Raw genomic sequence first — 54983 nt, forward strand, 5'->3', positions numbered from 1 at the left:
AACAAAACGCGCGTCTTTTGGAATCCGTGCTGGACGATTTTGGCGTCCGTGGCAAAATCACCAAGGTGCGACCCGGACCGATTGTAACCCTTTACGAGCTTGAACCCGCACCGGGAACGAAAACATCGCGCGTCATCGGCCTTTCCGACGACATTGCGCGTTCAATGAGCGCCGTTTCCGTTCGCATCGCCGTCGTGCCCGGACAAAACGTCATCGGCATCGAGCTTCCCAATGCGGAACGCGAAATGGTTTACCTGCGCGAACTGCTTGCCTCTTCTTCTTTCGAGCGCAACAGCGCCCAGGGCCTGACGCTTGTTCTTGGCAAGGACATCGGCGGGGCCCCCATCATGGTTGACCTCGCACGCATGCCGCATCTTCTGATCGCAGGGACGACAGGTTCCGGCAAATCGGTAGCCATCAACACGATGATCCTGTCCCTGCTTTACCGGCTGTCGCCCGAACAATGCCGCCTGATCCTGATTGATCCGAAAATGCTGGAACTTTCCACCTATTCCGACATTCCCCACCTTCTGCACCCGGTTGTCACGGAACCGGCAAAGGCCGTTGTTGCGTTGAAGTGGGTCGTGCGCGAAATGGAAAACCGCTATCGCAACATGTCGAAATTAGGCGTGCGCAACATCGACAATTACAACGTCCGTGTCGCAGAAGCGAAAAAGAAAGGCGAAGTCCTGACGCGAACGATACAGACCGGCTTCGATCCGGAAACCGGAAAGCCGGTTTTCGAGGAACAGCCAATCGACCTGACACCGCTTCCCTACATCGTCGTCATCGTCGATGAAATGGCCGACCTGATGTTGATCGCCGGCAAAGACGTTGAAATATCAATCCAGCGTCTTTCCCAAATGGCGCGCGCCGCCGGTGTGCATCTGATCATGGCAACCCAGCGCCCTTCCGTCGACGTGGTGACCGGCACGATCAAGGCAAACTTTCCAACACGCATCAGCTTTCAGGTGACGTCGCGGATCGACAGCCGCACCATTATCGGCGACCAGGGCGCCGAACAATTGCTGGGTCATGGCGACATGCTTCTCATGACAAGCGGCGGTCGCCTGACCCGCATTCACGGTCCCTTCGTCAGCGACAAAGAGGTCGAGCGCGTCGTCGCCTTCCTGCGACAGCAACGCAAACCCGTCTATATAGAGGAAATCACAACGGCGGAAGACAGCTTCAGCCCCGATCTTGAAGGCGGCGGCGACGATCTCTATGCCCAGGCCGTCGCCCTGATCCGCCGCGAACGCAAGGCATCAACAAGCTTCATTCAACGTCACCTTCAAATCGGCTACAATCGGGCTGCGCGGATCATGGACCAGCTGGAATCAGACGGCCTGGTCAGTCCCGCTAACCACGTTGGCAAACGCGAAGTATTGATCGACAATGCCGGCGCGGTTGCGTCGTAACGTCATTCGCTAGAGTCCGTGTGCGTGCCCCGCAAAGCAAAAAGCGATTAACCCACACACATATATAGGACCATTTTAATTTGCGTGCCCTGCGTGCCTTTTTTGTCTTTGCCCTTTTGATCGGGCTTGCGGCCCCGGCGGCGGCGGATGCCGCACCCGCGCAGACAAACTATGCGCCCGAATTGCAGGCGGCGATCACCCAGGCCGAGGCCTATCTCAACCGCATCACGACGCTCCATGCCCGCTTTGTCCAGGTGGGACCAAATGGCAAGATGGCCGAAGGCGATTTGTACCTTTCGCGACCGGGGCGCATGCGCATCGAATACGACCCGCCGGTGCCGCTTCTTCTGATCGCCGCCAATGACTGGCTGGCCTATCAGGACAAAGAACTGGAAGAAGTAACCTATCTGCCACTTTCCTCAACGCCGGCGACGTTTCTGCTTCAGGAAAAAATCCGCCTTGGCGGCGACATCACGGTGACGAAAGCCGAAAAGACACCCGGCGCTACGCGCATCTGGCTCGCCCGGACGGACGACCCGGGGGCCGGCACCCTGGCCCTTGTTTTCAGCGACACCCCCTTCGCCCTTCGGCAATGGGACGTGACCGATTCCCAGGGGCTGACAACCCAGGTCGGCTTGCTGAACACGGAATTTGGCCAAACTTTCGATCCAAAACTTTTCGAACTTCGCAACCCCTATAAGAAACGGAAAGCCGGGCCACGGCGGCGCTAGGCGACCGTCGCCGTCCACCGGCATCTTGGTTTCATGTCCGAAAATTTTCGTTCCATCCCCCATGCGAAAGCCGAAGCAAACACCGTGCTTCGCCCAAACGGCGTGCGCCTGAAAATCTATAGGCTGATCGGGCCGGTTCAAGACGGGCCGGTTCTTCTTTTCGGCCATGCGAACGGGATTGCGGCGGGTTCGTACCTGCACCTGTTAACGGCACTTGCGCGCCGGGCCACCGTTTTTACCTTTGACGCCCGGGGGCATGGCGGTTCATCTGCGCCGGTAACGAATATCGAAGCCGATTACAGTTTGGAAAATTTTACAAGCGATCTGGAAGCCATCGCGCAAACCGTGCGCAACGAAACCGGCAACGCCCCCTTTTATTACGCGGCCCATTCGTTGAATGCGGCGGCCGCGTTGCGGCTTGGCGCACGCGCCGGGCGCGTCCCCTGGCACGATTGCGTTCTTTTCGAACCTCCGGTTTTTCCACCCATGGCTCACCCCTTACGCGCGCTTGCCGAAGAACGCACGCAACGCGTTGCGAAACGTGCGCGTAACCGGCGATCGCGCTGGCCAAGCCCGGAAGCCTTCGTCGAAGCCCAGAAGAAAAAGCTCCTTTTTGGCAGGTTCGAAACAGGCCGCCTTCTTGATTACGCCCAGGCGAATTTAGAGCCCACCGGCGAGGGCGACCAGAAGCTTGCCTGCCCGCCAGAAATCGAAGCGGCGATCTTTTCCGCCCATCAAAACGCAATCACCTATGACGGGCTTATCGATTTTCCCATGCCGGTTCGTTTTGTCGCCAGCGAACCCGACCCTGACGGCGGCGCAAACTGGATCGCGCGCATCGCGCCTGAAATCGCCAAACGGGTTTCCGGCAGCACCCTTCACGTCGTAAAAGACACCAGTCACCTTCTTCCCTTCGAAGCCACGGCAAGGGTACGCGATCATATTCTTGCCATGCTTCCTTAAATTTTGGATCTGCAATGGTCACGTTAGTAAGCTGGAACGTCAATTCCGTTCGCCTGCGACTGCCCCATATTGAACGCCTGATTAAAGAGACAAAGCCGGATATTCTTTGTTTTCAGGAAATAAAGGTGGTGGACGAACTTTTCCCACGCGATTTTTTTCAAAACGCCGGCTTTCCCCATGCCGTCATCCGTGGCCAGAAGGGCTATCACGGCGTGGCTATCCTCTCCCGGCTGCCCATTGTCGCCGCCGGTGGCCGAGAATGGGCGGGCAAGGAAGACCGCCGCCATGCGCTTGCCACCTTCAAAGGCGGCATCGATCTTCATAATTTCTACGTGCCCGCCGGAGGCGACGTGCCCGATGCCTCGAAAAACCCGTCCTTCGCCCACAAGCTTGCCTTCCTGAAAGAAATGGCCGTCACGTTCAAAAAAGCAGACACAAAAAAACGTCGCGCCATCCTGGTCGGGGATTTAAACGTCGCCCCCCTTGCAACCGATGTGTGGTCCCACCGCCAGCTTCTGCGCGTGGTCAGCCACACGCCGATAGAGACCGAACACCTTGCGCGCGTACAGGCCAGCGGCAACTGGGTCGATGCCGTCCGCCACTTCATTCCGGAAACGGAACATCTATATAGCTGGTGGAGTTATCGCGCGCGCGACTGGGCGCTTTCGAACCGTGGCCGACGGCTCGACCATATCTGGGTGACGCCGCCCTTAAAAAAACGGCTGCGTTCCGCGGAAATTTTACAAGACGTCCGGGGATGGGAACGACCGTCCGACCATGCGCCGGTGGTCGTGCGATTCGATTGGCCAAAATAGATTTGGCCGATCAGGTGTTGAGGCAATAACCGCCGGCTTCCGTCACCAAAAGGGTCGCGTTGGCCGGATCCTGCTCGATCTTCTGGCGCAGCCGGTAGATATGGGTTTCCAGAGTATGCGTCGTAACGCTGGCGTTGTACCCCCAGACTTCGCTCAACAGCACGTCCCGGCTGACGACCTTCTTGCCCACCCGGCAGAGATATTTGAGGATGGCCGCCTCTTTATCCGTCAGGCGGATCGTCTGACCGTCCCCCTGCAATTGCCGCAGGCTGGGCTGAAAGCGGTAAGGCCCGATGGTAAAAACGGCGTCTTCGCTTTGCTCATGCTGGCGAAGCTGGGAACGGATGCGCGCCAGCAGAACACCAAGCTTAAAGGGCTTCGTGACATAATCATTAGCACCGGAATCAAGGCCGAAAATTGTGTCCACTTCCGAATCGGCGCCGGTCAGCATGATGACCGGCGTCAGCACGCCCAACCGGCGGATCAGTTTGCAAACCTCGCGTCCGTCCATGTCGGGTAGGTGAACGTCGAGAAGAATCAGGTCGTGACGGCCCTGCTTGACGGCACGAAGGGCCTCGGCCCCATCCGCCGCCTCATCGACTTCAAACTCCTCGTGAAGCTGAAGCTGCTCGGCCAAAGACTGACGCAACGCCTCGTCATCTTCGATCACAAGGATGCGTTTCCCCGCTTTTGTCTGCACGAAACGTTCCCCCTGTGACCTTCCTTTTTTCGTATCGTTAACTTCTAGCACGTTTTTGTCCGCCTTCGAACATGGTGGCAAAAAGTCGTCGGCAGTTTTTGCCCGATCAGGCGGCCAAAACGCCAGGTCGCAGGAGAGGCTTTTCACAACCGCTTCTTTTCAAAGTCTTTTTTTAAGTCATCCCTTGGCACCATCCTTGCTTTGAAAGATGGAGAAAGAAGAAAGGCCCTTATGATCGAAACCATCACCGTACGGCCCCTGCCAACCCCCGCCACGCCAGCTCTGGGCCGGGGCCAGGCCGCGCCGCCCGAGGCCGAACCGCCCAAGGCCGCGCCGCCCGAAAAGGCGGGCCTTTCCCTTTGGGGCGACGATGGCTTCGGCTTTGACGACTTTTTGGACGCCGTAAACCCGTTGCAGCATATCCCCCTCATTGGAACGCTTTACCGTGAGATTGTCGGCGACGAAATTGGCGTCGTTTCCCGGCTTGTCGGCGGCGCGTTGTTTGCCGGCATTCCGGGCCTGATTGGCTCGGCGGTGGACGCCGCCTTCGAGGCCATCTCCGGCAAAGACATCGGCGCCACCGCCCTGGCCTTTGTCGGCCTGGGGCAAGAGGACAGCGCCGGTGGCACCGCCCCCACGGCCCTTGCCGCAAAAACATTGGGGGGCACCGGCGGCGAAAAAATGCCGACATTTGCCGCCGCCCAGTTCGCAAATCCCCTTGCCCTCCTTTCCCAAACGGATGACCGGAAGCCCAAAAACACGGCCCAGACCCTTGCCGCCCAGACTGCCGCAATGCAGGCGCAAAACTTCGCGGCTCGTTTCGATCGCGAAACAAGTGCTTACCGCCACGGGCAACGCCTTCTTTCCCAACCCACGCCTTCTTTAGAAACAACCGCCTAGGCCAGCATTTTGTTTGCCGGTTTGAGGGATGCGCGCGCGCCAGCTATAAGCCTTGGGATGGATCTTCTTGTTTTTGCAAACGGCGTTGCGATGTGGGGCGACGCGCGCTTTTGCTGCGCCCTGGGCCGCGAAGGCGTGACAACGACAAAACGTGAGGGCGATCACGCAACGCCGGCAGGCGAATTTCCCTTCCGCCGCGTCCTTTACCGGGCCGACCACCTGGCGCCGCCCAAAACGTCCCTTCCCGTTGCCCCCATCTGTCCCCAGGACGGCTGGTGCGACGCCCCGCAACACAAGGCGTACAACCGGCCCATCGCATTTCCCTTCACGGCCAGCGCCGAACGCCTGTGGCGGGCAGACGCACGCTACGATCTTGTGCTGATCCCCGGCCACAATGACACGCCGCCAAACCCCGGAAAGGGCAGTGCGATTTTCGTCCACCTGGCCGGTGCCGGTTATCCGCCAACTGAGGGCTGCGTCGCCTTTGCCCTTGCCGATCTTCAGAAAATCCTGAGCGAAGCAGACACCACGTCCAGGCTTTGTATTTCGGCCCAGGGGCTTTCGCTCTGACCGGCGCGGCCCTGACCGCAAGCCCCGCCCGCCCCAGGTATGGCCGCATGGGGCCATGGCATGGCCGCTGGCTGTCGACCATTACCCCCGACTAGGCGGGGTTTTTGCTCAATGACTGGCGCCCCAAGTATGGCCGGCGCTTCCGCCTCAGATATGGCTTTGAGGACCGTCGGTCCGGCGCGGCCCGAAAATATTCGTGCCAATGCGCATTTTAGGTTCGGCGCGGCCCGAAAATATTCGTGCCAATGCGCACATGGCTCGCGCCGAAAGCCAGCGCCGTTTCATAATCTGCGCTCATTCCCATGCTTAGCCCCAAAAGCCCGTTCCGGCGCGCGGCCTCGTGAAGCAACGCAAAATGCAGGGCCGGTTCCTCGTCTGCCGGCGGAATGCACATCAGCCCTTCGATCACCAGGCCAAGCCGGTCCCGGCAAAGGTCCAGAAACGCGTCAATTTGCGCCGGTGCGACGCCCGCCTTCTGGGCTTCCTCGCCAGTGTTGACCTGCACAAAAAGACGCGGCGGACGCTGTACACTGTGCGCGATTTCCCGGGCCAGGACTTCCGCCAGCTTCACCCGATCAAGGGTTTCGATTACGTCGAAAAGGGCGACGGCCTGCTTCACCTTGTTTGTCTGCAGAGGGCCGATCAGGTGCAGTTCAACATCTTCAAAATCCTGCCGCAGAGCCGGCCATTTCGCATGCGCCGCCTGAACGCGGTTTTCACCAAAGACCCGCTGACCCGCCGCCAGGACGGTGCAAATGGCTTCCTCGGGCGCATATTTCGTAACCGCAACGAGAACCGGCGCAGATTTTATCAGCCGCAGGGGGCTTTGCGTTGCAGCAACAGCGGCGCGAAGGTCGGTGACCCGCTGAGTGATTTGCGTCGGCGTCAGGTTTTGCAGATTTTCCACCACCATGGCAGGCTGTTTCCTTGTTCTTTTGCTTGAGGCCTCATCTTTTACCTCGGATGCGACCTAAGGATAGAAAAGTCGTGCCAGGGATACCACCAAATCACGCCTGCCTGCTCCGCCTTGGCGGCTTCCATGGGAAACCGCGCCGACACCCCTGGCCGCATCTGCCGCCGCTGATCTGTCTGACCGATGCGGCCCGCTTTCCCGACCCCCTGCCCATTGCAGCCCAGCTTCCCCGGGAAAGCCTGGTTGTTTTTCGCCATTATCAAACCGCCGGGCGGCGCGCGCTTGCCCATCGTCTTGCTTCCTTTTGCCGATCACGGGGGCTTCGCTTTCTTGTCGCAGGCGACGCCGCGCTTGCCATAGAAACCCACGCCGACGGCCTGCATTTGCCGGAATGGCTGGCACGCGGGCCGGTGAGCCGGGGCTGGGGCTGGCGCCGACGTAAACCCGGCTGGCTGCTAACAGCGGCGGCCCATTGCGAGACGTCGCTTGCGCGCGCGGCGCGCGCCGGCGCCGACGCCGTGCTGCTGGCCCCCGTTTTTCCAACCGCAAGCCACCCCGGTGCGGACGGCCTTGGAATTCTTCGGTTCGCAACCCTTGCCCATCGGACAGACGTGCCGGTTTATGGCCTCGGCGGCATCAACATCGGCACGGTCCGTCGGTTGCGCGGGGCGGGCGCCGCCGGGATTGCCGTCGTTTCCGCCTTGGCTAAAAAAAATGGCCACCCTCCTTAAAAGCCTGCGCTTTTCAGCAGTTTCCTCTGGAAATCGGCCAAGCAGTTCGGGCATACTCCGGCCATGTTGCAAAACTGGAAATCTATTTTCGTGGTTTTTCTTCTGGCCGGCGCCGTAGGCGCCTGTTCCGCCGTCGACGGAATCTGGTCACAGAATCCCGCCCTGATAGATAAAACAAAAAGCGGGAACTCCGATCGCTCCTCACGTGCGTCCGCCGGTAGCGGCGGCGGCGTCGCCGAGTCCGGGATCAACGCCTATCTGTGGCGCGCCTCGCTGGATACAATTTCGTTCATGCCGCTTGCCTCCGCCGATCCCTTTGGCGGCATCATCATTACGGATTGGTACGCACCACCCGAAACGCCGAGCGAACGTTTCAAGCTTACGGTTTATATTCTAAGCCGTGATCTCCGCGCTGACGGTCTTCGCGTGACCACCTTCCGCCAGGTTCGCAACCGTTTTGGTGCCTGGTCGGACGCAGAGGTCAACCCGAAAACCATTATCGATCTTGAAAACAACATTCTTACCCGGGCGCGGCAGCTGCGGATCAACCAGGCCGCCCATACGGGCGAATAGGAATCCCGCACGCCCATTCATTCGGGTATTGCCGATAATCCGTCCGGGCCTTGCGGCGACGGGGTGGGCAGGAAACAATACCAGTCATGTCACGCTACAACTTCAAAAAAGCCGAACCGAAGTGGCAGGCCATATGGGCCGAACGCAACTGCTTTGTCGCACGCGAAGAAAAGGGCCGAAAAAAATATTATGCCCTTGAAATGTTCCCCTACCCGTCCGGCCGCATTCACATGGGGCATGTGCGGAACTATACCCTTGGCGACATCGTCGCCCGGTTCAAGCGCGCCCAGGGCTACAACGTCCTGCACCCAATGGGGTGGGACGCGTTTGGCATGCCCGCCGAAAATGCCGCCGCCGAAAGCCAGGCCCATCCTGCCGAGTGGACGGAAAAAAATATTTCCCACATGCGCGAGCAGCTCATGGCGGTGGGCCTTTCGTACGACTGGTCGCGCGAACTGACATCTTGCTCGCCGGATTACTACCGTCACGAACAAAAGATATTCCTCGATTTTCTGGCAAAGGGCCTCGCTTACCGGAAAGAATCCTGGGTGAACTGGGACCCCGTCGATCAAACGGTTCTGGCAAACGAACAGGTAATCGACGGCTGCGGCTGGCGGTCCGGCGCGCGCGTCGAACAAAAAAAGCTTTCCCAGTGGTTCCTGAAAATCACGGCCTATGGCGACGAGCTGCTTGCCGGACTTGACGATCTTGAAAAATGGCCGGAGCGCGTGCGGCTGATGCAGGAAAACTGGGTTGGCAAATCCGAAGGCATGGAACTTCGCTTTGCCCTTCGTGACGCCTCCGGTAAAGCACGCCACACACATGATGACACGCTTGCGATTTACACAACCCGGGCGGACACGATCTTTGGCGCGTCCTTTCTGGCCGTGGCGCCAAACCATCCCTTGGCTGGCGAGCTTGCGGCGCACGATCCGGCGCTGCGCACCTTCGTCGAAGAATGCAGCCGCCAGGGCCTGAGCGAAGAAGTCATCGAACGCGGCGAAAAAAAGGGCCATGACACTGGGCTTGTCGCCGCGCACCCCTTTGCAAAAAACGTCGTTCTGCCCGTCTATGTCGCAAATTTCGTACTCATGGAATATGGCACCGGCGCGATCTTTGGTTGCCCGGCCCATGATGCGCGCGACCTTGAATTCGCCCGCAAATACGGCCTAAACGTCACCCGCGTCGTTGCCGGACCCGATGGGGACGACGCCGAAATCGGCGCGACCGCCTATATTGGGGACGGAACGCTCATCCATTCCGATTTCCTGAACGGACGGTCCATTGAAGATGCAAAACGTGTCGTCGCAGAAGCCTTTGAGAAAGCCGGCCTTGGAAAACGCAAAACCGTTTACCGGCTGCGCGACTGGGGTGTTTCCCGGCAACGTTACTGGGGCTGCCCAATCCCGATCATCCATTGCGAAGCCTGTGGCATCGTTCCGGTACCGGAAAAAGATTTGCCGGTCGAACTTCCCCGGGACATCGCCTTTGATAAGGGCGGCAACCCCCTGGACCATCACGCCGCCTGGCAAAACGTGGCGTGCCCCAATTGCGGCAAGCAGGCGCGGCGCGAAACCGACACCTTCGATACCTTTTTCGAATCGTCCTGGTATTTTCTGCGTTTTTGTTCGCCGCATCTGGAAAACGCGGCCTTCGATCGCGACGCCGTTGCCTATTGGATGCCGGTCGATCAATACATCGGCGGCATCGAACATGCCGTCCTGCATCTTCTTTATTCCCGTTTCTTCACCCGCGCCCTTCGCGATTGCGGCTATCTTGATCTTGCCGAACCCTTCGCCGGCCTGCTGACCCAGGGCATGGTCTGCCACGAAACCTATCGCGACAAGGATGGCCGCTGGCTTTATCCCCAGGACGTAACCCATGGGGAAGGCGGCACCGCCGCTGTTGACCAATCCGGTGCCTTGGTCACGGTCGGGCGCTCGGAAAAGATGAGCAAATCAAAGCGGAACACAGTCGACCCCAAAGCCATCATCGCCGCCTATGGAGCCGACACGGCGCGGCTCTTCATGCTTTCCGACAGCCCACCGGATCGGGATCTTGAATGGACCGAAACCGGTGTCGATGGCGCGTGGCGCTACGTAAACCGGTTATGGCGGATGGTTGCCGAGCCGTCGCTTCCCCTGCCGCCAGTCGCGACCGCGCAACCGCCATCCCTTGGCAATGCGGCCCTAGCCATCCATCGGATCGTTCACAAAACAATCGACGCCGTCACACAGGACCTGGAACATTTTCATTTCAACCGGGCCATCGCGCGCATCCGGGAAATGACGAACGCGCTTGGCGAAGTGAAGGGAAACGAGGCCGGTGACGCCTGGGTTGGCGCCCCCTGGGTGCTTCGAGAGGGGCTGGAAGCCCTTGCCCGCCTTATCCAGCCAATGACGCCGCATCTGGCGGAAGAATTGTGGCAGATTCTAGGCCATGAAACACTGCTTGCCGATGCCCCATGGCCGCAAGCAGACCCATTGCTTATCCTGGATGAAAGGCTGACCATTGCCGTTCAGATCAACGGCAAACTGCGCGGCACAATTGACCTGCCACGCGACGCCACACGCGAAGACGCCGAGGCGGCGGCGCTCGCCCTGCCTGCGGTTGCAAAGGCCCTTGAGGAAAAGCCGGCGCGGCGGATCATTGTCGTGCCCAATCGGGTGATTAATGTCGTCGTTTAGAACCGTCCTTCTGGTGGCAATGCTTTTAAACCTGACGGCATGTGGCTTTCACGCGCTTTATGGACCGGGTGGAAATGGCGTCGCACCCGCAGCGAACCAATTGGCCCTTGTTCGCATCGACCGCATCCCGAATCGTTTGGGCCAGCAACTTCGAAATGCGCTTTTAGATGGCATCACGCCGATGGGGCCACCATCCAAGCCGCGTTATCTTCTTCGCGTTTCCGTAAAGGAATCAATTCAGGAACTTGGCATCCGCAAGGACGAAACCGCCACGCGCGCAAATTTGCGCCTCAACGCAAAATATGCGCTTTACGACGCCATCACCCATGCAGAATTATTCGAATCAAAGCTTCGGGCCGTTGGCAGTTACAACATTCTGCAATCCGATTTTGCGACTCTTACCGCCGAACAAAACGTTCGCTCGCGGCTGGTTCGAAAAATCAGCGACAGCATCCGAACGGGCCTCGCCGTTCACTTAAGCGCGCAAGCACGCGCGCCCTAAAAACAGATGAAGATCGCGCCAAAGCGCATTCCGTCTTTCCTGCAAACGCCCGATCCAAAGGCGCGCGCGATATTGGTTTATGGCCGGGACGCGGGCGAAGTTCAGGAACGCCTTGCTGCCTTGGTCGCAACCGTGCTTGACGACCCCAAAGATCCCTTTCGCCTTCGCGAACTTGGCGCCAGCGACGTAAAAAAAGACGCTGCCAGGCTTCGGGACGAGGCCGCAGCACAGGCCCTTGGCGGCGGTCGTTGCGTCCTGCGCCTTCGTTCCGTCGGCGACGATCTTACACCGACGTTACGCGACTTTCTGGGCAACCCGGCTGGGGACGCCTTGCTTTTGTTGGGGGCCGGGGATTTGAGTGCGCGCTCCACGTTGCGGAAACTTTTTGAACGCGCCGATAACGCTGCGGCCATTCCCTGTTACGGCGATACCGCCGCCGCGTTGGAACGGATCATCAAAGACGAGCTTGCCGGAGCCGACATTACCGACGAAGCGCGCGGCTATCTGCTTGCCCATCTTGGTGCCGACCGCATGGTGACACGCCGGGAGCTGGAGAAGCTGGCGCTCTACATGGATGGTGAAAAGAAAATCACCTTGCCGGACGTGATCCAATCCATTGGCGACAGTTCCACTCTTACCCTGGAGGACATCGCTTTTGCCGTCGGACGCGGTGCGCGGGAAGCGCTCGAACAGGCGCTCGCGCGCACCCATCTTGAAGGCATTTCCCCAATCGCTATCCTGCGCGCAACAAGCCAGCATTTTTTACGCCTGCATCTCGTGCGCGGACGCATGGAACGGGGCGAGGATTTGAGCGCCGCGCTCCAGTCGTTGCGGCCGCCGGTTTTCTTCAAGCGCATGCCCGCGTTCCGCGAACAGGCAATGCGCTGGAAACTGGGTGCCATCGGGCGTGTGCTTGAATTGCTTGGCGCGCGTGAGGTGACCTGTAAATCCGGCGTGCTTCCCGCAAAAGTAATCTGCGATCGTACGCTTTTGGAAATTGCCGTGCGCGGCGGTGGAAAAAACTAGCGGGTTTAATTTTCTTTTAAGGCCGCGTCTCCAGGCAAATGATCCGGATGATTAAGGCGGCGCAAAACGTTGTCGAGCTGTTCAAGGGTTTGGCAATGAACAATCAGCTCGCCGCCCTTGCTGCCATGAAAACGAATGGCAACCCGCAAACCTAAAAGCGTGGACAGGTCGCGCTCCAGCGCAAGGGTGTCCGCATCGACCATGGCCGACGGCGCTTCCGTCTTTTTTTTCTTTTGCTGACGACGCACAAGCGCTTCCGTTTGGCGCACGTTCAATCCCTTGCGCACAACCTCCTTGGCCAGGGCCTCAGGGTTCGTTGCGTTCAACAACGCGCGACCATGACCAGCGCTTAATTCGCCAGCGTCCAACAACGCTTTTACTTTTTTCGGCAAGCCGAGCAGGCGGAGCGTGTTGGCGATGTGGCTTCGGCTTTTGCCGACACCTTTTGCCAGCGCTTCCTGAGTGTGGGAAAACTCGTCCATCAATCGCTGATAGCCTTCCGCTTCTTCCAGCGATGTTAAGTCCTGCCGCTGCACGTTTTCGATCAGCGCGACTTCAAGGGCGTCGCTGTCGCTAAGATCGCGAATGAGAACCGGGACTTCGTGCAGGCCTGCAATCTGGGCCGCGCGCCAGCGGCGTTCGCCGGCAATAATGTCATAGCGGTCGCCGCCATCGATGCGACGCACGAGAATGGGTTGCAGAATTCCCTTTTCACGAATGGACTGCGCCAGCGCCGCAATCGCTTCGTCGTCGAAACGGCGGCGCGGCTGCTGCGTGCCGGGGCTCAACAGATCAAGGGGGATCGTCTTTCCCTGACGCAGTTTGTCGAGGGCTGCGTAATCTTCCGTCTCCTCGCCAAGAAGCGCTGCCAGACCACGGCCCAGGCCACGGCGTTTTCCTTCTTCCATCAGCCTTGCCCTTTCCGGGCCGAGGCCCCGCGGCTTTCGCGACGTAGAATTTCGCGCGCCAGATTTATATAGGCGCGTGCGCCGGCGCAATGCCGGTCATAGAGCAGAACCGGCAGGCCGTGGGACGGCGCTTCCGACACGCGCACATTGCGCGGGATGACCGTTTCATAAACCTGGTCCCCAAAATAGGCGCGCACATCCGCAGCGACGGATTTGCTCAAAATGTTGCGGCGATCAAACATGGTCAGCACGACGCCGAGAAGCTCAAGGGACGGGTTCAGCACCTTGCGAATCCGTTCAAGGGTTTGAATAAGGTGGCTAAGTCCTTCCAATGCAAGGAATTCACATTGCAATGGTACCAGAACGGCCGTTGCAGCGACCAGGGCGTTCAAACTAAGCAGGCCAAGGCCCGGCGGACAATCGATCAGCACATAATCAAAACCGGGCAAGGCGTCATGCAGTGCCTCACGCAATAAATACTCCCGCTTCTCCGCACCCACCAATTCTATTTCGGCTCCGGAAAGATCTACGGACGCCGGGATGACCATCAGCCCGGGGATGCGCGTCGCCACCATAGCGGCCATCGGGGTGGCCTCCCCGACAAGGACGTCATAAGACGTAACTACCCGTAATTCCTTGCTAATTCCAAGTCCCGTGCTGGCATTTCCCTGGGGGTCCAGATCAATAACACAAACCCGCTTGCCAACCGCCGCCAGGCCGGTTGCCAGATTAATCGCCGTCGTTGTCTTGCCAACGCCGCCTTTTTGATTCGATATCGCAATGATTTTTGGCGTGGCTTTTCCGGCGTCCTCAGCCAATGTCGAGGCAGATGTCGAGGCAGGCGCCGCCCCATCCGCGGTGCCGCCGGAAGTATCGGCAGCCAGGGCCGTGTCATTTGGCGTGTCGGGGAGCATGTTGGACATCTCCTAGACGAAGAATCACCCCGTCCGGGTCTGATTTGCTTGAAATCGTCTCGACGGCCATCTTCCAGCTTTTTTCGGCCTCGGTCAATTCCTCAAAAGCGGCCTTTCCCTTCAAAAACAGCCCTTCGGCCCCAAGACCCAGAAAAGGATGGGCCAGCAACAGCAATCGGGAGAGGGGCGCAAGGGCGCGCGAGACGACAACATCGACCCGCCAGGGGGTCAGATTTTCGATCCTGGCGTTGTGAATTTCCACCGAAACCCCGGTTTCCCGGGCGGCTTCGCGAAGAAAGGCGCATTTTCGCGCGTCGCTCTCCACCAGATGCACCTGCGGCACCCCCAATATACCAAGGACCAGCCCTGGAAAGCCGGCACCACTGCCAAGATCGACGAGAGATTGCGCGCCTTCGGGAAGCAGGGGAAGGAGCTGCGCCGAATCCAGGAAGTGCCGCCGCCAAGGGTCCGCCAGACTGCGGCCGCCAACAAGGTTGATGCTCTTTTGCCAGCGCGTCAGCAGCTGGAGATAGGTCGCAAGGCGGGCGAATGTTTCACGTGAAACATTCGTGAGCGCCTGAAACTCGGCGGGCTTAAGAGGGAGCGGCGGGGAAGGTGCCGGGGAATCCATCGGCAACGGGCTCACGCAACCCGGACAGGGCTGGGCTTGCCCCCGGAACCGTCCCGGGACTTTTCCCGGGGCAGGCTGCCGCGCATCTCGAAGCGCACATCCTTGCGCGCGCTTTTGGGCCTGTCTTTGCGCACGTGGGCAAGCAGGGCTGTCAACGCCGCCGGTGTGATGCCGGAAATTCGCGCCGCTGCCCCCAATGTGGCCGGGCGGGCAGCCTTAAGCTTGGCGCGCGCCTCGTTCGAGAGACTGCCGACGCAATCAAAATCCAGCTCCGGCGGCAGCACCAGGGCTTCGTCCCGACGAAAGGCCCGAATATCTGCCGCCTGGCGCTCAAAATAGGCGGCGTAGCGGGAATCGATCTCAAGCTGCTCGGCCACGTCCCGGCGCAAATCGCCCAGTTCCGGCCAAATCGTCGTCAATTTCGCCCAGCCCACCCGCGGATGTCCCAGCCATTCCCGGGCCGTCCGGCGCACGCCATCGCAATTAACGGCGATTCCGTGGGCAGCAATGGCGTTGGGCGTCGCAGAAAGCGCGTCCAGACGCTGTCTCGCCTCGGCAAGGGCGTGTTTTTTTGCCAGAAAATGCGTGCGGCGCAACGCACCGGTGCCGCCAATGGCAATGGCTTTGTCCGTCAGCCTTTGATCGGCGTTGTCGGCGCGCAAATGCAGCCGATATTCGGCGCGCGATGTAAACATGCGATAGGGCTCGGAAACACCGCGCGTAATCAGATCGTCCACCAGCACGCCAAGATAGGCGTCCGTGCGATCAAGGGTGAAGGGCGCGGACCCCGAAACCGCAAGGGCGGCGTTGAACCCGGCCAAAATTCCCTGGGCGGCGGCCTCTTCATAGCCCGTCGTTCCATTGATCTGCCCGGCCAGAAAAAGCCTTAATATCCTTTTAGTTTCAAGTGTTTGTGTCAATTCTCGAGGGTCAACATAGTCGTATTCAATGGCATAGCCGGGCCGGGTCATGCGCGCATGTTCAAGGCCCGGAATGGTTTTCAGAAGCGCCCGCTGCACGGCCTCCGGCAAAGCGGTCGAAATGCCGTTGGGATAAACGGTTGTGTCCTCCAGGCCCTCCGGCTCCAAAAAAATCTGATGACGCGACCGCCCGGAAAAACGAACAACCTTGTCTTCAATCGACGGGCAATAACGCGGACCGGCGCTTTTAATTGTGCCGGAATAGATAGGCGACAAATGCAGACTCTCACGAATAAGCGCGTGGCTGGCCGGGGTCGTGCCGGTGATATGGCAGAGAATCTGCGGCGTCGTGATCCGGTCCGTCAGCATCGAAAACGGCTCCGGCGGCACGTCGCCCGGCTGGGGCGTCAGCCCTTCCCAATCGATTGTGCGCCCATCCAGCCTGGGTGGCGTACCGGTCTTGAGACGGCCAAGAACAAAGCCTTCGCGCGCAAGCGTCCTGGAAAGTGCCGTCGCAGGTGCTTCGCCATAGCGGCCCGCCGGTATTGTTTCGGTGCCAATGTGAATTTTCCCGCCAAGAAAGGTTCCTGTCGTCAGCACGACGGCACCGGCATGTAGTGTTTCCCCCGCCGCCGTGACAACGCCGCCAATCCTGGCCGCGGAACGGACCCCATCGCCATGGACGCGCGTCACAACCAGGTCTTCGACGGCTGCCGCCATCAGGGTGAGGTTCGGAATCTCGCCCAGGATTGCCGCCATCGCCTGCTTGTAGCGCTTGCGGTCGGCCTGGGCGCGCGGCCCGCGAACGGCGGCACCACGACTGCGGTTCAGCACGCGGAACTGGATGCCGGCGCGATCGATGGCGCGGCCCATCAAACCATCCAGGGCATCAATTTCACGTACCAGATGACCCTTGCCGACGCCACCAATGGCCGGATTGCAGGACATCTCGCCGATGTTGTCCAATTGCAGGGTCAGCAGCAGGGTCTTCGCGCCGAGGCGTGCCGCCGCCGCCGCCGCTTCGGTCCCGGCGTGGCCGCCGCCGACAACAATTACATCGTAAGATCTGTTCATGCTGGCAAACCTAATCGCCGCCTTGGGCCCTGTCAAAATGGTGGTGTGGCAGCGGCGGTGCCGCGTTATTTGCCGATGCAGAATTCGGCGAACAAACGATCAAGAACGTCTTCCACATCGACGCGGCCGGTCAGGCGGCCAAGGGCGCGCACGCCAAGGCGCAAATCTTCCGCCGCCAATGCAATTTCTTCGGCGGGTTCTTCCGCATATTCTTCGGCCTGTGCCTCTAAGCGCAAAAACCGCGCCAGCGCATCGGCACAATCTTCAAGCCCCATGCGGTGACGCAGACGGGTCAGCGGCACCGTTTCACTGCCTTGCATGCGCGCGGCAATTTCTTCTTTCAGGCGCTGCCAAAACGCCGCCATGCCGATGCCGGTTTTTGCCGATATCAAAAGCGCCGCCGCGCCGATTTCGGGCGTTTTTTCCATCGGTCCCTGATCGTTGCCTGCGTCGCGCAAATCGCATTTTGTCAACAAAATCAATGTGTTATCGTCAATCAGGCTTTGCGTTTCGGCGTCCCATTCCGTCCCGGTCCCCTTATCAAAAAGAACGAGTTTTAAATCGGCATCTCTGGCGCGCGCGTGCGCGCGGTTAACGCCTTCCTGTTCGATTGCTATTCGAGTTTTGCGAAGCCCTGCCGTGTCAGCAATCGTCACCGCAAAACCGTCGATATCCATCGCCACTTCGATAACGTCGCGCGTGGTGCCGGGGCGGTCCGAAACGATGGCCGCCTCGCGCCGGGCCAGCGCATTTAGAAGCGTCGATTTGCCTGCGTTCGGCGCGCCCAACAGCACAATGCGAAAGCCATCGCGCAAACGTTCGCCGCAATGGCCGTCATCAAGATGCGCCCGGATTTCGCGTAAAATTTTTGCTGCCGCTTCCTGAGCACCATTCAGAATTTCCGGCGGCAGTTCCTCGTCGGAAAAATCGATGGCCGCCTCGACCCCTGCCAATGCGCGAAGCAGCCCCTCGCGCCAGGCTTCATAGCGATCAAAGAGCGCACCTTCGACCTGGCGTAGCGCCAGGCGACGTTGCGACGCCGTCTCCGCCTGAACAAGATCCGCCAGCCCCTCGACCGCCGTTAAATCCAGCTGGCCATTTTCAAAGGCGCGGCGCGTAAATTCGCCCGGTTCCGCCGGTCGCAGACCCGGCAAATGGGAAAGGCTTTCCAGCACACCGGCAACAACGGCCGGCCCACCATGGACGTGCAGCTCGGCCACCGCCTCGCCGGTGAAACTTGCCGGCTTTGGAAACCAAATGGCCAGCGCAAAATCCAGCGCGTCGCCGGTTTTAGGATCGCACAACGCCACGCGCGTTGCCCGCCTTGGCTCGGGCAGGGAATTGCCGGAAAGCTGTGTGAGAGCGACGCCTGCCTTCTCCCCGGAAATGCGCAGGACGGCAATGCCGGCACGCGCCTTGCCACTTGCCAGGGCGAAGATCGTATCTTCTTTCATGCAAGCCTCTGTAAGCGTTCAGACAGGCGCGTTGCCAGCCTCGTCAAGCATCAGGCGCGTCACACGGCCGCCGTCGCGGAGATGGGTAAGCAGAATTTCATCGGCGTCTTTTATCGTCTCGCAGCGATACCATACGCCCTCGGGATAAATGACAAGAACGGGCCCGGCGGCGCAAGCGTCCAGACACCCCGCCTTGTTCATCCGAATGCCTGTCAGGCCAAGTTCGACCGCGCGCCGCTTTAGATAGTCGCGAAGCTTGGCGCCGCCTTTCGCAGCACAACAGCCGCGCGGATCGGACGCGTCACGCTCGTTGACGCAGACAAAAACATGTTGGCGATAACGCATCGACACGAATCCTTCTTTAGACTGAACCTAAGCTATGGAATAATTCCCTGCAACGCCGCCGCCTTTTCAGCCAAGCCGAATGGATTTCCATGTCACGTAACCGTCTCGATCAGGAAACCAGCCCCTATCTCCGCCAGCATAAGGAAAACCCCGTTCATTGGCAGCCATGGGGGGCCGACGCCCTGGCGGCGGCGAAGGAACGCAACGTTCCCATTCTGCTTTCCATCGGGTACGCCGCCTGTCACTGGTGCCACGTCATGGCCCATGAGAGCTTTGAGGACAAAGACGTCGCCGCGGTAATGAATGCGGGCTTCGTAAACGTGAAAATCGATCGCGAGGAACGCCCGGACCTCGACCTTATCTACCAGGCGGCGCTCTCCCTTATGGGGGAGCAGGGCGGCTGGCCGCTTACCATGTTCCTGACACCCGATGGCGCGCCTTTTTACGGCGGCACCTATTTTCCGCCCGAAGCAAATTATGGACGTCCGGCCTGGCGCGACCTGCTGGCCAGCGTCACGCGCATCTATCAAGAAGATCCCGACAAGGTGACACGCAACGCCGTGGCCCTTCGCAACGCCGTGGCCGAGACGATTGCAACAAGCGCCGAAGGGGAACTGCCGCCGGAATTTCTTGAACAGACCGCGCGTGGCATTTTGCGCATCGTTGACCGAAAATATGGCGGCATCGGCAAGGCACCAAAATTTCCGCAAACGCCGATCTTCGAACTTCTCTGGCGTGCCCACCGGCGCGGTCAGGGCGAGGCGTTTGGGGGCGCGGTGACGCGCACGCTCGACCATATCTGCGCGGGCGGCATCTACGACCACCTTGGCGGTGGCTTTGCCCGCTATGCGACGGACAAGGAATGGCGCGTCCCGCACTTTGAAAAAATGCTTTACGACAACGCGCAGCTTATCGAGCAACTGACTCTCGTCTGGCAGGAAACCCGCAATCCTTTCTATGAGGAACGCGTCCGCGAAACCGTCGCCTGGGTGTTGCGCGAAATGCAAAATGTGGCAGGCGGCTTTCTAAGCAGCCTCGACGCCGACAGCGAAGGCGGCGAAGGCGTCTTTTACGTCTGGACGGAAGCGGAAATCGATGCCCTTCTCGGCGATGGGGCGACGGCTTTCAAAGCCGCCTATGACGTGCGCGCGGGCGGCAATTGGGAAGGCAAGACCATCCTTCGCCGCAACGCCGGTGGCGAGCTGCCGGTCTGGAATGCCGATCAGGAATCGCGCCTTCGCGCCAGTCGCGAAACCCTGTTTGCGGCGCGCGCGCAAAGGCCCCGGCCCGGTACGGACGATAAGGTGCTGGCCGATTGGAACGGTTTGATGATTGCCGCCATGGCGTTTGCCGGCCGTGTTTTCGAACAGCCGGACTGGGTGAATGCGGCCCGGCGCAGCTTTAATTTTGTTTGCGAAAAAATGACAACCGGCGACGGGCGATTGCACCACAGCTGGTGCCGGGACCGCAGCTGTCACCCGGCGACCCTTGACGATTACGCACAGATGGCGCGTGCGGCGCTGGCGCTTTACGAGACGGATTTTGCCGATGGCGATCTTGCCCACGCAACAGATTGGGTCGCGATTGCAAACGAAAAATACTGGGACGCGGAAAAGAACGGGTATTTTTTCACGCCCGATGACATGACGGAATTGTTTGCGCGCCCAAAACCCGGTGCCGACAACGCCACGCCCTCTGGCAACGGCGTGATGGCTTGCGTGCTTGCGCGTCTTTTTTATCTGACCGGCGATGCCGCCATGGGCAAGCGCGCGCAAGCGGTGATCCGCACCTTCGCCGGCGATGCCATCGCAAACCCGCCCGGCTATGCGACGCTTTTAAACGCGTCTGAATTTCTCCATGGCGCGCTTCAGGTCACCGTACTGGGCGATCCCGCGGCAACGGACACCCGGGCCTTGCTGAAAGCGATCCATGCCGTCTCGCTTCCCAACCACGTCACCCAGGTTGTTGCCGATGAAGCGGCCCTTCCCCCCACCCATCCGGCAAAAGGCAAACGCCGCGAAGCCGGCCGGGCCACCTGCTATCTCTGCCGGGGTCCGGTTTGCAGCGTGGCGATTGCCGACGCCGATGCCCTCGAAGTCGCCTTAAGGGATGGGGATTAAAATGCCCCGGCTTTCCATGCAATCGCCCCTCGGCCAAATCACGCTCTTCGAAGAAGATGGAAAAATTATCAGCCTCCGCTGGGCAGCGGGGTGCCGGGACGCGAGCCAGCCGCCCGAAGAAACGCCGCTGCTTCGCCGCGCACAGCGGCAATTGGAAGCCTATTTCAAGGGGCGCCGCCAACGCTTTGATTTGCCCCTGGCGCCTGCGGGCACCACCTTCCAAAAGACCGTCTGGCAGGCCATGTCCCAGATTCCCCATGGCGAAACCCGTAGCTATGGCCATCTGGCAAAAGACTTGAAAAGCGGGCCCCGGGCCGTTGGCGGGGCGTGTGCGCGCAACCCGATCCCGGTCCTGATCCCGTGCCACCGCGTTCTTGGTGCCCATGGCGCGCTTGGCGGCTATTCCGCAAGGGGCGGCGTGGCGACAAAGCGCCGCCTGCTGGCGCTGGAGGCAGGCACACCGGCCGGAACGGCCCCGTGACAAGGCGAGGGCAGCAAGATATCCTTTCCGGCAACGCCAGGGTGTTGCTGAGCCGCGCTTAAAAAGAAGGCAAGCCTTCCAGCCGGGCCTTCCAGGAGAACGCCATGAGCGAAATTTCGATACCGGCCTCGGACGGGGGCGAATTTTCCGCCTATCTGGCAAAGCCTGCCGGTGCGCCCGCGCCGGGTTCGCCCGCGCCGGGTCTTCTGCTGATCCAGGAAATTTTCGGCGTAAACCAGGAAATGCGCGATCGTGCCGATCGCCTTGCCGCCGAAGGCTTTGTCGTGCTGTGCCCGGATCTTTTCTGGCGTCAGGAACCGAGTGTGCAGTTAACGGACCAGAGCAAGAAAGAATGGGACAAGGCATTTACGCTTTACCAGGGCTTCCACGAAGCAAAAGGCATTCAGGATTTAATTGCGGCTCTTTTTTCCTTGCGCAACCTTCCCGAATGCAACGGCCAGGCGGGTGCCGTCGGCTATTGCCTTGGGGGCAAGCTTGCCTATCTGATGGCCACCCGTTCGGATGTTAATTGCGCCGTCGGCTATTACGGTGTCGGCATCGAAGCCGCCCTGGACGAGGCAAACGCCATCCTGCGGCCCTTGTTGCTGCACATTGCCGAAGAAGATCAATTCGTTTCCAAAGAAGCCCGGGGTGAAATCATCGAAGCCCTTGGGCGGCATCATTGCGTCACCCTTCATTCCTATCCGGGGGTCGATCACGCGTTTGCGCGCACAAACGGCATTACCTATGATGAAAAAGCTGCGACCCTTGCCGGTCAGCGCTCGCTCGCCTTCCTGAAGAAGTATCTCAGCTAAGATGCCTGAGACAACCGGCGCTATTCGTTTTCATAAACCCGGAGGGCCGGACGTTCTGCAGTGGGAGCGTGTCGCCATTGATGCGCCCGGTCCGGAAGACGCCTGCGTCAAACAGGCGGCCATCGGCGTTAATTTTCACGACATTTATGTGCGCGAAGGCCTTTACCCCGCGCCCGCCCTTCCAGCCATCCCCGGTCTTGAAGCGGCAGGCGTCGTTGAGGCCGTCGGCGAGGGCGTGAGTGAAATCCGGGTCGGCGACCGCGTCGCTTATGCCTCCCCGCGCCAGGGCGCCTATGCCGAAAAGCGGTTGATCCCTGCGGCCGAATTGGTGCCATTGCCGGATAGCATTTCTTACGACATTGCCGCCGCCATTATGATCAAGGGCATGACCGCACAATATCTTCTRCGCCGYACMCACCGGGTGAAAAAGGGTGAGACAATCCTTGTCCATGCGGCWGCCGGCGGCGTCGGCCTYATCCTCTGCCAATGGGCGAAGCATCTGGGCGCGCATGTGATCGGCACCGTTGGCAGCGAAGAAAAGGCGGCGCTGGCCCTGCGCCATGGTTGCGACCACGCGATCCTCTACCGGRAAGAGAATTTTCCCCAGCGCGTCCGTGAAATAACCAGGGGCAACGGCGTGGCCGTCGTTTACGATTCCGTCGGCAAGGACAGCTTTCAAGGCTCCCTCGACTGCCTAAGGCCTTTTRGAAAGATGGTAAGTTTCGGCCAGTCTTCCGGCCGGGTGCCGCCTTTTGAAATTCTCGACCTGATGAACAAGGGGTCGCTTTTTTTAACGCGCCCGACGCTTTTTACCCATATTGCAAAGCGCAAAGACCTGCTGGCCATTGCCTGCGAAATGTTTGTTGCCATCGATAAGGGCGTCTTTCATGTCGAAATTCGCCACAGCTATCCTTTGCGCGAAGCCGCGCGCGCCCAGGTGGCCATCGCCGCAAGGCAAACGATGGGCGCATCGATCCTAAAACCTTAAAAGAAAATTTTGGGCATCTTGCCGAACGCGGTGGCGAGTGGGCTTACGTGTTCATCGAGTCGAAGAAGTCGTCGTTGTTCTTCGTCGTTTTCAGCTTGCCCAGCAGGAATTCCATCGCGTCCGTCACGCCCATCGGCGTCAGGATCCGGCGCAACACCCACATCTTTGAAAGACGCCCCTTGTCGACCAAAAGCTCTTCCTTGCGCGTGCCCGATTTGGTGATGTCGATGGAAGGAAAAATACGTTTGTCGGCGAGTTTCCGGTCGAGGATGATTTCGGAATTTCCCGTTCCCTTGAACTCTTCGAAGATCACCTCGTCCATGCGTGAGCCGGTGTCGATCAGCGCCGTGGCGATGATGGTCAGCGAGCCGCCGTCCTCGATGTTGCGCGCCGCGCCGAAGAATCGTTTTGGCCGTTGCAGCGCGTTCGCGTCAACGCCGCCCGTCAGCACTTTCCCCGATGAGGGAACGACCGAGTTATACGCGCGCGCCAGACGCGTAATTGAATCAAGAAGAATGATCACGTCGCGCTTGTGTTCAACAAGGCGCTTTGCTTTTTCGATGACCATTTCGGCAACCTGCACGTGACGCGTCGCCGGCTCGTCAAAGGTTGAGCTAACCACCTCACCGCGTACCGACCGCGCCATGTCCGTCACTTCTTCCGGCCGTTCGTCCACCAAAAGAACGATCAGGTAACAGTCCTTGTTGTTCTCCATAATGGCGTGCGCGATGTTTTGCAGCATCATCGTTTTACCGGTGCGCGGCGGCGCGACGATCAGGGCGCGCTGACCTTTTCCAAGCGGCGCGATAAGATCGATCACGCGCGCGGTGGTGTCCTTCACCGTCGGATCGTTAATCTCTAGGTTGATTTTATCTTCCGGGTAAAGCGGCGTTAAATTGTCAAAATTAATGCGGTGACGCGTGGATTCCGGTTCGTCGAAATTAATCGCGTTGACCTTGATAAGCGCAAAATAGCGCTCGCCATGTTTCGGCGACCGGATCTGTCCATCGACCGTATCGCCCGTGCGCAAACCAAAGCGTCTGACCTGGCTGGGCGAGACATAAATATCGTCCGGGCCGGGAAGATAATTTGCCTCGGACGAGCGCAGGAAGCCAAACCCGTCCTGAAGAATCTCAAGCACGCCGTCGCCATAGATCGGCGTATCGTTATCGGCCAGCTGCTTTAGGATTGCGAAGACCATGTCCTGCTTGCGCAAGGAGCCGGCATTCTCGATCTTCAGCTCCTCGGCATAGGCCAACAGATCGGCGGGGGCTTTTGTCTTAAGTTCCTGTAATTTCATAGAGTTATCTACATTTCACGGGTGAGGTGCGGCGATTGCCGGAGGGGAGAACAGAGGCGACCAGAAGGATCGGGAGGACGAGCGGACATCCGCAGAATTGCCGGAAGCCGTTTCGATTTTCTGAAGAAGCGCGGACGATTTTTCCGCTCTTCGAAAAAGACTAGCGAGGCCCTTGCGAGAAGTCAAACGCCGAATTTTTCGATCCCGGATGTTTTCACGCGCGCGCTATGTTCAAAACGCCCCCGGATGCGCAAGGCCCTTTAAAAGGGTTTCACGACCACCAGGATGACGATGCCAATCATCAAAACCGTCGGCACTTCGTTTGCGCGTCGATAGAATTTTGCCGACCGCTGGTTGCGGTTCTCCAGAAAATCTTTTCGCCAACGCGCAAGAACGCCATGAAAGGCCGACATGGCCAGGACAAGGGCAAGCTTTGCGTAAATCCACCCCGCCGACCAATCGACCAGTTGCGGTGTCAAAAGCAAAAGGCCGCCGAAAAGAAACGCGGCCAGCATGGCCGGGTTGATGATGGCGCGAAGCAGGCGGCGCTCCATCACGTTTAACATGTCCGAGGCCTCGCCACCCGGCACCGCGTCACAGTGATAGACGTAGAGTCTCGGCAGATAAAGCATGCCCGCCATCCAGGCAATCACCGAAATGATGTGCAGCGCTTTGACCCACCCATAGAAATTGATCAGCCCGTCTTCCATCGCGGTTTTCCCTTCTGGCGGTCGTTACGGTTCGGTTCGGGTGCCGGGATTTACGCACCCGGAAAAGCCTTGCGGACAAATGCGCCGCCCCCCCTCGCCATCAAGCGGTGTGGCACGTGCGCAGGCCCCTCGCACAAGCCCGGCCAGGGCCTGAATGAACGGGGCCTCCGTGCCCACGGTCGGCACGCGCGTATAGGCTGGCACGCCACGTTTTTCCGCCAACGCCCGGTAAGTGATGTCCAGCTCGACAAGGGTTTCCGAATGTTCCGAAACAAACGCCACCGGAACCACGATGACCGGCACGCCATCCCTCGCCGCCCGGTCGATTTCCTCATCAAGGGAAGGCCCAATCCATTCCAGCGGCCCGACCCGGCTCTGGTAGCAAATAGCCCAATCGATAGCGTTTTCGCCCGAATTTTCGCCCGAATTTTTGCGAAGTTCCGCAACGATGCCCTTTACGGTTTCGTTTATCTGCCATTCATACGGGTCGCCACCGGTAATGATTTTCTTTGGAAGGCCGTGGGCCGAAAACAGCACGCGCGCCCGCGCATTTTCTCCGGTTTTCCCAGCGCGCGCCTGACGTAACAATGCCGCCACCGCCTTTTGAAACCCTGCAGCCAGCGGATAACAGCAAATGGCGTAAGTGGGGACATCGATGCCCGCTTTGCGCGCGGCTTTTTTCCAGGCTTTCAGGGACGAGCCGGTCGTCGTCGTCGAGAATTGCGGGTAAAGGGGCAGCAGAACAATCCTGTCCGGGGACCACGCTTTTACCTTGGCTGCCGTCTCGGCGCTAAGCGGATGCCAATAGCGCATGGCGACAAACACCCGGTATTGGTGATCGACCTCATCGCTTTCAAGTATTTGGGCCAGGGCCGCCGCCTGTTTTTCCGTCAGGGAACGGATGGGCGAGCCGCCGCCAAGCTTGGCATAAATGGCGCGTGCGGTCGGTGCACGGCGCTTCGCGATCCGCCACGCCAGCAAATTTCGAAAGGGCTGTGGCAGACGAAGAATGGCGGGGTCTTTAAAGAGATTAAAAAGAAAGGGAGCTACCGCCTCCGGTCCGTCCGGTCCTCCCAGATTAAAAAGCACAACGGCTGTTTTTGTCATCGAAGCGTCCAGATCATCGAAGCGTCCAGATTTGGTTGTGGGCTTTCACTTAGGCTGTCTTGCGAACGCTTTCGACAAGCTCGGCGACATGTTCCGGCGGCGTCTTTAAATCAACCCCGTGGCCAAGATTAAAGATAAAAGGCCCGCCGCCCAGGCTTTCCAGTATCGATGCCGTTGCCACCGCCATCGTCTGGCCCCCTTCAATCAGAGCTTGGGGGCTTAAATTTCCCTGCACACAAACCTTCGGCTGAAGTTTTTCTGCCGCCCATTTCGGCAAAACATCTGTATCGATGCTGACCCCGTCCAGACCGCTTTTTTCGGCATAAATTTCATAGCGCGTCTTAACGCCACGGGGAAAACCAATAAGCGGTACCTCTGGAAAGGCTTTCCGTAATTTGCCGACAATGGCTTGAGTTGGCGCAAGGCACCAGCGTTCAAATTGCGCTGGGGAAAGAAGGCCCGCCCAGCTATCGAAAATCTGGACCGCATCAGCGCCGGCTTCGATTTGGCGAATAAGGTGATGAGAAACGCTTTCAACCAGAATGTTGATTAGCTCGGAAAAGGAATCCGGGGCTTCATCGGCCCAGCGTTTTGCCTTTTTAAAACCCTGGCCACCGCGCCCTTCGATCATATAAGCGGCAAGAGTCCATGGTGCGCCCGCAAAACCAATTAACGCTGTTTTATCTGAAAGCTCGCTTCGCGTTTTTTTAATCGCCTCATAAACCGGAGCAAGCTTTTCTTCCTGCCAGACAAGGTTTTTTAGATCCGCGTCGCTTTTCAGTTCTTCCAGAACCGGGCCTTCACCCTCTCGAAAGGCGACCCACTGACCAAGGGCATCTGGAACAACCAGAATATCTGAAAAAATAATTGCCGCATCAAAAGAAAAACGCCGGATTGGCTGCAACGTTACCTCAACCGCCAATTCTGGCGTATAGCAAAGTTCCAGAAAATTCCCGATCTTTTTTCTTACCTCCCGATATTCCGGAAGATACCGGCCTGCCTGACGCATGAGCCAGATCGGCGGCGGCGAAAGACATTCCCCACGCAAAGCCTGCAAAAACGGTTTTTTAGCATCAGACATTTTTGAAAGATCGTTTCACTTCGATGAAGACCACTTACCTTATCTATATAAGAATATTAAATAATAAATAGTGGCTGTAGTAGGGCCTGTGAAAAGGAAGGATGCTTTCTTCATTCAGGACTTTTCACCAATCGGCCAAAAACGCACCACGCCAAGCAGCCAGCCTGTGGAAATCCAATTGAAAACGATGTGGATGAGCTATGTGGACCCTCGTGTTTTTAAAGAAAATTTCTTTTCCACAGGCTGTGAGAGAAAACCGGAATCTGGGGCGGTTTCGCCGCTTTTTGCTGGTGTTTTAAACCGGCGGGGATAACGTTGTTCCAGTACCAAAAAGACGAAGAAGAACCGGTGGGGGAAAGAGAGCTCTTTTTCCCCCTCGAAGAAAATAGACGACATACACACATCTTTGAAGAAAGTGTCCACATGTCTCCGGTGAAAAATTTTCATCTACATCTTGTTTCAGATGCGACGGGTGAGACAATCGGCAACGTTGTTCGCGCCTGCCTTGTTCAATTTGAAAACGTTACAACGCAAGAACACAACTGGTTTCTCATTCGCTCAGAGGCACAGATCGGGCGCGTTTTGGAAGCGGCGGCGGCGACGCGCGGCGTTGTGCTTTTCACCCTGGTTAATTCCAGGCTCCGTAAGGCGCTGGAGAACGGCTGCCGGAAATTAAAGCTGCCTTGTATCCCGGTTCTGGATCCGGTCATGGGCGCGCTTCGTGGCCATTTGGGAATCGAAAGCCAGGACCAGCCCGGTCGCCAGCACGCGCTGGATGAAAAATACTACCACCGGCTCGACGCCATGAGCTTTGCCCTTTTAAACGACGATGGGCAGCATGCGGAAAATTTGAACGATGCCGATGTCGTGCTTGTCGGAGCTTCGCGGACGACGAAAACACCAACCTGCATCTATCTTGCGAACCGGGGCCTTCGTGCCGCGAATGTCCCCATCGTACCGGGCGCGCCGCTTCTTGATGCCGTAGGGAAGGCGGTTCGCCCGCTTGTTGTCGGGCTGACGATGGAGCCCTCTCGCCTTGCCGAGGCACGCCAGTCGCGCCTGCCGGAAAGCGGTGGTGCAACGGGCTACACGGATTTTGAAAGCGTTCGGGAGGAAGTTCTGCGTGCGCGACGGATCTTCAGCGAACATGGCTGGCCGGTGATTGATGTGACGCGGCGCGCCATCGAAGAAACGGCTTCGGCTATCCTGCAGCTTTACACCGAACGGCGAAGTGTGGCGGCCCATGAATAAATCAAAGCCTGAGGTTGTTCTGGCCTCGAAAAGCCAGATTCGCGCGCAATTGCTTCGAAACGCCGGCCTTGCCTTTGCCTGCGAGCCGGCCCCGGTTGACGAGGGGGAAATCAAACACTCGATGCAGGGCGAACCGATTGAAGCTGTTGCGCAGGTGCTAGCCGAAATGAAGGCGCAGCATGTCTCGCGTAAATTTCCAGATGCGCTCGTCATTGGCGCTGACCAGATTCTTGAATGCGACGGCGTACGCTATGACAAACCAGCGGACCTTACCCAGGCGCGCAAACAGCTTGCCACCCTTCGTGGACGTTCCCACGATCTGGTAAGCGTCGCCATGGTCGTTCGGGGCGGCGCGCGTTTGTGGCATCATGTGGATCGCGTTCATCTGGAAATGCGCCCCTTCAGCGATGCGTTTCTGGACGCCTATCTTGCGTCGATCGGGGAAGATGCGCTGATGAGCGTCGGCAGCTACCAGTTGGAAGGCCGGGGCGCGCAGCTTTTTTCGCGCGTTCGGGGCGATTATTTTGCCATTCTTGGGCTTCCGCTTTTACCGTTGCTTGGTTTTTTGCGGGAGCAGGGGGCGTTGGCGCGATGAATCTTACCGGAAAGGCATGCATTGCCGGCGTGATGGGATGGCCGGTGGCCCATTCCCGCTCGCCTGCCTGCCACGGCTATTGGCTGGCGCATTATGGGGTCGATGGTGCCTATGTGCCGCTGCCCGTGCGGCCGGAAAATCTGGAAACAGCGTTGCGTGCGTTGCCGCTTCTGGGCTTTGCCGGGGTGAATGTGACGGTGCCCCATAAAGAGGCAGCCCTGGCCATCGTCGATGAAGCGGACGCGCTTGCTACGCGCATTGGTGCCGTCAACACGGTGAGCGTCCGGTCAGATGGCGGGCTTGTCGGCACCAACACGGACGGCTTTGGCTTTCTCGAAAACCTTCACCATGGCGCGCCGTCCTGGCGGGCCGCAGCGGGGCCGGCCGTTGTGCTTGGGGCGGGCGGGGCCGCGCGCGCGATTGTCGCGGCCCTTCTTGATGCCGGCGCGCCGGAAATCCGGCTGGTGAACCGGACAGCGACCCGGGCTGAAAACTTGCGCGACGCCCTTGCCGGGCCGATCCGGGTTGAAAGCTGGGCAGGCCGCGCTGACGCCCTTGCCGGGGCAAGCCTGCTTGTGAATGCGACCACCCTCGGCATGACGGGGGGCGAGGGTCTGGATCTGGATTTGGGGCAATTGCCGGGTGCGGCTCTGGTGACGGACATCGTCTATGCACCCCTTGAAACGCCGCTTTTGATGGCAGCGCGTGGCCTTGGTCACCCGACCGTTGACGGGCTGGGCATGCTGTTGCACCAGGCCCGGCCGGGATGGCGTATGTGGTTTAGCGGGGCGGCACCGGGCGGGGATACCGGGCCCATCGACCCCGAGGTGACTGACGCGCTTCGCACCGCCGTGCTTTTGGATATGGCTCGGTGAGCGACGGCCTGACGGTTCTTGGGTTGACCGGCTCAATCGGGATGGGAAAATCGACGGCTGCGGAAATGTTACGGCAGCTTGGCCTTCCCGTCTTTGACGCGGACGCAGTCGTGCACAAATTACAGGCGCCGGGCGGGCGGGCCATCCCGGCAATCGCGCGCGCCTTTCCTGATCTTGTGATGGGCGGCGTTCTGGATCGGGCGCGTCTGGCAAAGCGCGCCTTCGAGGCACCGGATGTTCTCCGTCGGCTTGAGCACATCCTGCACCCCCTCGTCCACGAGGCGGAAACGCGCTTTCTTCGCTTGGCGGCGCTTGGGCGGCGGCCTCTGGTTGTGCTGGATATCCCGCTTCTTTTTGAAAGCGGTGCCGAGCGGCGTTGCGACTACACGCTTGTCGTGACCGCGCCGCCCTTCGTTCAGGCGGCCCGGGTTTTAAAACGCCCCGGCATGACACCGGCACGTTTTCGTGCCGTATTGGACAAACAAATGCCGGATTTAGAGAAACGGAAACGCGCCGATTTTGTTATTCCCACCGGCGCGGGCCGCCATTATACGCGAAGCGTGCTTCGTGAAATTGTCCGGCAAACGCGCGCCCCATTGGGGATCAGGTGAGGGATCAGGAAAAAATGCAGCAGAAAACAACGCAACAGGACGCCGTGCGTCAGATTGTGCTGGATACGGAAACGACGGGACTGAACCCGAAAGGAGGGGATCGTATCGTCGAGCTTGGCTGCATTGAACTCGTCAACCTTCTTCCCACCGGCGAGCGCTTTCACGCCTATTTTAACCCGGAACGAAACGTCCCCGAGGAAGTTGTCCGGGTGCATGGGCTGACGGAAGAATTTTTAAGCGGCCATCCGCTGTTTGCCAAACGCGTCGATGAATTTCTCGACTTTATCGGGGACGCGCCCCTGGTCATTCATAACGCGGCATTTGACATGGGGTTTTTGAACGCCGAATTGACGCGGGCCGGAAAGACGCCGCTGGAAATGACGCGCGCCATTGATACGCTGACCCTCGCACGTAACAAATTTCCCGGCTCCCCGGCAAGCCTGGACGCGCTTTGCAAGCGCTTTGGCATCGATCTTTCCGGGCGGGAAAAGCACGGCGCGCTTCTCGATAGCGCGCTTTTGGCCGAAGTCTATCTGGAACTGATCGGAGGGCGACAGCCGGGACTGGGGCTGACCGTTGCCGAACGTGCCACCGCCTCGCAGGCTCGCCCTGCCGAAAAAACCTTCCGCGAACCCCGGCTCCATGGGCCAACGGAAGACGAGCTTGCCCTGCACGCGGCCTTCGTCACGCGGCTGAAAAACCCGCTTTGGGAATCCTGACGGACGGTTCTGGCAGGCCCCGGCTTTAAGAGGCGGCTTTGCCACCCGGCTGTGCCTCAAGATAGCGGGCCTGATAAAGCGCCGCGAAGTCGATCGGATTGATCAACATGGGCGGCAGGCTGCTTTCCTGGGTGAGGCTGGCAACGATGCTGCGCGCAAAGGGAAACAGATAGCGCGGGCATTCAATGTAAAGCGCCGGTTTTAGCTGATCTGCGCCCAGGCCGGTCAGCGTGAAGACGCCGGCATAGGTCAGTTCAAGAATAAAGATGGATGCCGTATCCGTCTTCGCCTCGCAGCGGATGGAAAGCGCGACCTCATAGGTGTTTGCTTCCAGATCCCGGGTGGCGACCTCAATGTTGATGTCCACATTCGGTGCCCCCTTCAGGCCCGAAATGCTTTCCGGGGCTCCCGGAATTTCAAAGGAAAGATCCCGAATATACTGGCCACGAATGGCAAGCGGAGATTCTTGCGCGGGTGCGCCTTGGGGCGTTACGGCGCTATCGGAAGACTTTGACGATCCGTTGTCTTTCATGGTCGGCTTTCCCTTTGTATGCGGTTGGACCGTGGCTATCATGGATTGTGAAGGCGAACAACCGTGAAGGGGCCGCTATTCTTCCCGTTTGCGGTCTTTCGGCGCTTCCTTGGACGGTGCCGGCGTCTCTCGGGTTGTTTCGGATGACGTTTCAGACGTCGTTTCGGACCCTATTTCCCAGTAAACGCCCTCGATCGTTTTGTCACCCATCGTGTCATTTGGCCCCGGCCCGGTTTCGGGTCCGCCCGGCGTGTTGGGCCAGGGCGGGTGCATTAAATGCCGTTCCGCGATGTGGTGAAGAAAATGGCGGAAAGGCGGGAAAAACAGCAAAAAACCAAGGCTATCGGTGACAAATCCCGGCGTAATCAGCAACGTTCCGGCGATCAGCAGGCAAAGGCCGTTGAACACCTCACGCGCCGGGAAGACATTGGTCGCAAGGCTTGCCTGGGCCTGGCGAAGGGTCGCGAGGCCCTGTATCCGAAAAAGCATCGCCCCAAGCATCGCTGTTAGCACGACGATCCCGATGGTCGGCCAAAGCCCAAGCAGGCCGCCAACCTCGATGAAGACCGCGATTTCAACAAGCGGGACGGAAAGAAAAAGAAGAAAAAGAAAGAGGGGCATTCGCTGTAACGTCGCCTTTGGCTAGACGGAAGAATATACAAACAGACTGGGAAGCGCTTATATGTACGTTATATACTGTACGACTGTGCGGAGGCCACCGGATGAACGTCGCCTGGTGGGCTCGCGTGATGGATGGCTCGCGACGACCCCGCGAATGGGCGGGTGGAGGCCAACGCCTTGCAATTCCTAGATATCCTGTTCTTTGCTGCGATCGCGGCGTTTCTGGCTTTCCGGTTGTGGGGTGTCCTTGGCCGGCGAAGCGATATTGATCGCCGCCCGCCCGCACCTTCCTGGCGCCCGCACGAAGACAAAGACGATGCGTCGTCGGTGCGAAGCAAGGGGGAAGAAGAAAACGTCGTTCGCTTGCCGGATCGAAGCGAGAAGAAAACGCCACCGTCCCAGCCATCCGATGATACGCCGTCCTCGGCCCCCATTGACGCGGCGATGCGCAAGGCGGATCCCGGCTTTGATCCAGACGAGTTCCTTGCCGGTGCGAGCGCCGCCTTCGAGATGGTGGTTGATGCGTTTGCGCATGGCGACAAGGAGACGTTGCAGCCCCTTCTCAGCAAGGACGTTTATTCGCGTTTTGCCGGCGCGATCGACGTGCGCGCGAAAGCGGAAGAAGTCCTTGAAACGACGGTCATCCGTATCGTCGACGCCACGATCAAAAAGGTCGTTTTGAAGGGGAATGTTGGGCAAATCACGGTGGCGTTTGTTTCGGAACAGATCAAGGTTACCTGGAACAAAGCCGGCGATATTCTTGATGGCGACCCGAACCACGTGAAATCGGTCGCCGATCTGTGGACGTTTCAGCGCGACCTGCGTGCTGCCAATCCGAACTGGGTTTTGACGGCTACCCACGGGTCGGCATGAGGGCATGCCGGCCTTCCGCCCGCTTTTTTTCCTTGTCTTTTTTCTGCTAGCTGCCTGTGACGCACCCTCGCCGCCGCCGGATTTCCGGCTGCAGCCGGTTGATTTTGATGCGCTTCCGGGATGGGCGGACGGGCGGTCCGAGGGCGGCCTGCTGGCATTTCGCAAAGGTTGCGCGCGCCTGATTGCGTCCCCCCAGAGCGAAAAAAAATGGGGTCGGGTCTGCGCTCAGGCGGCCACCGTCCCGGAAGGGGATACGACGGCCGCGCGTCTTTTCTTCGAGCGCGTCTTTACGCCGCACCGCGTGCTTGGCCATGGCAGGACGGAAGGTCTTTTCACCGGCTATTACGAAGCGGAACTTCGGGGCGCCTGGAAACGGGACGCGCAATACCGGTTTCCCATCTATGGTCGTCCGGCAGACCTCGTCATGGTTGATGTGGGGCGCTTTCGTGAAGAACATCGCGGCTTGACCCTGGCCGGGCGCGCGCAGGACGGCGCACTTCTTCCCTATGCGACGCGCGCCGAAATCGCCGCCGGTGCTCTTGTGGGAAAAGGGCTGGAACTTCTCTGGGCCGACGACCCGGTGGATGTCTTTTTCCTGCACATTCAGGGGTCCGGCCGGGTGCGGATGCGGGACGGCAGCGTCCTTCGCCTGGGCTACGCGGGGAAAAATGGGCACCGTTATCGCTCCATCGGGCGCGAGATGATCGCGCGCGGGGAAATGTCCAAAGAGGGTGTTTCAATGCCGGCGCTTCGTGCCTGGCTTGCGGCACATCCGGAGAAAGCCCCGGATTTGCTGGCCCACAACCCGTCCTTCATCTTTTTTCGGACCCTGGAAGGGGATGGCCCGATCGGCAGTCTGGGCGTGGCATTGACGCCGGGCCGAAGCCTGGCGGTGGACCGGGCGTTTCTGCCCCTTGGCGCGCCGCTCTGGCTTGATAGCGTCGAACCCCTTGATCCGGAAAAACCGCTTCGCCGCCTCGTCGTCGCCCAGGACACCGGCGGGGCGATCAAGGGGCCGGTGCGCGGCGATCTTTTTTGGGGCTTTGGGGCGGAGGCCGAGCGCCAGGCCGGCAGCATGAACGTTTCCGGAAAATATTATCTTTTGCTTCCCAAGGTGGGGGCGGCCCCGGGGGAGAAAGAAGTGGGCACAGAATAGGCATGCGCGTAGGACTTTTTGTCACCTGTCTGGTTGATCTTGTGCGCCCCAGGGTGGGGCTTGCCGCCGTCCGGCTGCTTGAGGACGCGGGCTGCGAAGTGGTTGTGCCGCGCGGCCAGACCTGTTGCGGCCAACCGGCTTACAACGCTGGCGCGCGTGATGATGCGGCGGCGCTGGCGCGCCAAACGGTGCGGGCTTTTGGCGAGGCGGACGTGGATTACGTCGTCGTGCCCTCGGGTTCCTGCGCCGCCGTTCTACGCGGCCATTACCCGGAACTTTTGGCGGACGATCCGGACATGGCGGCGCTGGCCAAAAAATTCAGCGGCCAGGTTTATGAATTGACGGCGTTTCTGGCAGACGTTCTCGACATCGCGCATTTGCCTGAAAGGACGCCGGGGAAAAACCCGCGCCGGATTGCCTATCACGATGCCTGCGCGGGCCTGCGCGAACTGGGCATTCGTGAAGCCCCTCGCCGCCTGCTTGAAAAAATACCGGGCCTTGATGTGGCGACCCTTGCCGATGGCGAAATCTGCTGTGGTTTTGGCGGCGCGTTCTGCACCAAATTTCCAGAAATTTCCGAACGCCTTGCCACCGATAAATGCCGGGCCGCAGAAAAAGACGGCGCGACGGAACTTACCGGCGGCGATCTGGGTTGCCTGCTGCATCTGGCGGGCAGGCTTCAGGACCAGGGATCGAATTTACGCGTCCGCCATGTGGCAGAAATTCTGGCCGGTCTTGATGATGGTCCGGCGATCGGCGAACCGGTTGAAAAGGCGCGAGACTAAAATGGAAATTACATCGAACGACTTTCGGGCGCGCGCCGCCTGCGCCCTTCGTGATGCCGATTTGCAGACCGCCCTTGGCAATCTGAAACGCGGCTTTCAGGAAAAACGCGCGCGCGCCGTGGCGGATTTGCCGGAATTCGAAGATTTGCAAAGCCACGCCATCGCCATCAAGGATCACACCCTTGGCCTTCTCGATCTGTACCTCGAACGCTTTGAAGACGAAGTGGTTGCGCGCGGCGGCCATGTGCATTGGTGTCGCGACGCCGCCGAGGCGCGCGTGACGGTTCTGGAAATTTGCCGGGCCGCGAACGCACGTCGCGTGGTAAAGGCAAAATCGATGATTACCGAGGAAATCGCCCTCAACGATTATCTTGAAGCGAACGGCATCGAAGCATGCGAAACGGACCTTGGGGAATACATCATTCAACTGCGCAACGAGCCGCCAAGCCACATCATCGCGCCAGCCATTCATCTGCGGCGCGAACAGGTGGCCGACACGTTTCGCAAACATCACCGCGATTTTTCCGAACAACGCGATCTGAACGCGGCGCGCAACCTGGTTGACGAAGCAAGGCAGGTCATGCGCGAACGCTTTCTTTCGGCGGATGTTGGCATCAGCGGTGCCAATCTTTTGATTGCCGAAACGGGAAGCGCCGTACTGGTTTCAAACGAAGGCAACATTGATCTTTCGCGCGCCCTGCCAAACACGCACATCGTGATTGCCAGCATCGAAAAAATGGTTCCCACCCTTACGGACGCCGCCGTTATTTTGCGCCTGCTTTGTCGTTCCGCGACCGGACAGGAAGCGACGACCTATGCAAGCTTTCTGACCGGTCCAAGGGCGGCAGACGAAGTGGACGGGCCGGAAGCCTTTCACGTTCTCCTGCTCGACAACGGGCGAAGCGAACTTTTGAAGGGCGAGTTCGAATCGATCCTTCGCTGCATCCGCTGCGGCGCGTGCCTGAACCATTGCCCGGTCTATGGGGTGACGGGGGGCCACGCGTATGGCTCTGTCTATACGGGGCCGATGGGGGCCGTGTTGACGCCGCTGCTTGAGGGGCTTGAGAATGCGGCGCCACTGCCAGAGGCATCGACCTTTTGCGGGCGGTGCGAAACGGTCTGCCCAATGGGAATTCCGCTGGTCGGCCTGTTGCGAAAGCTGCGCGAACGGCTTTGGAAAAGAAAATCGGGTCGGGTGATGCCGCGCATTTTTCTTGGTGTCTGGCTGTTTTTGGCCAGACGGCCGTCACTGTACCATGGGCTTGCCAGCTTTTTCCTGACCATGACGGCTCTATTTGGCCGGCGTCGCGGCCGGCTGCCCTTTGGACCCCGGGCCGGTGGTTGGGGCAAACGCTTTCCAGCACCCGAAGGCGAAACCTTTCAGGCGTTGTGGCGCGCGCGTGAAAAGGGGAATGAATGATGGACGCACGCACGCTTATTCTGGAACGGTTGCGCGCGCGTCTTGGCCACGACACGGCATCACCGGCGACGATGCAGGCAAAGCGGCGGGAGATCGCCGGGCGGATTGCCGCCCCCCCTGCCCATCCCATTCCTGCGCGCAGTCGCGTCGGCGATGCCGCGCGCCGCGACCTTTTTATCCGCATGGCGGAAAAGGCAAAGGCCAGCGTTACGCGTCTTGCCACAGCGGCGGCGGTGCCGGAAATTCTTGGCGGCGTTTTGGACGAACGCGGCTTTGGCCGACACCTTCTGGCGACGCGTGAAGCCCAGATACTTGCGCTGCCCTGGGCTTTGGCCGGGCTGTCTCTGCATCACGGGCGTGGGAACGGCACGACGCAGGCAAGCGTTGCCTTGGCCGTCGCCGGCGTTGCTGAAACCGGCAGCCTTCTTTTTATTTCCGCACCCGAAAGCCCGATGACGGTGCAGCTTCTTTGCGATTTGCATTGCGTTCTGCTTTTGGAAAGCCGCATCTTTGGCACGATGGAAGAAGCCCTGGCGGATTTGCGCGCGGTACGTCCGGACCTGCCCGCGGCGGTTACGTTTGTAACCGGCCCCTCGCGGACGGCGGATATCGAACAACAGATGCAGCTTGGCGCGCATGGTCCGAGAGAACTCAGGATTTATCTGGCGGAAGGGTGATGGCCTTGGATCGAGACAGCGGCGATGACACCGGCGACGATCAGGAAGACGCATTGTGGCGTCGCGTAAAGGAAGCGTCGCAGCCGCTTTTGGGAAAGAAACGCCTTGTTCCAGAGGGGGCAGCCTCCCCCCGGAAGGCGTCCGCGCCACTCGTGGCCGCGCCGCCTGTGGTCGCGCCACCCGTGGTCGTGCCACCTGTGGCTGCGCCGGTGAAGGCACCGCTAGCGGTGATAGGGGGCGGTCTGGATCGGCGCAGCGCCGAACGGCTTCGGCGTGGCCAGATGGCCATTGCGGCGACCCTTGATTTGCACGGGCTGACCCAGGCGGAAGCGCACAGCTTGTTGAACCGTTATCTTTTGCACGCCCAAAAGGCGGGCAAGCGAACGGTTCTTGTCATTACCGGCAAGGGAACGGGCAAGGCGGGTGGCGGCGTGTTGCGCGCAAATGTTCCAAGGTGGCTTGGGTTGCCACCGCTTTCGAACCTTGTGCTTGAAACGGCCCCGGCGCGGGGGCGCCACGGCGGCGATGGTGCGCTTTACGTTCTTTTGCGCAAGCTGAAACAAAGCCGATGACGCCTCTTGGCACCAGGATACGCGCCCTGCGTGCGGCACGCGGCGTGACACAAAAGCGTATGGCGGAAGACCTGCAAATTTCTGCGGCCTATCTTTCGTCGCTTGAACATGGCCGGCGTGGCCGGCCAAGCCGTATGCTGATTTTACAGATGGGCGTTTATTTTGAACTTGGCTGGGAAGCCCAGGAAGAACTGGAAAGTCTGGTCCGCCTTTCAAACCCGCGGGTGATGGTGGACACCGCCGGGCTTAGCCCAAAGGCAACGGAACTTGCCAATTTATTGGCGCGGCGTATTGCGCGGCTTTCCGGGTCGGCGGTGGAACGCCTGTTGCGCATCCTTCAGGATGAAAAAACGTAACGCCACGCGGTTTAAACGTTGTGCGCTTTAAAGAATAAACTTTGAAAGGTCGGCGTTCTTTACCAGACTGCTTACCCGTTCGCGAACATGTTCGGCATCGATCTGAATTTTTTCACCGGCGCGGTCGGTGGCAGTGAAGCTGATTTCTTCCAGCAGGCGTTCCAGAATTGTATGCAGGCGTCGGGCACCGATGTTCTCGACGTTCCGGTTCACTTCCGTTGCGATGTCTGCCAGCTCGGCAATGGCGTCTTCGGTGAAGTTCAAGGTGACGTCCTCTGTTGCCAGCAACGCGCGATATTGCATGACAAGGTTTGCCTCCGGCTCGGTAAGGATGCGGATAAAGTCTTCTTTCGTCAGCGCCTTTAACTCGACACGGATGGGCAGGCGGCCCTGTAGTTCCGGCAGCAGATCGGATGGCTTGGAAAGGTGAAACGCGCCCGACGCGATAAAAAGAATATGGTTTGTCTGCACCGGCCCATGTTTTGTGGCGACGGTCGTCCCCTCGATAAGGGGCAACAGGTCGCGCTGCACGCCTTCGCGGCTTACTTCCGCACCGCGCGCATCGGAACGCGCGGCGATCTTGTCAATTTCGTCCAGGAAAACGATGCCGTTTTGTTCGGTTTCGGTAATGGCGTCGCGGATGACGCGGTCCTGATCCAACAAGGCGTCGCTTTCTTCGTCGATCAGCGATTCCATGGCTTCGGCGATCGCCAAGCGCCGTGATTTATGCGCGGACTCGCCAGACTTTCCAAAAATCTCGCCTAAATTCAGCATGCCCATTTGTGCGCCGGGCATGCCTGGAATTTCGATGGTTGGCATTGCAGATCCGCCGTGATCGACCAATTCAATATCAATTTCGCGCGCGTCCAATTCGCCTGCGCGCAGCATTTTGCGGAATTTTTCGCGGGTTTCGGATGATGCATTGTCGCCGACAAGGGTGTCCAGCAGGCGTGCTTCCGCCTGCGCTTCCGCTTTGGTCGTGACGTTGCGGCGCATCTTTTCGCGGGTCATGGCGATGGCGATTTCCAGCAGGTCGCGGATAATCTGTTCAACGTCACGTCCGACATAGCCGACTTCCGTAAATTTCGTCGCTTCGATTTTCAGGAAAGGGGCCTGGGCCAGCCGCGCCAGGCGGCGGGCGATTTCCGTCTTGCCGCAGCCGGTGGGGCCGATCATGAGGATGTTTTTCGGCAACACTTCTTCGCGCAGTGCTTCGGGAAGCTGCTGGCGGCGCCAGCGGTTGCGAAGCGCGATGGCAACCGCGCGCTTGGCGTCATTCTGGCCGATGATGTGGCGGTCAAGCTCGGAAACAATCTCGCGGGGCGAGAAGAAGGCGGGCGCGATATCCATGTGCTAAACGGTCTCGATTGTAAGAGATGTGTTTGTGTAAACGCAGATTCCGGCGGCGACAGCCATCGCCTTTTTCACAACCGTTTCGGCGTCCAGATCGGTCGCTTCCAAAAGCGCGCGCGCGGCAGCAAGGGCGTAATTGCCGCCGGACCCGATGCCGATCAGGCCGTCTTCGGGTTCCAGAACGTCGCCGGTGCCGGTCAGAACCAGGGCGACGGATTTATCGGCCACCGCCATCATCGCTTCGAGGCGGCGCAAATAGCGGTCCGTCCGCCAATCCTTTGCCATTTCAACGGCGGCCCGTGTTAATTGGCCGGGATGCTGTTCGAGGCGCGTTTCCAGGCGCTCGAAAAGAGTGAGCGCGTCTGCCGTCGCGCCGGCGAATCCGGCAATGACGGAGCCATCGCCAAGGCGGCGTACTTTTTTGGCGCTGGTTTTGATCACCGTGTCGCCGAGGCTGACCTGGCCGTCGCCTGCGATGACGGTCTTGCTGCCTTGCCGCACGCAAAGAATCGTTGTGCCGTGCCAGATTTGTGCGCTTCCGTTCGTCATGGTTGCCGTGCTTCCCGGGAATATGGGGTGGGCTTTAAAGGTCGCCCAAAGATGTGGGCAATCGCAAAGCAAGGTCAAGGACTGTGATTGCCGGGCGGGTGTGGCGGAACGCTGGCGATTTCTCCCGGTTCTTGGTAAAACGGCCCTTTCTGGATCAGGAAAGAGGATGCGGGTCATGCGCCGCGCAACGGTCGAGCGGAAAACGAAGGAAACCCGGATCGAGGTCGAAATCGACCTGGATGGCACGGGCATCTACGACGTGGCGACCGGCATTGGCTTTCTTGACCACATGCTGGAACAGCTTTCACGCCACAGCCTGATTGACCTCACCTGCAAGGCCGAGGGCGATCTGCACATCGACGGGCATCACACAACGGAAGACACCGGCATCGTTATCGGTGAGGCCTTTGCCCGCGCGCTTGGCGAGCGCCGTGGCATTGTCCGTTTCGGTGAGGCAACGATCCCCATGGACGAGACGCTGACCCGGGTTGCGCTGGACATTTCCATGCGCCCCCATCTGATCTGGAAGGTCCGCCTGAACCGTCCGAAAGTGGGCGAAATGGATGCCGAACTTTTCAAGGAGTGGTTTCAGGCGTTTTCCCAGGCTGCCGGCATCACGCTTCACATCGAAAACCTGTATGGCGAAAACACGCATCATATTATCGAATCATGTTTCAAGGGCGTGGCACGGGCGCTTCGCGTGGCGATTGCAATCGACCCCAGAAAGTCGGATGCGGTTCCATCCACGAAAGGCGTTCTCGGCGGCACGCTTTCATGACGCAAGAATCCGGAGTTGACGATGGCGATCTATACGGTCCATCGGTTTGTGCCGATTGAGGCCAGCGGCGGGGAACGCGACATCTTCGTGAAGGAGGCGTTTGCCTGGCCGGCTTTTTTCTTTACGGGCTTTTGGGCTTTCACGCAGCGTATGTGGTGGGTCGGCCTGGTGCTGCTTGCTGTGCTGTTGATGCTGGATGGTGGCCTGGCGATGCTTGGCATCGACGCGTATGCGCGTGCGGTGGTTCTGTTTGGTTATCTTCTTGCCGTCGGCTGCTTTGCAAATGACTGGCGCCGTGCCTGGCTGAAGCGCCGCGGCTTTGTGTTTGTCGGCGTGGCAAGCGGGGCCGGGCTGGAAGAGGCAACGCGCCGCTATTACGATCATGCTCAATGAGCACCGCCCGATGAGCACCGTCCGATGAACGTCGCGGTTGTTGATTATGGTTCCGGCAATCTGCGTTCGGTGGCCAATGCGCTGGCCAAGGCCGCCCGCGAAGCGGGGCTGGACATGGCTATCGAGGTGACGGCTTCGGCTGCGGACGTTGCGCGCGCAAGCCATGTTGTGCTTCCGGGCGTTGGCGCCTTTGCCGATTGCCGCGCCGGGATCGCCGGCATTGCCGGCATGTCGGCGGCGTTGCGCGAGGTGGCCATCGAAAAGCGCCGGCCTTTTCTTGGCATTTGCGTCGGCATGCAATTGATGGCGGGTTTTAGCAGTGAACATGGCCGGCATCCGGGTTTCGGCTGGATCGAGGGCGAGGTGACGCCGATCATGCCGAAAGACGCAGGCTTGAAAGTGCCGCATATGGGCTGGAACGAATTGCAGCTGGAAGCGCCGGATCACCCGCTTTTTGAGGGCATTGCAAACGGGGCCCATGCCTATTTCGTGCACAGCTATGCTCTGGCGCCCGCCCATGGCAACGAATTGCTGGCCAGCGTCGATCATGGCGGCCAGATCACCGCCGCCGTTGGCCGGGACAATCTGGTTGGCACCCAGTTTCACCCGGAGAAAAGCCAGCGGGTGGGCGCGACGCTGCTTGCCAATTTTCTGCGTTGGCGGCCCTAGGCGATGATCCTTTATCCAGCCATTGATCTAAAGGGCGGGGAATGCGTGCGTCTGTTGCAGGGCGACATGGAAAAAGCCGTGCGCTTCAATGACAGTCCGGCGGCCCAGGCGAAAAGTTTCAAGGCGTCTGGTTTTTCCCGGCTCCACCTTGTCGATCTTGATGGTGCCATTGCGGGCCGGACGATCAATGGCGACGCCGTGCGCGCCATTTTGGACGCGGTTGATTTACCGGTGCAACTGGGCGGCGGCATTCGCGACATGGCGACCATCACCGCCTGGCTTGAAGGTGGCATCGCGCGTGTCATCCTTGGCACCGTCGCCCTTGAAGACCCGGAACTTGTCCGCGAGGCGGCGCGCCGCTTTCCAGGGCAAATTGCCGTCGGCATCGATGCGCGCGACGGCCGTGTCGCCGTTCGGGGGTGGGTGGAAGCCACCGATGTGACGGCGCTGGATCTTGCGCGCCGTTACGAAGATGCCCATGTCGCGGCCATTATTTATACGGACATCGCGCGCGACGGCATGATGCGCGGCGTCAATGTTGATGCGACGGCAGCCCTTGCCGACGCGCTTTCCATTCCCGTGATTGCGTCCGGTGGTGCCGCCTCTCTGGCGGACATAACAGCCCTGCAGGAAAAGGCATCTTGCGGCATTGAAGGCGTCATTCTGGGCCGCGCCCTTTACGATGGACGCATCGAACCAAAGGAGGCCCTTAAAATTGCAGGCGGCGCATCCCATGCTTAAGGCGCGCGTCATTCCCTGCCTCGATGTGAAGGATGGCCGCGTCGTCAAGGGAGTGAATTTTGTCGATCTGGTCGATGCCGGCGACCCGGTTGAACAGGCGGCGTTTTACGACAGCGAACAGGCGGACGAGCTTTGCTTTCTCGACATCACCGCGTCCCATGAAAATCGCGAAACGATTTACGACATTGTGACGGGCACGGCGAAACGGTGCTTCATTCCGCTTACCGTTGGCGGCGGCGTGCGCGAAACGGAAGACGTTCGTCGTTTGTTGCTGGCCGGGGCCGACAAGGTATCCATCAACACCGCCGCCATTGTTCGACCGGAATTCGTCGCCGAAGCGGCGCAGCGTTTCGGCACTCAATGCATCGTTGTTGCCATGGACGCGAAACGGGCATCGTCGGGGGAGTACGAAATTTTTACCCATGGCGGGCGCAACGCGACCGGGATTGAGGCGGTTGGATGGGCGCGCCGGATGGCAGAGCTTGGCGCGGGCGAAATTCTGCTGACGTCGATGGATCGCGACGGCACGCGCCAGGGGTTTGACATCGGCCTCACCCGCGCTGTTGCCGACGCGGTTTCGATCCCCATCATTGCGTCCGGCGGCGTCGGCAATCTCGACCATCTGGTCGAAGGCATTCGCGACGGCCATGCGGCAGCCGTCCTGGCGGCGTCCATCTTTCATTTTGGTGAGCATTCAATTGGGGCGGCGAAGGCCCATATGGCGGCGGCCGGAATTCCGGTGCGGCCGATGGAATTTTCATGAGGGCGGCTTTTCTGACAAGAATGAAGAAACCTGCTAGGAAACGCAGGTCTTGCGCGCCCACACCGGGGAGAATTTCCGATGGCGGTACCCGATAACGAAAAGACGCTCACTGAACTTTTTGCGGTGATCGAAAGCCGCAAAGGTGGGGATGCTTCGCGCTCTTACACGGCGAAGCTGTTCGCGGGCGGCATCGACAAAATGGCTGAAAAACTTGGCGAAGAAGCGGTTGAAACGGTGATCGCCGCTGTCAAGGGCAGCCAAGCCGAATTGGTCGGGGAAAGCGCCGACCTTCTTTATCACCTTCTTGTGCTGTTGGCGGCGAAGGGCATCACTCTGGAAGAGGTGATTGCCGAACTTCGTCGTCGCGAAGGCATGTCCGGAATTGACGAGAAGGCCGCCAGAAAAAAATAACCGATCGGGAGGGCCTGGGCGATGGCGTATGATCTGAACAACGTGTTTGCAAAAATCCTTCGCAAAGAAATTCCCTGCGATAAAATTTACGAAGACGAATTTGCGCTCGCCTTTCGCGACGTTAATCCCCAAGCGCCGACCCATGTTCTGGTCATCCCAAAGGGGGCTTACGTGTCGATGGCAGATTTTTCAGAGGCCGCCACGGATTCTGAAATCACCGGCTTTTTTCGCGCTGTCGGCCAGGTGGCACGCGATCTGAAAGTTGAAAACGCCGGCTACCGCATCCTTGCCAATCATGGCGTGGACGCGCATCAGGAAGTGCCGCATTTTCATGTGCATCTTTTTGCGGGACGGAAACTGGGCTCGATGCTTGCACAGCCCAAAGGCTAGGGCGCGTGGCGGTCCCGGGTGGTGGCCTGTCACAGAAATTCTATCCATCTTTTTGATCGCCGGATTCTTCGTAATCCACCGGGGTGCCGGAAAGAATTTTTCGCCCGGTAAACAACGCGGAAACCAAAGAGCCACCCTCACGAATTTCGGTGACGATGACAGCGGCAACATGGGCAACAATCACCGCCAGCAGCCCGTAGAACACATAAACATGGGTTGTGATGACCGGGTCCCGAAACGCGCGCATCTCTTGATAGGCCTGCATGTTGTAGGTGTCTTTGGCGTATGGCATCAGGCTTGCCGGATCGACGCCATCTGCGGCGATCCACTCGGCGATCCAGTGGCCGAAGGGCGGATAGAAAATATCCGTTCCGGCAAGGATCAGGCCGGCGGACGCTTGGGTCACAAGCAGAAGAAACAGGACGGCGACGCTTAGGCGGCCGAGCGGATTATGTCCCAGATACCGGTTGGGGCGCTTGTTGGAGAAATCCGCCGCGTAATCGCGGACGGAACGAACATAGCCAGCACCACCGGGAAGGATGCTGCGCCAGCGCGCGTAACGGTTTCCCATAAATCCCCAGATGATTCGAATGGCAAGATTAATGGCAAAGACATAGCCAACCCAGACATGGGTTTCTTTCAGAAGGATTTTTCCCGGCGTGGAAACGCCAAGAATTTTGGCGTTGAGAAGAACGATCCCGATGCCCATGAGTCCCACAATCGCCAAGACGTTTATCCAATGGAACCACCGCGTTGGCCGGTCCCATACGGCATAAGCCCGCAACGGTTTTTCATTCATGTTTCTGATGCTCCCATTGTCAGTCCGGGACCCGGCAAGATGGTGCCGCCCATCTACTCATAACCGTAGTGCATTGCGGTGTGATCGCAAATATCCTCGGTCCGCAACTTGGGCCCGCGCCCTCGGTTTGCGATCTGGGCCGAACGGTCTTGGCCGAAAGGTTAGACCGAGGGCAAAAGCGGATTTCTTCCCGGCACGATGCGGCGGTAACTTAGCGCCTCGGCGATGTGATGGCGAAGGACGCCGTCGCGGCCTTCAAGGTCCGCCAATGTGCGCGCGACGCGCAACACCCGGTGATAGCCGCGTGCCGTGAGGCGCATTTTTTCCGCTGCCTCTTTCAGCAGAGCCCGGCCTGCTTCGTCGGGGGCGGCGATCGCTTCCAGAAGCGTGCCGTCGGCTTCGGCGTTCAGGCGAATGCCGTCGGCTTTGGCCTGTTTTTTGTAACGCGCCGTGGCAATGGCGCGCGCGGCCAGCACGCGCTCGCGCACGGTGGCCGACGGTTCGGCCGCTGCCGGTCGGCCAAGGTCGTCGGGTGAAACGGCGGGCACTTCGACATGAAGATCGATGCGGTCGAAAAGCGGCCCGGAAATCTTTGCCTGATAATCGGCGGCGCATTTTGGCGCCCGCCCACAATCCTGGCCGGGGTCGCCGAAATAACCGCAACGGCACGGGTTCATCGCGGCGATAAGCTGGACCCGGGCCGGATAGGTCACATGCGCGTTGGCGCGCGCGATTGTGACTTCGCCGGCTTCAAGGGGCTGGCGCAGGGCTTCAAGGGCCTGACGGGAAAATTCCGGAAATTCATCCAGAAAAAGAACGCCGTAATGGGCGAGGGAAACCTCTCCCGGACGCGCCTTGCTGCCGCCGCCGACAAGGGCCGGCAGGGAGGCGGAATGATGGGGGCTGCGAAAGGGCCGCTGGCGTGAAAGACGCTTGCCCTTCAACGTGCCGGCCACACTCTGGATCATGCTGACGGCCAGCGCCTCGCGCGCATTCAAGGGCGGAAGAATACCGGCAAGCCGTTGGGCAAGAAGAGATTTTCCAGAACCCGGGGGGCCGACCATCAGCAAATTATGCCCGCCTGCGGCGGCAATTTCCAGCGCCCGCCTGGCGGTTTCCTGGCCTTTGACATCGGCCAGATCCGGATAGCGTTCGTCGTTTTCGGCAAGCTCCGCCCGGGGCGGAGTCAGCACCTGGCTGCCCTTGAAATGGTTGACCAGGGCGAGCAGGTTTTCCGGTGCCAGCACATCGACCCCTTCCGCCCAGGCCGCCTCCGGCCCGCAGGCGGCGGGACAGATGAAGCCGTAGCCCCGAACCGCCGCCGCGATGGCGGCAGGCAACACGCCGGCGACGGCGCTTAACCCGCCATCCAAGGAAAGCTCGCCGATCGCCAGAAAACTGGCGACTTCTTCCTTGGGCAGGACATCCATGGCGGCAAGAAGGGCGAGCGCGATGGGAAGGTCAAAATGGCTGCCTTCTTTCAGCAGATCGGCCGGTGCCAGATTGACGATAATGCGCTTTGGCGGCAGGGAAAGCCCCATCGATTCGAGCGCGGCGCGCACGCGCTCGCGGGATTCAGCCACCGCCTTGTCGGCAAGCCCGACGATCGTAAAGGCGGGCAGGCCGTTGGCGATCCGGACCTGAACGTCCACGTCCTTTACGTCAATGCCGTTGAAGGCCACGCTTGCTACCCGGGCAACCATTGATGCCCCCGGTCTTTGCCGCATGCCTTCCGGTCTGTCCGGTTCATTCCGCCTGCCCGCCCCGGCCCAGGGCGGCATGGCGCGCTTCAATCGCGTCCCAGATTTGTTTCTCGATGGTGACGTTGTCAAAACGGTTGATCTCGCGAATGCCGGTTGGCGAGGTGACGTTGATTTCGGTCATGCAATCGCCGATGACATCGATGCCGACAAAAAGAAGGCCGCGATCGCGCAGGGTTTCGCCGATGGCTTCACAGATAAGATGATCGCGTGCCGTTAGCGTTGCTTTTTTTGCAACACCGCCAACGTGCAAATTCGAGCGCGCTTCGCCTTTTGGCGGCACACGGTTGACGGCACCGACCGGCACGCCTTCGACAAGAATGATTCGTTTGTCGCCATCGCGAACCTCGGGAAGGTAGCGTTGAACGATGACCGGTTCGCGATAAAGCTCGGTGAACAATTCCAGCAGCGCGTTCAGATTTTCGTCTTCCGGCGAGATGTGGAAAACGCCGCGCCCGCCATTTCCGAAAAGCGGTTTTAGAATGATGTCCTTCTGTTCTTTGCGGAAAGCGAGAATTTCTTCCCGATCGGATGTAATCAACGTGGGCGGCATCAGTTCCGCGAAATGCGTCACGAATAATTTTTCCGGCGCGTTGCGAACCTCGGTCGGGTTGTTGACGACAAGCGTTGTTGCCATCAGATGTTCAAGCAAATGCGTTGCCGTGATGTAGGCCATGTCGAAAGGCGGGTCCTGGCGCATCAGCACGACGTCGATCGGGGCAAGGTCGATGGAACGGGCTTCGCCGAAGGTGAAGTGGTTTCCTTTTTCGTAACGGACCTGCATCGGGTGCGCGCGCGCAACAACCCGGCCATGGCGGAAGGTCAGGTCCTGGGGAAGGTAATGAAAAAGGGCGTGGCCACGGCGTTCGGCTTCGACCGCCAACGCAAACGTGCTGTCGGCGTCGATGTCAATTCCCTCCATGGGGTCCATCTGGATGGCGACGGCAAGGCTCATGGCGGTTCAGTCCTGTTTTGGCAGTGGAAGGTGGAAGGATAGAAAAGAATGGCCGCCGGCGCCAGTTGCGCCAAATGCCGGTTTTTAAGGGGTCTTTCGTCGCGGATCGTCTTTCAGGATGACATGGCTGATGATTTTTTCGACATATTCGATGTCGCGGGCGGTTCGGATAACGCGGTCAAGTTCTTCGCGGTTCTGGGCGATGCCAAGGATGTAGATGACGCGACCGACCGTTTCGATCGAATAATTAATGGCTTCGATTTCCTTATCGAACATGATGCGTGTGCGAATCTTGGTGCTGATCCAGCCGTCGCGAACGCTGTCCAGGAAGGCTTCGTCCGGTGCGACGTGCAGTTCGTTGATGACCTCGCGGGTTCCTTCTGCTTGCCAGGCAAGGCGCACGGCGTCGGCCATGGCTTCCGGGTTGGGCACGATGCCCATCAGAAGAACGCGGCCTTCATGGACGCTGGTGCTGACGCGGCGGAAAAGGCGAAAATCCTTATCCAGAAGCGCGACGTTGATTTTGGTGTGCAGGGCCGCATCCGCAACCGTGCCGCCAAGGCCGCGTTCTTCGGACGCGGCGACGGCCGTTCCGGCGCCGGCGCCGGTGGCAAGCCCCACCACCGAACAGGCGGAAAGGCCAACATGGCCCAGAAGAAGAACGGGCAGAAGGTAAAGAAAAAGACGCCGCATGAAAAATCCGCCAATGAAAACGGGAGGGTTGCGATTTCGTGGCCGCAAGGATGTCCGCCCATCTAACGCCCTAAAAGTCCTTTCGCCAAGCGTCCTTCACATGGTGCGGCCAGGGAGCGCGACCGATCAGCATCGCATCGAAGCGGATGGCGATATTTGTTGCGCCAGGTGCCAGATTTGGCCGTTGGCTCAGGAAATGTTCGGCGGCACGCGTAAGGCGGGCCCGTTGTTTTGGTCGCAGGGCTTCGGCGGCGGCGGCTACGCTTGCGCGCGCTTTGATCTCGACGAAGACAAGGGTGCGGCCACGGCGCGCGACGATATCCAGCTCGCCCACGGGGGTGCGGTAACGCTGGGCCAGAATGCGATAGCCCTTGCAGCGCAAGATCCAGGCACAGAGCGTTTCCGCGCGGCGGCCAGCGCGTTCGGCCTTGCGGCCGCGTTGCGAACGCGCCGGGCTCGGCACGCGCGTTATTTCCTTCCGGTCAGTTCGAGGGCAAGGGCATAGACTTTGCGCCGCGCGCATCCCGTTTCCAGGGCAACAGCGTCGGCGGCATCGCGGAGGCTTCCCCGGTCAAGCATTGGCTTGAGGCGTTCGCGCAAGGCATCATCCGACAGCGTGTTTGCGGTCGCCGCTGGTGGGCCGATGGCAAGCACGACCTCGCCTTTCGGCGGCCCGGCCTGGGTGTAAAACGCCGCCAGTTCTTCAAGGGAACCCCGGCGCACTTCTTCATAGAGCTTTGTTGCTTCGCGGATGACGGCGGCCTCTCTTGTGCCAAGGATGTCGGCGAGTTGACGCAAGGTCGCGGCCAGACGTCGCGGGGATTCGAAGAAAAGAAGCGTCGCAGCGAGGCTCGCGACACGCTCAATCTCGCCCCGCCGGGCTTCGGCCTTCACCGGCAGGAAGCCGCCAAAGAAGAAGCGATCGGGCGGCAGGCCGGAAAGGACAAGGGCGGTGATGACGGCGGAAGGCCCGGGAAGAAAGGTCAGCGGAATGTCTGCGGCGATTACGTCGCGGACAAGCTTGTACCCCGGATCCGAGATAAGGGGCGTTCCGGCGTCGGACACAAGGGCGATGGTTTTTCCAGCGGCAAGCTCGCGCAGCAGGCGCGGGCGCATTCGGGCGGCGTTGTGGTCGTGATAGACGACGCGTTTGGTGTCGATCCCATATTTGCGGAGCAATTTGCCCGTCACACGCGAATCCTCACACGCGATGCTGTCGGCCTCGCGCAAGGCGTCGAGGGCGCGGGAGGTCATGTCGCCTAAATTGCCGATGGGGGTCGCAACAAGAAGCAGGCCCCCCCGTTTACTTCCATCGGGCTGAGGGCTAGCCTTGGCGGAGCATTCGATGCTTTTTTCAGAGGCCTTCCGTGGGTTTTTCCGCCGTTTATCCCCTTTGCCGGAACCGTCTTTTAATCGGGGCATGCCTGATCGCCTTGCTTGTGCTGATGGCCGGATGCGGCAGGGTATCGAATGGGTATCCCGGCGCGCAAGGGGGGCGCACCTTTCCTGATGCGCCGCCGCCGAAAAGTTCGCCCTCGACGCCGGTTCAGGAAGCGCCGCTTCCCATTCCCAGCGAATATGACCGGACGCGCAGCGAGGATGTCTCTCTGAGAGAGACGACAACGGCCATCGCCTCGCTCAGTCAGGGGTCGCCCCTAAAGGGCGCCCCGCGCCGTGTTCAGGCCGCGCCGGCGGCAAAGGCGCGCCAGCGTATTGCCATCCTGCTGCCGCTTTCGGGACAAAATGCGGTTCTTGGAAAGGCCATGTTGAACACAGCTCAGATGGCGCTTTTCGATTTGGCGGGTTCGAATTTTGCGCTGCTTCCCTTCGACACGAAAGGCACGCCGCGTGGTGCCGCCACGGCGGCGGAAGCCGCCTTTGAAAGCAACGTGTCTCTGATTCTCGGGCCGCTGCTTTCGACATCCGTATCGGCGATCAGCGACGCGGCGCGCGCGCGCAACATCCGGGTTGTCGCGTTTTCGACGGATCGAAGCGTTGCCGGGCGCGGGATTTACACCATGGGCTTTCTTCCGCGCACCCAGGTCGAACGCGTCGTTACCTTTGCACACAACAAGGGCCTTTCGCGTTTTGCGATCCTGTCGCCCCGGAATGCTTATGGCTATGCGGTTGTCGAGGAATTGCGCCGCGCCGTTGAAAAGGTGGATGCGGTTGTAACGCGGGTTGTTTTTTATGATCCGGCGGTGGCAATGGACACCAAAAAACTGTCGGAAATTGTTCGCGACCTTGCCGATTACGATTTGCGCGCCCACGCCCTGAATGAACACCGCGTCGAGCTTGAAACCCTGGACGATGAAATTTCCAAACGGGAACTGGAGAGACTCAAAGGGCAGGAAACCCTGGGCGACGTTGATTTTGACGCGGTTCTGCTACCGGTCGGCGGCGATCACCTGAAAAGCATCGCCCCGTTGCTGTCCTATTACGACGTCGATCCGAAGAAGGTTCGCTTTCTTGGAACCGGCCAGTGGGACGATGCGACGATTGGAACCGAGCCGACCCTGGTCGGTGGCTGGTACGCCACGTCCGGCCCTAAGGAATGGGAACGCTTCGTTCGGCGTTACGAGGATCGTTTTCAGGCCGCGCCGCCGCGCCTTGCCAGCCTGGCGTATGATGCGACCGCGCTCGCCGCCGTGCTTGTCGGCACGGGGACGTCCCTGGACGATTTTTCGCTGACCGTGCGTGGCGGCTTTGCCGGTGTCGATGGTATTTTCCGGTTTCATCCGGACGGCCTGGTCGAACGTGGCCTGGCGGTGTTGCAGGTCGGCCACCGTGGCCCGCGTGTCGTCAGCCCGGCACCGGTGAAATTCACCGACGGCTAAGCCACCGGCTAAGCCGCGCTTAACAATCTTTCCAGCACGGCGTTCAGCCGTTGCCGTCCGCGCGGCGTCGCGCGCAGGCCCGCCGCATCAAGGACAAGAAAATCCCCGGTGATGAGAGAGGCCAAGGCTTCACACGGGAATGCCGCCTCGATTTCAAGGCCGGTCTGTCGCCGGAACGTGTTGCGCGAAAGGCCCTCGCGAAGACGCAAACCCATCATTGTCAGTTCCGCAAGCCAGGCGTTGCGCTCAAGGCCTTCCACCGCTTCGCAGCCGTGACCCTGGCGTTCGACGGCTTCCAGCCAGCGTTCCGGAAGCCGGATGTCGCGGGTGGTGGTACGCGCTTCGTCAGGCCGGCGACCGCCGTGGCGGCCATGGGCACCGGGGCCGATGCCGATATATTCACCGCCGCGCCAATAGGTAAGGTTGTGGCGGCATTGTGCCCCGGCACGCGCATGGTTGGAAATTTCATAGGCCGGCATGCCCGCGTCTTCCAGCATCGCTTGGGTCGTTTCGTAAAACGCCACCATTGCCGGTTCGCCCGGCAACGGCAGGGCACCTTGGCGTTGCTGCTGGAAGAAGGCGGTGCCGGCCTCGATCGTTAATTGATAGAGGGACAGATGATCCGCCGCCAGCGCCAGCGCCTGACCAAGCTCCGCTCGCCAATCGGCCGGTGTCTGTTCCTGGCGGCCATAGATGAGGTCGAAGGAAATTCGCGGAAAGGTTTTTCTGGCCCATTCCAGGGCGCGGAGCGCCTCGCGCACATCGTGTTCGCGGCCAAGGAAGCGCAGCGCCTCTTCACGCAGGGCTTGCACGCCAAGGGAAAGTCGGTTCACGCCGGCTTCGGCGAAAGCCTGGAAACGGGCCGCTTCTGCCGAGGTCGGATTCGCTTCGAGGGTGATTTCCAGATCCGGGTCCGCAGGCCAATGGGTTTTTGCGCGCGCGATAAGTCGCGCGACGGTTTCCGGAGCCATCAGCGATGGCGTGCCGCCGCCGAAAAAAAGGCTGCCCAGGCGACGCCCCGGCATTTGTCCGGCGGCGTGATCCAGCGCGTCCAGCAGCGCGCGTTCCCAGCGCCCGGCATCGATGCGATCGCGCACATGGCTGTTAAAATCGCAATAGGGACATTTTGAGCGGCAGAAAGGCCAATGGATATAAAGCGCGAGGGGTGGTTCCCCGGTCACGGCTTCGGAGGCCTGCGCGCTCACGTTTAAAAACAGGCCGCGATCAATTTTTGAAAAGCGGCTGCCCGGTGGCTGATGGCGTGTTTTTTGTCAGCGTCCATTTCACCGAAGGTAATTTCATAGCCATCGGGCATGAACATGGGGTCATAGCCAAACCCGTTTTCGCCGCGAAGCGGCCAGACAAGCGTGCCTGAAACCGCGCCTTCAAAGGTTTCGCAATGGCCGTCGGGCCAGCAAAGCGTCAGCGCGCAAACGAATTTGGCGGACGCATCGGGATGGCCTTCTATCATTTCGTGGACCCGGCGCATCGCGTCGCTGAAATTTCCGCCCGGCCCGGCCCAGCGCGCCGAACGCACGCCGGGACGGCCATTTAGGACTGTCACGGCAAGGCCGGAATCGTCGGCCAGGGCAGGCAGGCCGGTGGCGGTGGTTGCGGCCATCGCCTTTATTTCGGCATTTTGGGCGAAGGTGGCGCCGGTCTCCGGCGGCGCTTCCAGCCCCAGTTCACCGGCAGACAGCACGGTGACGTGGTAGGGGGCCAGCAAGGCGGAAATTTCGCGCACCTTGCCGGAATTGTGGCTGGCCAGCACCAGCTTTTCTTCGCGGAAGGGGCGTGTCACCGGTGGTCAGTCCAGGCCAAGTGCTGCGCGCTGGTGGCGGGCAAGCTCGCCGACGCCCTTTTCGGCTAAGGCCAGCATTTCCAGGAACCGGGCCTGGGGGAAGGGTTTGTCCTCGGCGGTTCCCTGAATTTCAACGATCGCGCCCGATGCGGTGAGAACGAAATTTGCGTCGGCTTCCGCGGTGCTGTCCTCGGCGTAGTCGAGGTCGAGGATGGGCGTGTCTTTCCAAATGCCGCAGGAAATGGCGGCAAGCTGATCGTACAGCGGGATTTTTTCGATCGCGCCGTTTTTCACCAGCAGGTCGCAAGCCTGGTAAAGCGCGACATAGGCCCCGGTGATCGCCGCCGTCCGTGTGCCGCCATCGGCCTGAAGGACGTCGCAGTCGATCCGTATCTGGCGTTCGCCAAGGGCTTTAAGATCGGTCACCGCGCGAAGGCTGCGGCCGATCAGGCGCTGGATTTCGTGGGTGCGTCCGGATTGCTTGCCCCGGGCGGCTTCGCGGTTGCCCCGCGTATTGGTGGCACGCGGCAGCATGCCATATTCGGCGGTGACCCAGCCCGTGCCCTGGTTGCGCAGGAAAGGCGGCACCCGGTCTTCGATGGAAGCCATGCACAGCACCTGGGTGTCGCCGAAATGGGCCAGACAAGACCCCTCCGCATGTTTGCTGACGGCAGTTTCCAGGCGAATGGTGCGAAGCGCATCAAGGGCGCGGCCGGATGGGCGCATGGGTTCGTCCTTCTATCAAAAATGGGTCAAAAAAGCAGGGTGCTGGGCAAAAAAGCAGACAGGCGGCCAAGCTAGCCTGCAAAAGAAGGGGAAGTCCAGTTTTTGGCCCCCGGCTTCCGATTTTTGCTCTGCGTTGACGCTTGGGGGACGGCTTACTAGATTTAAGGCTTCAAAAATCCAGATGGTTCGCCTATGGCCGAGAACATCGCTGACAACAGCAAGCTGGCATTCGTCGAATTAAACGCGCGCAGCCGAGAGATTTTTAGCCACATCGTCGAAGCCTATGTCGAGACAGGCTCGCCGGTTGGTTCGGCGGTGCTGGCGCGGATGTTGCGCGTGCCGCTTTCCTCGGCGACGGTCCGCAACGTGATGGCGGAACTTGAAATGGCAGGGTTGCTGTATTCGCCGCATATTTCCGCCGGGCGATTGCCGACGGAGGCGGGTCTGCAGCTTTTCGTTGACGGTATCCTTGAAATTGGCGGGTTGAGCGAGACGGAATGCCGCGACATCGAGCGGCAATGTGCGCCGGAAGGGCGCAGCATGCAGGAGCTTCTGGAAGAAGCGACCCAGGCGCTGTCGGGCCTTTCCTGCTGTGCCAGCCTGGTGGTTGCGCCAAAGACGGAACGCGCGCTAAAGCACATTGAATTCGTTCGGCTTGGCCCTGATCGCGCCCTTGTTGTCATCGTGACGGAAGATGGCACCGTGGAAAATCGTATTCTTGAACTGCCGATTGGCCTGCCGGCGTCCGCCCTGGTCGAGGCGACGAACTATCTCACCGCCCGGCTTGTGGGCCGGACCTTTGGCGAGGCGCAGGCGGAAATCCTGGAAGAAATCCGTGCCCAGCGCGCGCAGCTGGACACGCGGACGTCTCGGGTGGTTGCCGCCGGGCTGGCCACCTGGGCGGGCGGGGAAGGCCGGGGGTCCCTCATTGTTCGCGGTCAGGCG

At 59.8% G+C, this 54983-nt stretch carries 62 protein-coding genes (2 of these 62 cut by a window edge); 37 read left to right on the forward strand and 25 right to left on the reverse strand.

The genetic code is table 11. From position 1 onward, the window contains the following. The 4 genes from COA65_03145 to xth all read left to right on the forward strand — a co-directional run. Positions 1-1418, forward strand: the 3' portion of a protein-coding gene (locus COA65_03145) for a cell division protein FtsK (GenBank protein PCJ60702.1). The gene continues 1003 nt to the left of window position 1, outside the view; only the last 1418 of its 2421 coding nucleotides appear in the window; the start codon falls outside the window, past its left edge; it ends in the stop codon at positions 1416-1418. Between the two features lie 80 nt (positions 1419-1498). After that, on the forward strand, positions 1499-2149 hold the full coding sequence (locus COA65_03150) for a hypothetical protein (GenBank protein PCJ60703.1): 651 nt from the start codon (positions 1499-1501) through the stop codon (positions 2147-2149). A 33-nt stretch (positions 2150-2182) separates the two neighbouring features. Continuing rightward, positions 2183-3112 carry a hypothetical protein gene (locus COA65_03155; GenBank protein ID PCJ60704.1) on the forward strand — a complete coding sequence of 310 codons (930 nt, stop codon included), beginning with the start codon at positions 2183-2185 and terminating at the stop codon, positions 3110-3112. Positions 3113-3126: 14 nt separating this feature from the next. After that, positions 3127-3927, forward strand: coding sequence for an exodeoxyribonuclease III (gene xth / locus COA65_03160; protein PCJ60705.1), 801 nt, complete (start codon positions 3127-3129; stop codon positions 3925-3927). A gap of 10 nt (positions 3928-3937) precedes the next feature. Here xth and COA65_03165 read toward each other — a convergent pair whose 3' ends face one another. Beyond that, positions 3938-4627 carry a DNA-binding response regulator gene (locus COA65_03165; GenBank protein ID PCJ60795.1) on the reverse strand — a complete coding sequence of 230 codons (690 nt, stop codon included), beginning with the start codon at positions 4625-4627 and terminating at the stop codon, positions 3938-3940. A gap of 201 nt (positions 4628-4828) precedes the next feature. On the opposite strand from COA65_03165, the gene COA65_03170 reads away from it, so the two are divergent. After that, positions 4829-5527: a hypothetical protein gene (locus COA65_03170; protein ID PCJ60706.1), complete on the forward strand. Its 699-nt coding sequence runs from the start codon at positions 4829-4831 to the stop codon at positions 5525-5527. A gap of 57 nt (positions 5528-5584) precedes the next feature. Next, a complete protein-coding gene (locus COA65_03175) occupies positions 5585-6097 on the forward strand; it encodes a hypothetical protein (protein PCJ60707.1) in 513 nt (170 codons plus the stop codon). Between the two features lie 211 nt (positions 6098-6308). Here COA65_03175 and COA65_03180 read toward each other — a convergent pair whose 3' ends face one another. Then, positions 6309-7010 carry a YggS family pyridoxal phosphate-dependent enzyme gene (locus tag COA65_03180; GenBank protein ID PCJ60708.1) on the reverse strand — a complete coding sequence of 234 codons (702 nt, stop codon included), beginning with the start codon at positions 7008-7010 and terminating at the stop codon, positions 6309-6311. Positions 7011-7060: 50 nt separating this feature from the next. Between COA65_03180 and COA65_03185 the strand changes: the two genes are divergently transcribed. The 5 genes from COA65_03185 to COA65_03205 all read left to right on the forward strand — a co-directional run bounded on the left by COA65_03185 (position 7061) and on the right by COA65_03205 (position 12529). Further along, a complete protein-coding gene (locus COA65_03185; protein ID PCJ60709.1) occupies positions 7061-7741 on the forward strand; it encodes a thiamine phosphate synthase in 681 nt (226 codons plus the stop codon). Between the two features lie 63 nt (positions 7742-7804). Continuing rightward, positions 7805-8314 (forward strand): hypothetical protein, encoded by a 510-nt coding sequence (locus COA65_03190; protein ID PCJ60710.1) that lies wholly within the window; start codon positions 7805-7807, stop codon positions 8312-8314. Positions 8315-8400: 86 nt separating this feature from the next. After that, complete coding sequence (locus tag COA65_03195; GenBank protein PCJ60711.1) at positions 8401-11001, forward strand: leucine--tRNA ligase; 2601 nt, start codon at positions 8401-8403, stop codon at positions 10999-11001. Next, the gene (locus COA65_03200; protein ID PCJ60712.1) at positions 10988-11503 is read left to right on the forward strand and encodes a hypothetical protein; all 516 of its coding nucleotides are present in this window, start codon (positions 10988-10990) and stop codon (positions 11501-11503) included. The genes COA65_03195 and COA65_03200 overlap by 14 nt, the downstream gene beginning before the upstream one ends. Positions 11504-11509: 6 nt before the next feature. Beyond that, positions 11510-12529 (forward strand): DNA polymerase III subunit delta, encoded by a 1020-nt coding sequence (locus COA65_03205; GenBank protein PCJ60713.1) that lies wholly within the window; start codon positions 11510-11512, stop codon positions 12527-12529. 5 nt (positions 12530-12534) lie between these two features. Here the strand turns inward: COA65_03205 and COA65_03210 are convergent, their stop codons facing one another. From COA65_03210 to COA65_03235, 6 genes are all read right to left on the reverse strand, one after another. Further along, entirely contained in the window at positions 12535-13440 is a 906-nt protein-coding gene (locus COA65_03210) for a chromosome partitioning protein ParB (protein PCJ60796.1), read from the reverse strand. Then, positions 13437-14351: a chromosome partitioning protein ParA gene (locus tag COA65_03215; GenBank protein PCJ60714.1), complete on the reverse strand. Its 915-nt coding sequence runs from the start codon at positions 14349-14351 to the stop codon at positions 13437-13439. Before COA65_03215 ends, COA65_03210 begins: the two co-directional genes overlap by 4 nt. Next, positions 14329-14982: a 16S rRNA (guanine(527)-N(7))-methyltransferase RsmG gene (rsmG, locus tag COA65_03220; protein ID PCJ60715.1), complete on the reverse strand. Its 654-nt coding sequence runs from the start codon at positions 14980-14982 to the stop codon at positions 14329-14331. Before rsmG ends, COA65_03215 begins: the two co-directional genes overlap by 23 nt. An 11-nt stretch (positions 14983-14993) precedes the next feature. Further along, the gene (locus COA65_03225; protein PCJ60716.1) at positions 14994-16976 is read right to left on the reverse strand and encodes a tRNA uridine-5-carboxymethylaminomethyl(34) synthesis enzyme MnmG; all 1983 of its coding nucleotides are present in this window, start codon (positions 16974-16976) and stop codon (positions 14994-14996) included. A gap of 65 nt (positions 16977-17041) precedes the next feature. Continuing rightward, complete coding sequence (locus COA65_03230) at positions 17042-18430, reverse strand: tRNA uridine-5-carboxymethylaminomethyl(34) synthesis GTPase MnmE (protein PCJ60717.1); 1389 nt, start codon at positions 18428-18430, stop codon at positions 17042-17044. Positions 18431-18448: 18 nt separating this feature from the next. Further along, complete coding sequence (locus COA65_03235; GenBank protein ID PCJ60718.1) at positions 18449-18775, reverse strand: ferredoxin; 327 nt, start codon at positions 18773-18775, stop codon at positions 18449-18451. Positions 18776-18864: 89 nt separating this feature from the next. Here COA65_03235 and COA65_03240 point away from each other — a divergent pair, with 89 nt between their 5' ends. From COA65_03240 to COA65_03255, 4 genes are all read left to right on the forward strand, one after another. Further along, complete coding sequence (locus COA65_03240; GenBank protein ID PCJ60719.1) at positions 18865-20895, forward strand: thioredoxin domain-containing protein; 2031 nt, start codon at positions 18865-18867, stop codon at positions 20893-20895. A 1-nt stretch (position 20896) separates the two neighbouring features. After that, on the forward strand, positions 20897-21376 hold the full coding sequence (locus COA65_03245; protein ID PCJ60797.1) for a cysteine methyltransferase: 480 nt from the start codon (positions 20897-20899) through the stop codon (positions 21374-21376). A gap of 104 nt (positions 21377-21480) precedes the next feature. Then, positions 21481-22191: a carboxymethylenebutenolidase gene (locus tag COA65_03250; protein PCJ60720.1), complete on the forward strand. Its 711-nt coding sequence runs from the start codon at positions 21481-21483 to the stop codon at positions 22189-22191. Between the two features lies 1 nt (position 22192). Beyond that, the gene (locus COA65_03255) at positions 22193-23179 is read left to right on the forward strand and encodes a quinone oxidoreductase (protein PCJ60721.1); all 987 of its coding nucleotides are present in this window, start codon (positions 22193-22195) and stop codon (positions 23177-23179) included. A gap of 43 nt (positions 23180-23222) precedes the next feature. Here COA65_03255 and rho read toward each other — a convergent pair whose 3' ends face one another. The 4 genes from rho to COA65_03275 form a co-directional block, all read right to left on the reverse strand. Beyond that, complete coding sequence (gene rho, locus COA65_03260; GenBank protein ID PCJ60722.1) at positions 23223-24479, reverse strand: transcription termination factor Rho; 1257 nt, start codon at positions 24477-24479, stop codon at positions 23223-23225. Positions 24480-24739: 260 nt separating this feature from the next. Beyond that, entirely contained in the window at positions 24740-25189 is a 450-nt protein-coding gene (locus COA65_03265) for a TIGR00701 family protein (protein PCJ60723.1), read from the reverse strand. A gap of 24 nt (positions 25190-25213) precedes the next feature. Continuing rightward, positions 25214-26296, reverse strand: coding sequence for a ferrochelatase (hemH, locus tag COA65_03270; GenBank protein ID PCJ60724.1), 1083 nt, complete (start codon positions 26294-26296; stop codon positions 25214-25216). Positions 26297-26345: 49 nt separating this feature from the next. After that, complete coding sequence (locus COA65_03275; GenBank protein PCJ60725.1) at positions 26346-27377, reverse strand: uroporphyrinogen decarboxylase; 1032 nt, start codon at positions 27375-27377, stop codon at positions 26346-26348. Positions 27378-27465: 88 nt separating this feature from the next. Here COA65_03275 and COA65_03280 point away from each other — a divergent pair, with 88 nt between their 5' ends. The 6 genes from COA65_03280 (at position 27466) to dnaQ (ending at position 31428) form a co-directional block, all read left to right on the forward strand. After that, complete coding sequence (locus COA65_03280) at positions 27466-27690, forward strand: hypothetical protein (protein PCJ60726.1); 225 nt, start codon at positions 27466-27468, stop codon at positions 27688-27690. Between the two features lie 119 nt (positions 27691-27809). Continuing rightward, positions 27810-28628 carry a phosphoenolpyruvate synthase regulatory protein gene (locus COA65_03285; GenBank protein ID PCJ60798.1) on the forward strand — a complete coding sequence of 273 codons (819 nt, stop codon included), beginning with the start codon at positions 27810-27812 and terminating at the stop codon, positions 28626-28628. Beyond that, positions 28621-29223, forward strand: a complete 603-nt coding sequence (gene maf, locus COA65_03290; protein ID PCJ60727.1) for a septum formation protein Maf — start codon at positions 28621-28623, stop codon at positions 29221-29223. The genes COA65_03285 and maf overlap by 8 nt, the downstream gene beginning before the upstream one ends. Beyond that, positions 29220-30098, forward strand: a complete 879-nt coding sequence (locus tag COA65_03295; protein PCJ60728.1) for a shikimate dehydrogenase — start codon at positions 29220-29222, stop codon at positions 30096-30098. The genes maf and COA65_03295 overlap by 4 nt, the downstream gene beginning before the upstream one ends. Positions 30099-30106: 8 nt before the next feature. Continuing rightward, entirely contained in the window at positions 30107-30709 is a 603-nt protein-coding gene (locus COA65_03300; GenBank protein ID PCJ60800.1) for a dephospho-CoA kinase, read from the forward strand. A 44-nt stretch (positions 30710-30753) separates the two neighbouring features. Next, on the forward strand, positions 30754-31428 hold the full coding sequence (dnaQ, locus tag COA65_03305; protein ID PCJ60799.1) for a DNA polymerase III subunit epsilon: 675 nt from the start codon (positions 30754-30756) through the stop codon (positions 31426-31428). Between the two features lie 25 nt (positions 31429-31453). On the opposite strand, the gene COA65_03310 is transcribed toward dnaQ, so the two are convergent. Further along, a complete protein-coding gene (locus COA65_03310) occupies positions 31454-31960 on the reverse strand; it encodes a protein-export chaperone SecB (GenBank protein ID PCJ60801.1) in 507 nt (168 codons plus the stop codon). A 75-nt stretch (positions 31961-32035) separates the two neighbouring features. Then, positions 32036-32581 carry an exlusion protein FxsA gene (locus COA65_03315; GenBank protein ID PCJ60729.1) on the reverse strand — a complete coding sequence of 182 codons (546 nt, stop codon included), beginning with the start codon at positions 32579-32581 and terminating at the stop codon, positions 32036-32038. Between the two features lie 132 nt (positions 32582-32713). On the opposite strand from COA65_03315, the gene COA65_03320 reads away from it, so the two are divergent. Genes COA65_03320 through COA65_03350 form a run of 7 tightly spaced genes read left to right on the forward strand, consistent with a single transcriptional unit; the run spans position 32714 to position 38420 of the window. Beyond that, positions 32714-33454, forward strand: coding sequence for a translocase (locus COA65_03320; GenBank protein ID PCJ60730.1), 741 nt, complete (start codon positions 32714-32716; stop codon positions 33452-33454). Positions 33455-33458: 4 nt separating this feature from the next. Further along, positions 33459-34610 carry a murein transglycosylase gene (locus COA65_03325; GenBank protein PCJ60731.1) on the forward strand — a complete coding sequence of 384 codons (1152 nt, stop codon included), beginning with the start codon at positions 33459-33461 and terminating at the stop codon, positions 34608-34610. 2 nt (positions 34611-34612) lie between these two features. Then, entirely contained in the window at positions 34613-35395 is a 783-nt protein-coding gene (locus COA65_03330) for a Fe-S oxidoreductase (GenBank protein PCJ60732.1), read from the forward strand. Position 35396: 1 nt separating this feature from the next. Next, positions 35397-36815, forward strand: a complete 1419-nt coding sequence (locus COA65_03335) for an iron-sulfur cluster-binding protein (GenBank protein PCJ60733.1) — start codon at positions 35397-35399, stop codon at positions 36813-36815. Further along, the gene (locus COA65_03340; protein ID PCJ60734.1) at positions 36812-37492 is read left to right on the forward strand and encodes a hypothetical protein; all 681 of its coding nucleotides are present in this window, start codon (positions 36812-36814) and stop codon (positions 37490-37492) included. The genes COA65_03335 and COA65_03340 overlap by 4 nt, the downstream gene beginning before the upstream one ends. Beyond that, complete coding sequence (locus COA65_03345) at positions 37492-38064, forward strand: DNA mismatch repair protein MutS (protein ID PCJ60735.1); 573 nt, start codon at positions 37492-37494, stop codon at positions 38062-38064. The genes COA65_03340 and COA65_03345 overlap by 1 nt, the downstream gene beginning before the upstream one ends. Continuing rightward, positions 38061-38420 carry a transcriptional regulator gene (locus COA65_03350; protein ID PCJ60736.1) on the forward strand — a complete coding sequence of 120 codons (360 nt, stop codon included), beginning with the start codon at positions 38061-38063 and terminating at the stop codon, positions 38418-38420. The genes COA65_03345 and COA65_03350 overlap by 4 nt, the downstream gene beginning before the upstream one ends. Positions 38421-38447: 27 nt before the next feature. On the opposite strand, the gene COA65_03355 is transcribed toward COA65_03350, so the two are convergent. Both COA65_03355 and COA65_03360 read right to left on the reverse strand, forming a co-directional pair. After that, entirely contained in the window at positions 38448-39770 is a 1323-nt protein-coding gene (locus COA65_03355; GenBank protein PCJ60737.1) for an HslU--HslV peptidase ATPase subunit, read from the reverse strand. 3 nt (positions 39771-39773) lie between these two features. Further along, positions 39774-40322: an HslU--HslV peptidase proteolytic subunit gene (locus COA65_03360; GenBank protein PCJ60738.1), complete on the reverse strand. Its 549-nt coding sequence runs from the start codon at positions 40320-40322 to the stop codon at positions 39774-39776. A 175-nt stretch (positions 40323-40497) separates the two neighbouring features. Between COA65_03360 and COA65_03365 the strand changes: the two genes are divergently transcribed. The 7 genes from COA65_03365 (at position 40498) to COA65_03395 (ending at position 44467) form a co-directional block, all read left to right on the forward strand. Further along, the gene (locus COA65_03365; GenBank protein PCJ60802.1) at positions 40498-41100 is read left to right on the forward strand and encodes an imidazoleglycerol-phosphate dehydratase; all 603 of its coding nucleotides are present in this window, start codon (positions 40498-40500) and stop codon (positions 41098-41100) included. Between the two features lie 21 nt (positions 41101-41121). Then, the gene (locus COA65_03370; protein ID PCJ60739.1) at positions 41122-41493 is read left to right on the forward strand and encodes a hypothetical protein; all 372 of its coding nucleotides are present in this window, start codon (positions 41122-41124) and stop codon (positions 41491-41493) included. Between the two features lie 24 nt (positions 41494-41517). Continuing rightward, a complete protein-coding gene (locus COA65_03375) occupies positions 41518-42162 on the forward strand; it encodes an imidazole glycerol phosphate synthase subunit HisH (GenBank protein PCJ60740.1) in 645 nt (214 codons plus the stop codon). Between the two features lie 3 nt (positions 42163-42165). Further along, the gene (gene hisA, locus COA65_03380; GenBank protein PCJ60741.1) at positions 42166-42903 is read left to right on the forward strand and encodes a 1-(5-phosphoribosyl)-5-[(5-phosphoribosylamino)methylideneamino]imidazole-4-carboxamide isomerase; all 738 of its coding nucleotides are present in this window, start codon (positions 42166-42168) and stop codon (positions 42901-42903) included. After that, entirely contained in the window at positions 42896-43666 is a 771-nt protein-coding gene (locus tag COA65_03385; GenBank protein ID PCJ60742.1) for an imidazole glycerol phosphate synthase subunit HisF, read from the forward strand. The genes hisA and COA65_03385 overlap by 8 nt, the downstream gene beginning before the upstream one ends. A gap of 78 nt (positions 43667-43744) precedes the next feature. Then, entirely contained in the window at positions 43745-44077 is a 333-nt protein-coding gene (locus COA65_03390) for a phosphoribosyl-ATP diphosphatase (GenBank protein ID PCJ60743.1), read from the forward strand. A 21-nt stretch (positions 44078-44098) separates the two neighbouring features. Then, positions 44099-44467: a histidine triad nucleotide-binding protein gene (locus COA65_03395; protein ID PCJ60744.1), complete on the forward strand. Its 369-nt coding sequence runs from the start codon at positions 44099-44101 to the stop codon at positions 44465-44467. A 40-nt stretch (positions 44468-44507) separates the two neighbouring features. On the opposite strand, the gene COA65_03400 is transcribed toward COA65_03395, so the two are convergent. The 6 genes from COA65_03400 to rsmI form a co-directional block, all read right to left on the reverse strand. Next, a complete protein-coding gene (locus COA65_03400; GenBank protein ID PCJ60745.1) occupies positions 44508-45266 on the reverse strand; it encodes a cytochrome B in 759 nt (252 codons plus the stop codon). Between the two features lie 161 nt (positions 45267-45427). Beyond that, positions 45428-46969, reverse strand: coding sequence for an AAA family ATPase (locus COA65_03405; GenBank protein PCJ60803.1), 1542 nt, complete (start codon positions 46967-46969; stop codon positions 45428-45430). 43 nt (positions 46970-47012) lie between these two features. Continuing rightward, entirely contained in the window at positions 47013-47981 is a 969-nt protein-coding gene (locus tag COA65_03410) for a glutathione synthase (GenBank protein ID PCJ60746.1), read from the reverse strand. A gap of 84 nt (positions 47982-48065) precedes the next feature. Further along, positions 48066-48722 (reverse strand): phospholipid-binding domain-containing protein, encoded by a 657-nt coding sequence (locus tag COA65_03415; protein PCJ60747.1) that lies wholly within the window; start codon positions 48720-48722, stop codon positions 48066-48068. Positions 48723-48744: 22 nt separating this feature from the next. Next, positions 48745-49197 (reverse strand): hypothetical protein, encoded by a 453-nt coding sequence (locus COA65_03420; GenBank protein ID PCJ60748.1) that lies wholly within the window; start codon positions 49195-49197, stop codon positions 48745-48747. Next, a complete protein-coding gene (gene rsmI / locus COA65_03425; GenBank protein ID PCJ60749.1) occupies positions 49143-50096 on the reverse strand; it encodes a 16S rRNA (cytidine(1402)-2'-O)-methyltransferase in 954 nt (317 codons plus the stop codon). The genes COA65_03420 and rsmI overlap by 55 nt, the downstream gene beginning before the upstream one ends. Between rsmI and COA65_03430 the strand changes: the two genes are divergently transcribed. Continuing rightward, the gene (locus tag COA65_03430; protein PCJ60750.1) at positions 50042-51511 is read left to right on the forward strand and encodes a penicillin-binding protein activator; all 1470 of its coding nucleotides are present in this window, start codon (positions 50042-50044) and stop codon (positions 51509-51511) included. The two genes, rsmI and COA65_03430, sit on opposite strands and share 55 nt — an antisense overlap. A gap of 8 nt (positions 51512-51519) precedes the next feature. Here the strand turns inward: COA65_03430 and COA65_03435 are convergent, their stop codons facing one another. The 3 genes from COA65_03435 to COA65_03445 are packed head-to-tail and all read right to left on the reverse strand — an operon-like array spanning position 51520 to position 54038. Further along, positions 51520-52692: a coproporphyrinogen III oxidase gene (locus tag COA65_03435; protein ID PCJ60804.1), complete on the reverse strand. Its 1173-nt coding sequence runs from the start codon at positions 52690-52692 to the stop codon at positions 51520-51522. A gap of 26 nt (positions 52693-52718) precedes the next feature. Continuing rightward, a complete protein-coding gene (gene rdgB / locus COA65_03440; protein ID PCJ60751.1) occupies positions 52719-53312 on the reverse strand; it encodes a non-canonical purine NTP pyrophosphatase, RdgB/HAM1 family in 594 nt (197 codons plus the stop codon). A gap of 6 nt (positions 53313-53318) precedes the next feature. Next, positions 53319-54038, reverse strand: coding sequence for a ribonuclease PH (locus COA65_03445; protein PCJ60752.1), 720 nt, complete (start codon positions 54036-54038; stop codon positions 53319-53321). Between the two features lie 192 nt (positions 54039-54230). Here COA65_03445 and hrcA point away from each other — a divergent pair, with 192 nt between their 5' ends. Next, on the forward strand, positions 54231-54983 hold the 5' portion of the coding sequence (hrcA, locus tag COA65_03450; GenBank protein ID PCJ60753.1) for a heat-inducible transcriptional repressor HrcA. 315 nt of this gene lie beyond the right edge of the window; the window shows 753 of its 1068 coding nt (coding positions 1-753); the start codon lies at positions 54231-54233; the stop codon falls past the right edge of the window.

The organism is Rhodospirillaceae bacterium (assembly GCA_002746255.1).
In the GTDB taxonomy this organism is placed as follows: Bacteria; Pseudomonadota; Alphaproteobacteria.

Excerpts from the sequence above, each read along its gene's own strand:
- COA65_03155 (PCJ60704.1), top strand. The coding sequence starts at position 2,183 with ATGTCCGAAAATTTTCGTTCCATCCCCCATGCGAAAGCCGAAGCAAAC.
- xth (PCJ60705.1), top strand. The coding sequence starts at position 3,127 with ATGGTCACGTTAGTAAGCTGGAACGTCAATTCCGTTCGCCTGCGACTG.
- COA65_03175 (PCJ60707.1), top strand. The coding sequence starts at position 5,585 with ATGGATCTTCTTGTTTTTGCAAACGGCGTTGCGATGTGGGGCGACGCG.
- COA65_03180 (PCJ60708.1), bottom strand. The coding sequence starts at position 7,010 with ATGGTGGTGGAAAATCTGCAAAACCTGACGCCGACGCAAATCACTCAG.
- COA65_03185 (PCJ60709.1), top strand. The coding sequence starts at position 7,061 with ATGCGACCTAAGGATAGAAAAGTCGTGCCAGGGATACCACCAAATCAC.
- COA65_03190 (PCJ60710.1), top strand. The coding sequence starts at position 7,805 with ATGTTGCAAAACTGGAAATCTATTTTCGTGGTTTTTCTTCTGGCCGGC.
- COA65_03195 (PCJ60711.1), top strand. The coding sequence starts at position 8,401 with ATGTCACGCTACAACTTCAAAAAAGCCGAACCGAAGTGGCAGGCCATA.
- COA65_03200 (PCJ60712.1), top strand. The coding sequence starts at position 10,988 with ATGTCGTCGTTTAGAACCGTCCTTCTGGTGGCAATGCTTTTAAACCTG.
- COA65_03205 (PCJ60713.1), top strand. The coding sequence starts at position 11,510 with ATGAAGATCGCGCCAAAGCGCATTCCGTCTTTCCTGCAAACGCCCGAT.
- COA65_03215 (PCJ60714.1), bottom strand. The coding sequence starts at position 14,351 with ATGCTCCCCGACACGCCAAATGACACGGCCCTGGCTGCCGATACTTCC.
- rsmG (PCJ60715.1), bottom strand. The coding sequence starts at position 14,982 with ATGGATTCCCCGGCACCTTCCCCGCCGCTCCCTCTTAAGCCCGCCGAG.
- COA65_03225 (PCJ60716.1), bottom strand. The coding sequence starts at position 16,976 with ATGAACAGATCTTACGATGTAATTGTTGTCGGCGGCGGCCACGCCGGG.
- COA65_03230 (PCJ60717.1), bottom strand. The coding sequence starts at position 18,430 with ATGAAAGAAGATACGATCTTCGCCCTGGCAAGTGGCAAGGCGCGTGCC.
- COA65_03235 (PCJ60718.1), bottom strand. The coding sequence starts at position 18,775 with ATGCGTTATCGCCAACATGTTTTTGTCTGCGTCAACGAGCGTGACGCG.
- COA65_03240 (PCJ60719.1), top strand. The coding sequence starts at position 18,865 with ATGTCACGTAACCGTCTCGATCAGGAAACCAGCCCCTATCTCCGCCAG.
- COA65_03245 (PCJ60797.1), top strand. The coding sequence starts at position 20,897 with ATGCCCCGGCTTTCCATGCAATCGCCCCTCGGCCAAATCACGCTCTTC.
- COA65_03250 (PCJ60720.1), top strand. The coding sequence starts at position 21,481 with ATGAGCGAAATTTCGATACCGGCCTCGGACGGGGGCGAATTTTCCGCC.
- rho (PCJ60722.1), bottom strand. The coding sequence starts at position 24,479 with ATGAAATTACAGGAACTTAAGACAAAAGCCCCCGCCGATCTGTTGGCC.
- COA65_03265 (PCJ60723.1), bottom strand. The coding sequence starts at position 25,189 with ATGGAAGACGGGCTGATCAATTTCTATGGGTGGGTCAAAGCGCTGCAC.
- hemH (PCJ60724.1), bottom strand. The coding sequence starts at position 26,296 with ATGACAAAAACAGCCGTTGTGCTTTTTAATCTGGGAGGACCGGACGGA.
- COA65_03275 (PCJ60725.1), bottom strand. The coding sequence starts at position 27,377 with ATGTCTGATGCTAAAAAACCGTTTTTGCAGGCTTTGCGTGGGGAATGT.
- maf (PCJ60727.1), top strand. The coding sequence starts at position 28,621 with ATGAATAAATCAAAGCCTGAGGTTGTTCTGGCCTCGAAAAGCCAGATT.
- COA65_03295 (PCJ60728.1), top strand. The coding sequence starts at position 29,220 with ATGAATCTTACCGGAAAGGCATGCATTGCCGGCGTGATGGGATGGCCG.
- COA65_03310 (PCJ60801.1), bottom strand. The coding sequence starts at position 31,960 with ATGAAAGACAACGGATCGTCAAAGTCTTCCGATAGCGCCGTAACGCCC.
- COA65_03315 (PCJ60729.1), bottom strand. The coding sequence starts at position 32,581 with ATGCCCCTCTTTCTTTTTCTTCTTTTTCTTTCCGTCCCGCTTGTTGAA.
- COA65_03320 (PCJ60730.1), top strand. The coding sequence starts at position 32,714 with ATGGCTCGCGACGACCCCGCGAATGGGCGGGTGGAGGCCAACGCCTTG.
- COA65_03325 (PCJ60731.1), top strand. The coding sequence starts at position 33,459 with ATGCCGGCCTTCCGCCCGCTTTTTTTCCTTGTCTTTTTTCTGCTAGCT.
- COA65_03330 (PCJ60732.1), top strand. The coding sequence starts at position 34,613 with ATGCGCGTAGGACTTTTTGTCACCTGTCTGGTTGATCTTGTGCGCCCC.
- COA65_03335 (PCJ60733.1), top strand. The coding sequence starts at position 35,397 with ATGGAAATTACATCGAACGACTTTCGGGCGCGCGCCGCCTGCGCCCTT.
- COA65_03340 (PCJ60734.1), top strand. The coding sequence starts at position 36,812 with ATGATGGACGCACGCACGCTTATTCTGGAACGGTTGCGCGCGCGTCTT.
- COA65_03345 (PCJ60735.1), top strand. The coding sequence starts at position 37,492 with ATGGCCTTGGATCGAGACAGCGGCGATGACACCGGCGACGATCAGGAA.
- COA65_03350 (PCJ60736.1), top strand. The coding sequence starts at position 38,061 with ATGACGCCTCTTGGCACCAGGATACGCGCCCTGCGTGCGGCACGCGGC.
- COA65_03355 (PCJ60737.1), bottom strand. The coding sequence starts at position 39,770 with ATGGATATCGCGCCCGCCTTCTTCTCGCCCCGCGAGATTGTTTCCGAG.
- COA65_03360 (PCJ60738.1), bottom strand. The coding sequence starts at position 40,322 with ATGACGAACGGAAGCGCACAAATCTGGCACGGCACAACGATTCTTTGC.
- COA65_03365 (PCJ60802.1), top strand. The coding sequence starts at position 40,498 with ATGCGCCGCGCAACGGTCGAGCGGAAAACGAAGGAAACCCGGATCGAG.
- COA65_03370 (PCJ60739.1), top strand. The coding sequence starts at position 41,122 with ATGGCGATCTATACGGTCCATCGGTTTGTGCCGATTGAGGCCAGCGGC.
- COA65_03375 (PCJ60740.1), top strand. The coding sequence starts at position 41,518 with ATGAACGTCGCGGTTGTTGATTATGGTTCCGGCAATCTGCGTTCGGTG.
- hisA (PCJ60741.1), top strand. The coding sequence starts at position 42,166 with ATGATCCTTTATCCAGCCATTGATCTAAAGGGCGGGGAATGCGTGCGT.
- COA65_03385 (PCJ60742.1), top strand. The coding sequence starts at position 42,896 with ATGCTTAAGGCGCGCGTCATTCCCTGCCTCGATGTGAAGGATGGCCGC.
- COA65_03390 (PCJ60743.1), top strand. The coding sequence starts at position 43,745 with ATGGCGGTACCCGATAACGAAAAGACGCTCACTGAACTTTTTGCGGTG.
- COA65_03395 (PCJ60744.1), top strand. The coding sequence starts at position 44,099 with ATGGCGTATGATCTGAACAACGTGTTTGCAAAAATCCTTCGCAAAGAA.
- COA65_03400 (PCJ60745.1), bottom strand. The coding sequence starts at position 45,266 with ATGAATGAAAAACCGTTGCGGGCTTATGCCGTATGGGACCGGCCAACG.
- COA65_03405 (PCJ60803.1), bottom strand. The coding sequence starts at position 46,969 with ATGGTTGCCCGGGTAGCAAGCGTGGCCTTCAACGGCATTGACGTAAAG.
- COA65_03410 (PCJ60746.1), bottom strand. The coding sequence starts at position 47,981 with ATGAGCCTTGCCGTCGCCATCCAGATGGACCCCATGGAGGGAATTGAC.
- COA65_03420 (PCJ60748.1), bottom strand. The coding sequence starts at position 49,197 with ATGCGCGCGGCGCAAAGTCTATGCCCTTGCCCTCGAACTGACCGGAAG.
- rsmI (PCJ60749.1), bottom strand. The coding sequence starts at position 50,096 with ATGCCCCGATTAAAAGACGGTTCCGGCAAAGGGGATAAACGGCGGAAA.
- COA65_03445 (PCJ60752.1), bottom strand. The coding sequence starts at position 54,038 with ATGCGCCCATCCGGCCGCGCCCTTGATGCGCTTCGCACCATTCGCCTG.